This is a genomic window from Paenibacillus chondroitinus NBRC 15376 (assembly GCF_004000765.1).
GTDB lineage: Bacteria > Bacillota > Bacilli > Paenibacillales > NBRC-103111 > Paenibacillus_E > Paenibacillus_E chondroitinus.
Window position 1 is genome coordinate 1 of the sequence record NZ_BILW01000027.1, and the last position, 57,671, is coordinate 57,671.

Annotated in this window: 47 protein-coding genes and 1 pseudogene (1 of these 48 running past the window's edge); 38 read left to right on the forward strand and 10 right to left on the reverse strand. The window is 48.8% G+C overall.

Annotation, left to right across the window (positions count from 1 at the left end; all coding sequences use genetic code 11):
* A partial coding sequence (locus PCH02S_RS36260; RefSeq protein ID WP_218033182.1) for a hypothetical protein occupies positions 1 to 341 on the reverse strand: 341 nt, incomplete at its 3' end.
* 34 nt (positions 342 to 375) lie between these two features.
* Here PCH02S_RS36260 and PCH02S_RS36265 point away from each other — a divergent pair.
* From PCH02S_RS36265 to PCH02S_RS24395, 10 genes are all read left to right on the forward strand, one after another.
* A complete protein-coding gene (locus PCH02S_RS36265) occupies positions 376 to 690 on the forward strand; it encodes a hypothetical protein (RefSeq protein ID WP_218033183.1) in 315 nt (104 codons plus the stop codon).
* Positions 691 to 703: 13 nt separating this feature from the next.
* Entirely contained in the window at positions 704 to 1,060 is a 357-nt protein-coding gene (locus PCH02S_RS24355) for a hypothetical protein (protein WP_127456704.1), read from the forward strand.
* Positions 1,061 to 1,161: 101 nt separating this feature from the next.
* Positions 1,162 to 2,289, forward strand: a complete 1,128-nt coding sequence (locus PCH02S_RS24360) for a stalk domain-containing protein (RefSeq protein ID WP_127456705.1) — start codon at positions 1,162 to 1,164, stop codon at positions 2,287 to 2,289.
* A gap of 158 nt (positions 2,290 to 2,447) precedes the next feature.
* Complete coding sequence (locus tag PCH02S_RS24365) at positions 2,448 to 2,774, forward strand: SPW repeat domain-containing protein (protein ID WP_127456706.1); 327 nt, start codon at positions 2,448 to 2,450, stop codon at positions 2,772 to 2,774.
* A 52-nt stretch (positions 2,775 to 2,826) separates the two neighbouring features.
* Positions 2,827 to 4,899: a class I SAM-dependent methyltransferase gene (locus tag PCH02S_RS24370; RefSeq protein ID WP_127456707.1), complete on the forward strand. Its 2,073-nt coding sequence runs from the start codon at positions 2,827 to 2,829 to the stop codon at positions 4,897 to 4,899.
* Positions 4,900 to 5,012: 113 nt separating this feature from the next.
* Positions 5,013 to 5,780 carry an NUDIX domain-containing protein gene (locus tag PCH02S_RS24375; protein ID WP_174806820.1) on the forward strand — a complete coding sequence of 256 codons (768 nt, stop codon included), beginning with the start codon at positions 5,013 to 5,015 and terminating at the stop codon, positions 5,778 to 5,780.
* Positions 5,781 to 5,850: 70 nt separating this feature from the next.
* Positions 5,851 to 6,393, forward strand: a complete 543-nt coding sequence (locus PCH02S_RS24380; protein WP_127456708.1) for a cysteine hydrolase family protein — start codon at positions 5,851 to 5,853, stop codon at positions 6,391 to 6,393.
* A gap of 63 nt (positions 6,394 to 6,456) precedes the next feature.
* Positions 6,457 to 7,290, forward strand: coding sequence for an ammonia-dependent NAD(+) synthetase (gene nadE / locus PCH02S_RS24385; protein WP_246069236.1), 834 nt, complete (start codon positions 6,457 to 6,459; stop codon positions 7,288 to 7,290).
* 18 nt (positions 7,291 to 7,308) lie between these two features.
* Entirely contained in the window at positions 7,309 to 8,754 is a 1,446-nt protein-coding gene (locus PCH02S_RS24390; protein WP_127456769.1) for a nicotinate phosphoribosyltransferase, read from the forward strand.
* A gap of 85 nt (positions 8,755 to 8,839) precedes the next feature.
* Entirely contained in the window at positions 8,840 to 9,670 is an 831-nt protein-coding gene (locus PCH02S_RS24395; protein ID WP_127456709.1) for an aldo/keto reductase, read from the forward strand.
* A 310-nt stretch (positions 9,671 to 9,980) separates the two neighbouring features.
* On the opposite strand, the gene PCH02S_RS24400 is transcribed toward PCH02S_RS24395, so the two are convergent.
* Positions 9,981 to 10,772, reverse strand: coding sequence for a hypothetical protein (locus PCH02S_RS24400; protein WP_246069237.1), 792 nt, complete (start codon positions 10,770 to 10,772; stop codon positions 9,981 to 9,983).
* Between the two features lie 586 nt (positions 10,773 to 11,358).
* Between PCH02S_RS24400 and PCH02S_RS36880 the strand changes: the two genes are divergently transcribed.
* Positions 11,359 to 11,622, forward strand: a complete 264-nt coding sequence (locus tag PCH02S_RS36880) for a Uma2 family endonuclease (RefSeq protein ID WP_307719949.1) — start codon at positions 11,359 to 11,361, stop codon at positions 11,620 to 11,622.
* 23 nt (positions 11,623 to 11,645) lie between these two features.
* Positions 11,646 to 11,924: a Uma2 family endonuclease gene (locus PCH02S_RS36885; RefSeq protein WP_307719950.1), complete on the forward strand. Its 279-nt coding sequence runs from the start codon at positions 11,646 to 11,648 to the stop codon at positions 11,922 to 11,924.
* A gap of 60 nt (positions 11,925 to 11,984) precedes the next feature.
* Here PCH02S_RS36885 and PCH02S_RS24410 read toward each other — a convergent pair whose 3' ends face one another.
* The gene (locus PCH02S_RS24410) at positions 11,985 to 13,418 is read right to left on the reverse strand and encodes a SpoVR family protein (protein ID WP_127456710.1); all 1,434 of its coding nucleotides are present in this window, start codon (positions 13,416 to 13,418) and stop codon (positions 11,985 to 11,987) included.
* Positions 13,415 to 14,572: a sporulation protein YhbH gene (gene yhbH / locus PCH02S_RS24415; protein WP_127456711.1), complete on the reverse strand. Its 1,158-nt coding sequence runs from the start codon at positions 14,570 to 14,572 to the stop codon at positions 13,415 to 13,417. Before yhbH ends, PCH02S_RS24410 begins: the two co-directional genes overlap by 4 nt.
* Positions 14,573 to 14,859: 287 nt before the next feature.
* On the opposite strand from yhbH, the gene PCH02S_RS24420 reads away from it, so the two are divergent.
* The 4 genes from PCH02S_RS24420 to PCH02S_RS24435 are packed head-to-tail and all read left to right on the forward strand — an operon-like array spanning position 14,860 to position 18,671.
* On the forward strand, positions 14,860 to 15,903 hold the full coding sequence (locus PCH02S_RS24420) for a FecCD family ABC transporter permease (protein ID WP_246069238.1): 1,044 nt from the start codon (positions 14,860 to 14,862) through the stop codon (positions 15,901 to 15,903).
* Complete coding sequence (locus tag PCH02S_RS24425; RefSeq protein ID WP_127456713.1) at positions 15,903 to 16,934, forward strand: FecCD family ABC transporter permease; 1,032 nt, start codon at positions 15,903 to 15,905, stop codon at positions 16,932 to 16,934. The genes PCH02S_RS24420 and PCH02S_RS24425 overlap by 1 nt, the downstream gene beginning before the upstream one ends.
* Before the next feature lie 30 nt (positions 16,935 to 16,964).
* Positions 16,965 to 17,816: an ABC transporter ATP-binding protein gene (locus tag PCH02S_RS24430; RefSeq protein ID WP_127456714.1), complete on the forward strand. Its 852-nt coding sequence runs from the start codon at positions 16,965 to 16,967 to the stop codon at positions 17,814 to 17,816.
* Between the two features lie 21 nt (positions 17,817 to 17,837).
* Complete coding sequence (locus tag PCH02S_RS24435) at positions 17,838 to 18,671, forward strand: (2Fe-2S)-binding protein (RefSeq protein ID WP_127456715.1); 834 nt, start codon at positions 17,838 to 17,840, stop codon at positions 18,669 to 18,671.
* A 573-nt stretch (positions 18,672 to 19,244) separates the two neighbouring features.
* On the opposite strand, the gene PCH02S_RS24440 is transcribed toward PCH02S_RS24435, so the two are convergent.
* From PCH02S_RS24440 to PCH02S_RS24450, 3 genes are read right to left on the reverse strand one after another with little or no spacing between them, the layout of a single operon-like run.
* Positions 19,245 to 20,321, reverse strand: a complete 1,077-nt coding sequence (locus PCH02S_RS24440; RefSeq protein ID WP_127456716.1) for an aliphatic sulfonate ABC transporter substrate-binding protein — start codon at positions 20,319 to 20,321, stop codon at positions 19,245 to 19,247.
* A gap of 34 nt (positions 20,322 to 20,355) precedes the next feature.
* Positions 20,356 to 21,720, reverse strand: coding sequence for an LLM class flavin-dependent oxidoreductase (locus PCH02S_RS24445; RefSeq protein WP_127456717.1), 1,365 nt, complete (start codon positions 21,718 to 21,720; stop codon positions 20,356 to 20,358).
* Positions 21,721 to 21,772: 52 nt separating this feature from the next.
* On the reverse strand, positions 21,773 to 23,134 hold the full coding sequence (locus PCH02S_RS24450) for an LLM class flavin-dependent oxidoreductase (protein ID WP_127456718.1): 1,362 nt from the start codon (positions 23,132 to 23,134) through the stop codon (positions 21,773 to 21,775).
* Positions 23,135 to 23,492: 358 nt separating this feature from the next.
* Here PCH02S_RS24450 and PCH02S_RS24455 point away from each other — a divergent pair, with 358 nt between their 5' ends.
* From PCH02S_RS24455 to PCH02S_RS24500, 10 genes and pseudogenes are all read left to right on the forward strand, one after another.
* The gene (locus PCH02S_RS24455; RefSeq protein WP_127456719.1) at positions 23,493 to 24,272 is read left to right on the forward strand and encodes an ABC transporter ATP-binding protein; all 780 of its coding nucleotides are present in this window, start codon (positions 23,493 to 23,495) and stop codon (positions 24,270 to 24,272) included.
* Positions 24,273 to 24,341: 69 nt separating this feature from the next.
* The gene (locus PCH02S_RS24460; protein WP_407670125.1) at positions 24,342 to 25,178 is read left to right on the forward strand and encodes an ABC transporter permease; all 837 of its coding nucleotides are present in this window, start codon (positions 24,342 to 24,344) and stop codon (positions 25,176 to 25,178) included.
* Between the two features lie 237 nt (positions 25,179 to 25,415).
* Positions 25,416 to 27,746, forward strand: a complete 2,331-nt coding sequence (locus PCH02S_RS24465) for a helix-turn-helix domain-containing protein (protein ID WP_246069246.1) — start codon at positions 25,416 to 25,418, stop codon at positions 27,744 to 27,746.
* 113 nt (positions 27,747 to 27,859) lie between these two features.
* A complete protein-coding gene (locus PCH02S_RS24470) occupies positions 27,860 to 30,247 on the forward strand; it encodes a glycoside hydrolase family 95 protein (protein ID WP_127456722.1) in 2,388 nt (795 codons plus the stop codon).
* Positions 30,248 to 30,556: 309 nt separating this feature from the next.
* On the forward strand, positions 30,557 to 31,411 hold the full coding sequence (locus PCH02S_RS24475; protein ID WP_127456771.1) for an ABC transporter permease: 855 nt from the start codon (positions 30,557 to 30,559) through the stop codon (positions 31,409 to 31,411).
* A 23-nt stretch (positions 31,412 to 31,434) separates the two neighbouring features.
* Positions 31,435 to 32,334, forward strand: a complete 900-nt coding sequence (locus PCH02S_RS24480) for a carbohydrate ABC transporter permease (RefSeq protein WP_127456723.1) — start codon at positions 31,435 to 31,437, stop codon at positions 32,332 to 32,334.
* Positions 32,335 to 32,448: 114 nt separating this feature from the next.
* Complete coding sequence (locus PCH02S_RS24485; protein WP_127456724.1) at positions 32,449 to 34,110, forward strand: type 2 periplasmic-binding domain-containing protein; 1,662 nt, start codon at positions 32,449 to 32,451, stop codon at positions 34,108 to 34,110.
* 78 nt (positions 34,111 to 34,188) lie between these two features.
* Positions 34,189 to 36,570, forward strand: coding sequence for a glycosyl hydrolase family 95 catalytic domain-containing protein (locus PCH02S_RS24490; RefSeq protein ID WP_127456725.1), 2,382 nt, complete (start codon positions 34,189 to 34,191; stop codon positions 36,568 to 36,570).
* 237 nt (positions 36,571 to 36,807) lie between these two features.
* Positions 36,808 to 37,748: pseudogene (locus PCH02S_RS24495) on the forward strand (aldo/keto reductase family protein).
* A 42-nt stretch (positions 37,749 to 37,790) separates the two neighbouring features.
* Positions 37,791 to 38,687: an aldo/keto reductase gene (locus PCH02S_RS24500; RefSeq protein WP_127456772.1), complete on the forward strand. Its 897-nt coding sequence runs from the start codon at positions 37,791 to 37,793 to the stop codon at positions 38,685 to 38,687.
* A gap of 75 nt (positions 38,688 to 38,762) precedes the next feature.
* Here the strand turns inward: PCH02S_RS24500 and PCH02S_RS24505 are convergent, their stop codons facing one another.
* Positions 38,763 to 39,605 (reverse strand): WYL domain-containing protein, encoded by an 843-nt coding sequence (locus PCH02S_RS24505; protein ID WP_127456726.1) that lies wholly within the window; start codon positions 39,603 to 39,605, stop codon positions 38,763 to 38,765.
* Positions 39,580 to 40,905 carry a WYL domain-containing protein gene (locus PCH02S_RS24510; protein WP_127456727.1) on the reverse strand — a complete coding sequence of 442 codons (1,326 nt, stop codon included), beginning with the start codon at positions 40,903 to 40,905 and terminating at the stop codon, positions 39,580 to 39,582. The genes PCH02S_RS24505 and PCH02S_RS24510 overlap by 26 nt, the downstream gene beginning before the upstream one ends.
* 163 nt (positions 40,906 to 41,068) lie before the next feature.
* On the opposite strand from PCH02S_RS24510, the gene PCH02S_RS24515 reads away from it, so the two are divergent.
* The 11 genes from PCH02S_RS24515 (at position 41,069) to PCH02S_RS24570 (ending at position 56,270) form a co-directional block, all read left to right on the forward strand.
* The gene (locus PCH02S_RS24515; protein WP_407670126.1) at positions 41,069 to 42,481 is read left to right on the forward strand and encodes an RtcB family protein; all 1,413 of its coding nucleotides are present in this window, start codon (positions 41,069 to 41,071) and stop codon (positions 42,479 to 42,481) included.
* Between the two features lie 285 nt (positions 42,482 to 42,766).
* Positions 42,767 to 43,558 (forward strand): nucleotidyltransferase domain-containing protein, encoded by a 792-nt coding sequence (locus tag PCH02S_RS24520; protein WP_246069239.1) that lies wholly within the window; start codon positions 42,767 to 42,769, stop codon positions 43,556 to 43,558.
* 15 nt (positions 43,559 to 43,573) lie between these two features.
* Entirely contained in the window at positions 43,574 to 44,995 is a 1,422-nt protein-coding gene (locus tag PCH02S_RS24525) for an RtcB family protein (RefSeq protein WP_127456730.1), read from the forward strand.
* A 77-nt stretch (positions 44,996 to 45,072) separates the two neighbouring features.
* Positions 45,073 to 46,305, forward strand: a complete 1,233-nt coding sequence (locus PCH02S_RS24530; RefSeq protein ID WP_127456773.1) for an ATP-binding protein — start codon at positions 45,073 to 45,075, stop codon at positions 46,303 to 46,305.
* 33 nt (positions 46,306 to 46,338) lie between these two features.
* A complete protein-coding gene (locus PCH02S_RS24535; RefSeq protein ID WP_127456731.1) occupies positions 46,339 to 46,911 on the forward strand; it encodes an RNA 2'-phosphotransferase in 573 nt (190 codons plus the stop codon).
* 406 nt (positions 46,912 to 47,317) lie between these two features.
* Positions 47,318 to 48,754 carry an SWIM zinc finger family protein gene (locus tag PCH02S_RS24545; RefSeq protein ID WP_127456732.1) on the forward strand — a complete coding sequence of 479 codons (1,437 nt, stop codon included), beginning with the start codon at positions 47,318 to 47,320 and terminating at the stop codon, positions 48,752 to 48,754.
* A gap of 24 nt (positions 48,755 to 48,778) precedes the next feature.
* A complete protein-coding gene (locus PCH02S_RS24550) occupies positions 48,779 to 50,590 on the forward strand; it encodes a HEAT repeat domain-containing protein (protein ID WP_127456733.1) in 1,812 nt (603 codons plus the stop codon).
* Positions 50,566 to 51,657 (forward strand): ATP-binding protein, encoded by a 1,092-nt coding sequence (locus PCH02S_RS24555; protein ID WP_127456734.1) that lies wholly within the window; start codon positions 50,566 to 50,568, stop codon positions 51,655 to 51,657. Before PCH02S_RS24550 ends, PCH02S_RS24555 begins: the two co-directional genes overlap by 25 nt.
* On the forward strand, positions 51,615 to 53,975 hold the full coding sequence (locus PCH02S_RS24560) for a DUF5682 family protein (protein WP_246069241.1): 2,361 nt from the start codon (positions 51,615 to 51,617) through the stop codon (positions 53,973 to 53,975). Before PCH02S_RS24555 ends, PCH02S_RS24560 begins: the two co-directional genes overlap by 43 nt.
* Before the next feature lie 3 nt (positions 53,976 to 53,978).
* Positions 53,979 to 55,190 (forward strand): VWA domain-containing protein, encoded by a 1,212-nt coding sequence (locus PCH02S_RS24565; RefSeq protein ID WP_127456735.1) that lies wholly within the window; start codon positions 53,979 to 53,981, stop codon positions 55,188 to 55,190.
* 123 nt (positions 55,191 to 55,313) lie between these two features.
* A complete protein-coding gene (locus PCH02S_RS24570) occupies positions 55,314 to 56,270 on the forward strand; it encodes a 3'-5' exoribonuclease YhaM family protein (protein WP_127456736.1) in 957 nt (318 codons plus the stop codon).
* 482 nt (positions 56,271 to 56,752) lie between these two features.
* Here PCH02S_RS24570 and PCH02S_RS24575 read toward each other — a convergent pair whose 3' ends face one another.
* Positions 56,753 to 57,211 (reverse strand): Lrp/AsnC family transcriptional regulator, encoded by a 459-nt coding sequence (locus PCH02S_RS24575; protein ID WP_127456737.1) that lies wholly within the window; start codon positions 57,209 to 57,211, stop codon positions 56,753 to 56,755.
* A gap of 276 nt (positions 57,212 to 57,487) precedes the next feature.
* On the opposite strand from PCH02S_RS24575, the gene PCH02S_RS24580 reads away from it, so the two are divergent.
* Positions 57,488 to 57,671, forward strand: the start of a protein-coding gene (locus PCH02S_RS24580) for an amidohydrolase family protein (RefSeq protein WP_127456738.1). Its footprint extends 1,202 nt past the window's final position; only the first 184 of its 1,386 coding nucleotides appear in the window; it begins with the start codon at positions 57,488 to 57,490; the stop codon falls past the right edge of the window.

The following is a 57,671-nucleotide window of genomic DNA, read 5'->3' on the forward strand; positions in this document are numbered from 1 at the left end:
AACAATACATCCGATACGGACGCAACAAGCTCAACAGGGCCAAGTTCTTCAACGACCGGAGATAACTCCTCCACTAGCGGCAGTGACGCTACGAACTCATCGGACACAGATGCCTCCTCCAGCGCTGGCCCAAGCACTTCAACAACGGGGGACAACTCATCGACCACGAGAAGTACCTCCACGAACTCCTCTGACACCGACTCTACGGCAACAACAGGCGATAATGCTACCACGAATACGAGCAACGCAGACAATTCTTCCACTAACAATAATTCGAGCCACGCCGGCAGCGCATTGGATTCAAAAAGCTGTGCTACGAATGAATCCGATAATGAAAGCACCTCAAATAATACGTTTGATTACCATAGTGCATTAATGAGTACAGCCAACGGGTTGGCGAGTTCAGCCAATAATTCTGCCAATACGGTCTCCAACGGAAACAGCTTCACAGTGGGCAATAGTACGCTTATTAACTTTAGCGATAATACGTTGCTGATCAGTGTGTTGCTCCTCCTGTCGAAAAATTGCTGCTGCCATCCGGTCAGCTCAAATATTAAAGACGGGTGCAATTGTGGTGGCGGGAAAGGGTTATCCGGTTTGGAAGGGCTTGTTACGAAGTTTTTGGAAGAGGAACGCGAAAAAAAACAAATGATGTTTGAGCTATTAAAACAAAACAATTCCATCAACTAGGAGGTGCACTTCTGTGAGTCTAGTTAACAGTTCAAAATCACAATTCTCTTTTATCAAGAAAGAAAATCAAGACGACTTGGCCATTACGATTAACAACTCTTCGAAAGAAGCGCGTATTCTTTCTTTGGCTGTAAGAGATGCCGACACAGGAAACAGGCTGCCCGCAACAATAAATGGAGAGTATCTAGCAGATGAGATGCAAATTCCCCCGGAAACTCTGCGAGTTCTGCTCATTGATGTTTCTCACGCAAAACGTCAGGTAGTTGTTGAGTTCACACGAAACTCCTCCGGAAGCGGTATGTCGATTAGACAAAAAAACAGTTCAATGAATGGCAAGGTTGTAGATTTTATTGAATTGCTTTTAAAATAACAATCGTGATCAGACTTTTTCATTCGCTCGTGCGTCTTGTTATCGTGAAGGTTAGAACAAACACAGATAACTAGACCATAACGAATGAGGAGTGACGTGAAATGAGAAAAAATCCTTTTAACATGTTGAAAATGAGTGTGCTCGGATGTGCGGTGCTGGTTGGCGTAAGCGGTGCTGTACTGACCGCAGGGTCAGCTTCAGCAGAAACAGTGACGGCTGTTCCTATCAGCGCGAAGGTGACACCGATTGCCATCCAAGCCGCAGCGGTTCAAATGAAAGAGGTTGCGCTCACCTCCAAGACGGAAAACTTGAAGACGAATGTCAAAGTTCCTCAGCTTACCGGGATGCTGGATGCGAAATATGAGGAGCAGTTGAACGATATTCTTTTGTCCCATGCGAATGAAGATTTGGCGAACTGGGAGAAAGAGGCGGATGAAGCTGCAGCTGATGCCAAAACCAAAGGATTTACGTATCGTCCTTATGAACTTACGATAATTTACAAGTTGAAGTTGGATGGAACGGGTTTCCCGGCCGGGCTCGTCTCCCTGGAAATAACTACGTACGGAGCCACTGGGGGAACTGGCATGCCGCGTGTTGATACCTACAATGTGTTAAACCGTGAAGAAGCCCAGCGGGTTACCTTGCAGGATGTGCTTGGCGACAGTTACAAAGAAACCGTAGATGCTGGAGTTCGAGCGGCTATGGATGAGCATCCGGAGAACTATTTTAAGGACGATTTCAAGGGCATTGGAGAATCACAAGGCTTTTATGTGGAAAATGGCGAAGCGGTCGTCGTATTCCCGAAATATGCGATCGCACCGGGCGTGATGGGTTCACCGGAATTCCGGTTTCCACTGGCTGCGGATTTGAACATTCCGGTTAAAACGGAGCCGGCTCCCAAAGTTGCGATGGATTTGGCTTCTGGTGACCAAATAACGAGTGCAGAAGGCGTAAGCTTGGTGCCTTTCCGTAAGGTAGCAGAAGGTCTTGGTTATGAAGTAACTTGGAACCAAGCTACTTATGCGGCTGAAGTTCACAAGGGAGCGCAATGGACGAGTGTGACCGTGGGCAAAGACAGCTATTTTTATGCGAAAATGGCACCTGTGTCCTTGGGCGCAGCCCCGGTCATTCAGAATGATATCTTGTATGTGCCGCTCAAATTCGTGTCAGACATCCTGAAAGCTGAAGTGAAAACAGGAGATGCCGGCGTTTTACACATTGAACAGTAACTCCCTCATAAGCTTATAACCACGAAGCCTCTAGTCCGCCCAAATAAATGGGTGAGCTGGAGGCTTTTCTATATCACATATTTGAAAGCGTTTGCGTATACTATATTATCTCGTAAAAGATCTCCTTTTACGTTGCCAAAACTTGTAGGAGGTGGAAGATGACCATGTATTTGAAAAATGGATTGTCGGCGTGCATGGGACTCTGGTTTCTGGTCAGCCCCTGGGTGTTTGGATTTGAGGCTCAAACGAATGCGTTTTTTGTCTGTGTGCTGCTTGGAAGCGTGCAATTCGTGGGATCGCTGCTCGCTTTAGGCAAGTCAGGAAAGCGGGTCTGGCAGAACTGGCTGTGCCTGTTGATTGGTGCCATTTTTATTCTCTTTCCGAATGTGTTCTACGTAGAGTTGATGGCCTATTTCTTATTTGTCGTGCTTGGTTTCTTGACCATTCTCATCAATTACGCGAATTTGTATGCCGACGAGCAATGATCAATTATACTGATGTTAAGTACCAACTTTCTATAGGAGGAAACACATAGATATGCTCCGTTCATTAGAACTGATACACAACTATCGAGCAGGGGACACCGCAGCAGCTTCTGAGCATAAATGGCTATCCTACATGGTTTCGGCGGAAGAGCGCATCGTGAACTTCGAGCGGATTCAGTCGATCCAGGAGCTGGCTCAGGCGAACCCTGTTCTTGATTATGTCCAGCGGACCTTGCTAAGGTTGGACGAGCTTGCTTTGTCTTTTTGGAAGAAGGAAGTGTTGGAAGAAGTATTGATCTGGTCTGAGGTCTCTAAAGGAGGTACTCTGAGGGATCGCTTCACGTGGCAGAATCAAGGCATACATCTCTATGTACATAATCAAGGCTCCGCCCAACTGTACAAGCTTCATGCTGGGAATTCAAGTGATAAATCGGCTGTGATACATACGTTAATCTATACGCACGGGCTCATTGGACAGACGATTCGAGGGGAAGTCCCCCTGCGGGAACACGCTCCGTTAACCCAATTAGTGGAAGATCGCTTGCTATCGGCAGATGAGTTAAGGGATTTGCTTCTGGCGCTGAACGAGTGCATCATTGCGGCGGTTTCGGAAGAGCTTTGGCTTTCGGTCAGCAGTCAAGTAAGGTCGTTGATTGAGAAGATTTTATTAGGAGCATTGAAACCAGAGATTTCTTTGAAAGACAGGTTGGCTAAATTACGCGGCAACTCTATCCGAAAAGGTGAAAATTTCGAGCGGGACTATCAACGGATTTTGGATGAAGCGCCTGATCTGCTAAATGGTTTAGGGGCTTTTTTGGAAGCGACAACCTTATGGTATGTAGAAGCGGCTTTTCAGGATTTTACATTAAGGCAGATGGTTCGTGTATTTCTGATAATCCAAGAGGCCTGCCGTGAAGGGGATTCGGTCCGCCATATCAGCTTTGAGCCCTTCATGAATATTTTGTATTACGATTACAAAGGCAGTAAGAAAGTCAACGTCTACAAGAAACGGATGATCGAAAAATATGTGGATGAGATGACGTGGGAAGAAATAGCCGAAGGAAAACTGGCGTGGAGCAACGGCCACTTGAAGCACCTCATTGAGCGGAAATCTCAACTTGCGGATACCGTGTTTTTTACATGCCAATTTTCCCCTGCTGCAGAGAAGTTGATTGAATTCTGCGTAGAGGCCGAGAAGTCCCCGTTATATGAAAAGGCTGTGCTGTTGCTATTCGATCTGTTTGAATTGCGGAGAGATGCCTACGACCGTTTTCACAATGAAGAAGATTATTTGACCACAATGAATCAGACGGCCGATTATAAGAAGTTGATGCTGGACTACGTTGTTGGGAAGCGTGTTGTCGATATCGGTCCGGGCGGTGGTGTCATGCTCGATCTGATTGAACAGTATTTGCCGGACAAGCATCCCATTGGGATTGATATTTCCTCAAACGTGATCGAGGCGCTGGAGCGCAAGAAGCAGCTGGAAGGTCATCAATGGACTGTTCTGAAAGGGGATGCGCTTGATCTGAAGCAGTATGTGGAACAAGGAACCATTGATACGGTCATCTTTTCTTCCATCCTCCACGAGCTCTACTCCTATATCCCTTATGAGGGGCGAAAATTCAACCATGCGACCATTGCTGCGGCACTGCGCAGCGCTTATGATGTTCTCTCGCCTGGCGGGAGAATCGTGATTCGCGATGGGATTATGACGGAGCCTGTCGAGCAAAAGCGAACAATTCACTTTTTGCAGAACGGGGATATGACGCATCTCGAACGGTATGCAAAGGATTTTGCCGGACGAGAGATCAAGTATGAGGTTGTTGAGGCGGATAAAGTGGTTATGCCCGTGAATGATGCGATGGAGTTCCTCTATACCTATACATGGGGCGAGGAAGCGTATGTACATGAAGTGCAGGAACAATTCGGTTACTTTACACCGAGTGAATACACAGCTTTTATCCATCGTACGCTGGGACCTGAGGCCAAAATTATTGAGAACAGGCATTTCCTGCAGGAAGGATACACGGAAGCGCTGAAGGGCAAAGTAAAACTGCTGGATGAAAGTGGAACCGCGGTTGCGCTGCCGGACAGCACTTGTTTAATAGTCATCGAAAAATAGGCTGCTGCGATTTGTCATTCTGGAAAAAAACTATTGCACGCGCCTTTTTAATATGTCATAATGAGAATATCAAAACGATAATATGATTAATCGCATCCAAGCAGGTGATCGCCATGAACGCAGAAAATGAAAGCAATTATCAAGCCAGCAAATATCGCACGCCAGACGGTGCGCCTGCCGACATCGTGATCTTCACCATCACTTCCGAAGGCAAGGAGTCTACGAAGAAGTCGCTCCCGCATAGAGAGCTGCAAGTGCTGCTCATTCAAAGAAAGCAGTGGCCATTCGAAGGACAATGGGCGCTGCCAGGCGGATTCTCGTCCGAAAACGAAACGATTCAGGAGAGCGCGCGGCGCGAGCTGACGGAAGAAACGGGAGTTTCCGATGTCCACCTTGCCTATTTCAACGTGTACAGCACGCCGAAACGCGATCCTCGGGGGTGGATCATCTCCCACGCGTTTTTCGCGTTAGTGCATGAGCGCTTTCTGGAGAAGCGCCAAGCAGCTGATGATGCCGCAGATGTCCGGCTGTTTCCTGTGGAGGAAGCACTCGCGATGGATCTTGCGTTTGACCACGAAATGATCGTACGTGATGCGCTTGCCCAAATTCAGACGAAGATGCTTACGACAACGATTGCCAAAGAGTTTTTGTCCGAGGAATTCACCATCAGCGAATTGTATCAAGTGATTCAGACAGTCGTCCCGACCTTCAACGAACGAAATTTTATCCGTAAAATTACTTCTACACAGAGCCGCAAAGGGATTATTGAAGAGGTTCTGGACCACAACGGACAAGGCAAAATGTCAAATCGCTATTCCCAACGTGCGGCTCAGCTCTACCGTTTCACTGATTATGTGCCTCAGCTGTCCATTTACAGCTAGGCCTCTCTTTTACCCTTTGATATTGTCTTATTAATACTATCAAATATACTAAATCAAGGAGTTGGTTAAGATGAAAGCATTGATTATTATTGACTATACGGTCGATTTTGTTGACGGGAAGCTTCCATGCGGGGATCCTGGTATTGCCATAGAAACACGGATCTCCGAGATCACGGAGGCATTCGTAGAACAGCAGGATTTCGTCGTTATGGCGGTGGATCTGCATGATGAACAGGACCCGTATCATCCGGAGACGAAGCTGTTCCCGCCGCACAATATTCGAGGCACAGCGGGCCGCGATTTATACGGCCGGTTGAATACCGTGTATGAGCAGCATAAAAACGATATTTATTGGATGGATAAAACGAGATACAGCGCCTTCTGCGGTACGGATTTGGAGCTGAAGCTCAGAGCCAGGGGCATTCAGGAGCTTCATCTGATTGGCGTCTGCACAGATATTTGCGTGCTGCACACTGCGGTGGATGCTTACAATAAAGGCTTTGACATCGTGGTCCATGAGGACGCGGTTGCCAGCTTTAACGGCCAAGGCCATGAATGGGCTTTGCAGCATTTTGAGGGCACACTTGGGGCTAAAGTTGTTCGCGGTTGGTAGTATGAAACAGCAGCATTAACTGGAATGCTAGGATTATCCAATATGATGAAGGAGATGTCCCCAATGCCACATACGACACAAGCTGAAATTCAAACCATATTGCATGTAGAAAGCGAAATTAACCCGGAGAACGAAATTCAACGCCGTATCCAGTTTCTTAAAGAATATCTTCGCTACACAGGAGCCAAAGGGTACGTGCTGGGCATGTCCGGAGGCCAAGACTCCACATTAGCAGGCAAACTGGCTCAAATGGCGATCGATGAAATGAATGCGGAAAGCGGCAAGGATGCTTATCAGTTTATGGCGGTTAGATTGCCCTATGGCATTCAAAAAGATGAAGAAGACGCGCAGGCAGCCATTCAGTTCATAGCGGCTAGCCGAGTTGTCACGGTCAATATTCAACCAGCCGTCGATGCATCGGTGAAGCAATTTGCGGAAGCGACAGGTGAAACGCTGAGTGATTTTCATAAAGGGAACGTTAAGGCTCGCGAGCGTATGAAGGTGCAGTATGATTTAGCTGCGCATTATGGGCTTTTGGTGCTAGGGACGGATCATGCCGCTGAGGCTATTACGGGTTTTTATACGAAACATGGGGATGGCGCCTGCGATGTAGCTCCGATCTATGGGCTAGATAAACGGCAAGGCAAGGAACTGCTCAAGCGGTTGGGATGCCCGGAGCATTTGTATTTGAAGAAGCCTACGGCTGATTTGGAGGATTTGAAGCCCGGTCTTCCGGATGAAGATGCCCTTGGTGTTAGCTATGTGCAATTGGATCACTATCTGGAGGGCCGCCCCGTTCCTGCCGATATTGTTCAGAAAATTGAGGAACGTTATGCGATTACGGAACATAAACGCAGAGGACCGGTAACCTGCTACGATACTTGGTGGAGAGGATGATTTGATATGAACTACGAAATGAATTATGAAAATTTGACGCTTCACACAGATAAATATCAAATCAATATGATGTACGCGCATTGGTTGAAAGGCACGTATCAAGAGAAAGCCGTTTTCGAGGTGTATTTCCGCAAGTTGCCGTTTGACGGCGGATACGCTGTTTTTGCCGGCTTGGAGCGGCTGGTTCACTATATCAAGCACCTGCGTTTCGGGGATGACGAAATTGCTTATCTGCGGGAGCAGGAAGAGCATTACCGCGAAGACTTTCTTGAAGCGCTGCGCGCGTTCAAGTTCAGCGGCGATCTGCAATGCGTACCGGAAGGTACGCTCGTTTTCCCGAACGTGCCGCTTGTGCGCGTAGTCGCCAGCATCTTTGAGGCGCAGTTTGTCGAGACGGCGATTCTCAACTTCGTGAACTACCAGACGCTCATCGCGACGAAAGCTTCGCGGATCAAACAGGTCGTTCCGAACGAGGTGCTGCTTGAGTTCGGGACGAGGCGCGCCCAGGAGGCTGACGCCGCGATCTGGGGCGCAAGAGCCGCTTACATCGCGGGCTTCCACGCGACGTCGAACTTGCGGGCCGGGATGCTGTTCGGCATCCCGACCAAGGGCACCCACGCGCACGCATGGGTGCAGGCCTTCGACACGGAAGAGGAAGCTTTCCGTGTGTATGCTGAGGCGCTGCCGGAGCAAGTGACGCTGCTCGTAGACACGTACGACACGCTGCGCAGCGGCGTGCCGAACGCGATTAAGATCGCGCGCATGCTGCAGCAGCAAGGCAAGCGCATGAACGCCATTCGCCTCGACAGCGGCGATTTGGCGTATTTATCCCAGCAGGCGAGGCTTATGCTGGATGAGGCGGGCTTTCCCGAGGTGGCGATCGTCGCCTCGAACGATCTCGATGAGAATATCATCGAGGGGCTGAAGGCCCAAGGGGCCAAAATCGATGTCTGGGGCGTAGGCACCCAGCTCATCACCGCTGCCGATCAGCCCGCGCTCGGCGGGGTTTACAAGCTTGTTGCCCTGGAGAAAAACGGCTCGTTCGAGCCGGTTATCAAAATCTCGGGCAACCCCGAGAAAGTATCCAATCCCGGCTTCAAGGAAGCCTACCGGATTATCAACAAAAAAACCGGTAAAGCGGAAGCCGATTACCTGGCTATGGAGCACGAGGTCGATATTCAGCGCGGCGAGCGAGTGAAGTTGTTCGATCCCACGCATACGTATATCTACAAGTATATCGAGGACTACGAAGCGGTTCCGCTGCTTAAGCCGATTTTTACGGGAGGCGAGCTTGTCTATGAACTGCCTACGTTGGATGAGATTCGGGCGTATCATAAGGAGCAAATCCGCACGTTTTGGCCGCAATATTTACGTAAACTTAACCCGGAAGGCTATCGTGTGAACTTAAGCACGGAGCTATGGGAGCTGAAAATGAATTTGATCCATGCCCATACGATTATGTGATTGGATACTCCGAGTGGTATGATAGGGATTGTGCGTACTCTTTCAAGAGCCGTCATATCCTATGAACTGATGGAGGGATTATCCAATGTCGACGCAAGCATTTACTCAAGGAGTTCAACTCAATAATGGCGTGCATATGCCATGGCTGGGACTAGGTGTTTGGAAAAGCAAAGAAGGCCAGGAAGTCATTAGCGCTGTAAAAACGGCCCTTCAACTGGGCTACCGAAGTATTGATACGGCCGCAATCTATCAGAATGAAGAAGGTGTCGGTCAGGGGCTGCGTGAAAGCGGTGTGCCGCGCGACGAGATTTTCGTCACCACCAAAGTGTGGAACTCGGATCAGGGCTATGAGTCCACCCTGCAGGCCTTTGAAGCAAGCCGCAAACGGCTCGGGCTCGAAACGATCGACCTGTATTTAGTTCATTGGGCTAAACCGGCGACGTATCGGGAAACTTGGAAAGCCCTTGTTCATTTGTACAAAGAAGGCCATGTGCGCGCGATTGGCGTTAGCAATTTTCAAATTCATCATCTGCAGCATGTGATTGAAGATACAGGTGTCGTGCCTGCTGTGAACCAAGTCGAATACCACCCGCAGCTGGCGCAAAAAGAACTGCTCGCCTTCACTCGCGAGAATAACATTCAGCTGGAAGCTTGGAGTCCGCTGATGCAGGGGAATCTCGATCATCCGGTACTCACGCAGCTCGCGGCCAAGCATGGGAAATCAGCGGCACAAATTGTGCTGCGTTGGGACATACAGAACGGTGTCGTCACGATTCCGAAATCGGTGACAGCGCATCGGATTCGCGAGAATGCGAATATCTTTGATTTTGAGCTGAGCGCTGAGGATATGGCTCTTGTAGATTCGTTGAACCAGAACAAACGAATCGGGCCTGATCCGGACAACGTGCCGTTCTAAAAATGGAATTCCCGCGGTTTGTTGGCGGGAGTTCTTTTTTTCGGCCGCCCTCTCGGCTCGAGGGGAACTACAGGGTGTTATTTGCCTGCGAAACAGCTCTTTGGCGGCTGGATGGGAACTGTGGTCCCTTATTTGTCCGATTTTATGACGAGATACGGGTATTGGCCAGAAATAAGTCCCTGTAGTTCCGCTTCAGCAGCATCAATGGGTTCATTTCAGATTTTGCCGAAATAGCGGATCCTAGTTCCCCCTTCCCTATACTTGCTGTTCATTTTTACATCCATGTTCAGGGACTTGTCCCTCCGCTCGCTTACTTCCGCAGCGTAATCATCTGATACACCTCGCGATGATCGCCGGGCAGCACGTAGTCCGCAACCTTGAGCTGCGAAGAACCGTCGCCATCCAGGAAAAGGCCGTCCACGAGCTGACCGTTCCCCACCTGCTCCAGTATGGCTGTGCGGAACTGTTCACCCGTGCATGGTGTAGGAGCTACGACCAGGTACACGTTATTGTTCCGGTCGTACACGATACCTGAGCGCATGCGCTTCTCGTCAATGACCGGCATCTCTTCCGAAACCGCTTGGGCCGCCCAACCGTCTGGGTTCGTCAGTCCCATGCTCACACCGCCCTGCGCCCAGTACTGGCTGCGATCCATGACTTTCAGTTCATTGGCGTTTTCGACCACTTGAATCGTGAAAGTTTGCGCCTTTTCATCCCAGACCAACGTTCCTCGTTTACGGTCGATATTAAACCAGCCGGAGCCATAATCGCCGGGCTGCCCTTTGACCGGGAGGTCGTTAATGACGGCAATGCTTAGCAGATAACCCTGCCAGAAGAAACCGCCGTTGATCCCATTGTCGCTCAGGTCCGTTATATTTGCAGTGATCGCTTTGAGTCCTATATTTTGCGGCGGAGTTCGAATCGTGTGGAGGGTAACGCCATTGCTTGCCTGATCGACGCGATACTCGGAAATAGGGAGGTTCGGCGGTCGGACATGTCCATGAGTCCCCCAGACGATGGTCCATATGAAACTAGTTATCATAATCAGGAGATAGATAAGTAGGGAGGCTGCTTTATTTTTGGCGAGACGGATCGTATACATAAGGCAACTCCTATCATTTCAATCATTTCATTTCTATCAGTCTATGAAACTCAGAACTAAATTATGCTAAGCCGCACGAAAAAAGCCCATCCGTAAAGTGAACGAATCACTCTAGCGAATAGGCTTTTCTTGTATGTAGCAATCCTGATTAAAAAATTGGAATTCTCGCTTTATTTCCATCCTTTGCGTATAAAATGGCTTCGGAGCTAAATAAGTCTACATGCTCTAAAGTATGACCAAGATTCGTCGTTGTGAATTTGTTATAACGAAGAGCGTTGATTAGAGAGGGAATTAGTTTGTGGTCCGTGCCGATAAAGTTCACAGAAATTGGTCTCTTGTTAAATAAAATATTCATTCTCACTTTCAACTCATCTCCTGACATGAAAATTATTATCAATTAACTGAGTTTTAAGCGTAACATCCCTTGAATAGGATGTCCGTCGATTACCGTTGTCGGAATAGCACTATTTTTGTCGGTTGGAAAATAGCTCTTGATCGTTTGTTTTTGCGTATTAGCAATGGTTCGCTTGAACATGATACAATTAATAAATGTCACAGCAAAATCAGAAGGAGGTTGAACATCATCGTGTCAAATCCGGATGAGAAGAAAATTCACACCTATCAAGACTGGCTAACATGGGACGGAACATGGGAGTTAATTGATGGCAAAGCTTACAATATGTCACCAGCTCGAACTTCTTTGCATCAATTCATTGTAGGAGAACTCCATTTCGCTTTGCGGACATTCTTTCAGAATCGGAGTTGCTTTGTGTTCGTCGCTCCATTTGATGTTTTTTTAGCGAAAGTGAAGCGTATGACTCGGCCGACCATGTTACACAGCCCGATCTGACCGTTGTTTGTTCAAAAGAACAAATTTCAAAAAAAGGCTGCAATGGTGCTCCAGCTCTTATCATTGAAGTGCTTTCCCCTTCTACGGCATTAAAAGACTTTAATGAGAAGTTCAATTTATATCAAAAGTACGGGGTACAGGAGTATTGGATTGTTGATCCTGGCAACCGAACAGCTCACGTCTATTATCTGCAGGATGGTAGTTACCAGGTACGGCATCTGTATACGGAGCAGGAAGCAATCCAGTCCATTACATTTAAAGATTTACAGATACCTATGAACAGGCTGTTCAGTATAGAATAGAACTTAAATTCAAAAACCTCCATAGCCACAAGGCTTGGAGGTTTTATTTTCCGCTCAACTCTACAGAAATCTGCGATGATGCTTCTTACCGTCAAAAGAGAACAAAACCGGCTTCTCTTCCACAACCGTATGCATATGGATGGACTTACCCCAGAGCTTGTAAATATAGGGAAGCGTCCGTTCCACGTATTTGAGATCCAGCTCGACGCCTTCGTAACAATGCTTCAAATACAGCTCGCCATTGCGCTGGTAGTCGCCATCTTCCACGACAATATACGGGAACCCTCCGTTGACACGCGATGCGAATAGTTGATCCCGCGTATTCTCCCATGTTTTGTCCGTGATTTTCCACTCAGGGCCCTTTTTCTCAAAAATGTATAAATCCAGTTCCTCCACTAACGGTTTGTTCAAATAGTTTCGGATAAAGGAGGTGTCGGATTCGTACTCGCGCACCTCGAACATTTTGTTCCGGCCTTCGCCTTTTTTACGGCCTTGCGTCCGTATTTCCTCTTCGGTCGGATTATCCCAGTGCTTTTCGATGTCCTCGAAAATTTTTACGCCCAAATAATACGGGTTCAGCGTATGACGGGAGGGAACAACGACAGACGAATTGAGTTTGGAGTATTCAATCGTCTCTTCTTCGGTCAAATCAAGCTCGCGCAAAATGCGTTGATGCCAGTAAGAAGCCCAGCCTTCGTTCATGATTTTGGTCTCCAACTGTGGCCAGAAGTACAGCATTTCATCGCGCAGCATGGTCAATATGTCCCGCTGCCAATTCTCCATATAGGGCGCATTCTCTTCAATAAAGAGCAGGATATCCTTCTCAGGCTTTGGCGGGAAGCGCTTGACTTCCTCTTTATCCGTTGAAGGAGCGGGTTTACTTTTAGCATCCAAACTCCATAAATCCTCATAACCATAAGTCGCTTCCGACTTCGCAGCGGGGGTTGAGGCTTTGTTGGTTTCTTGGCGATCGCGCGCCTGCCTGTAAGAAAGGGTGAGCACAGGATCAATATGTTCTTGAATGGCGAGTACCGCGTCAATGAATTGCTCGACTTCGTCAATACCGTACTCGATTTCATATTGTCGGATACGCTCGGCCGTGGCGGACATGCTTTCGACCATGTTGCGGTTCGTTTTGGAGAAGCGGACGTTATTTTTGAAAAAATCACAGTGCGCCAGCACGTGAGCGACGATGAGCTTATTTTGAATGAGCGAGTTGCCATCCAGTAGAAAAGCATAGCAGGGGTCGGAGTTGATAACCAACTCGTAGATTTTACTTAACCCCAAATCATATTGCGTCTTCATGCGGTGAAAATTTTTCCCAAAGCTCCAATGGCTATAACGGGTTGGCATCCCATAGGCCCCAAACGTATAAATAATTTCGGCGGGACATATTTCGTACCTCATGGGATAGAAGTCGAGCCCAAACCCTTTGGCAATCTCCGTTATCTCATCAATGGCGTATTCAAGCTGCTGAATTTCGGATTTACTCACGGAACAGCCACTCCCTCCTGCTTGGTAAAAAAGGTTTTCAACGCTTTGTAAACTTCGCCTTTTTCGCGGATGACATAATGCAGAAATTTAGGATCATGAATGTGGCGAAAAGCGGACATCAGCGTAGAGCTGCGGTTATATTGGTTGACCTCTCCGTAACCAAACATGTTGCAGCGCTCCATTAATTGGGAGATGAGCTTCACACATCGTTCGTTATCCGACGTTAAATTATCTCCATCAGAGAAATGGAACGGATAAATATTAAACTGAGAAGGCGGGTACCTTTTATCAATAATATCAATGGCGGTTTGGTAGGCGGAGGAGCAGATCGTACCGCCGCTTTCTCCTTTTGTGAAAAATTCCTCTTCCGTAACCTCTTTGGCTTCCGTATGGTGAGCAATGAACACAATTTCCACATTCTCGTATTTGGTACGCAGAAACCGCGTCATCCAGAAGAAGAAGCTGCGTGCAATATATTTCTCAAAGGACCCCATGGAGCCTGACGTATCCATCATGGCGATGATGAGGGCATTCGAGTGCGGCTTCTCGACCTCATCCCACGTTTTGAAACGAAGGTCATCGGGGCTTATATGGTGAATACCCGGCGAATTCGAGCGAGAATTCCGGCGCAAATTTTCAATGATGGTGCGCTTTTTATCGATGTTGGACATAATGCCTTTTTTGCGGATATCATTGAAAATCACTTCTGTGGTCGTCATGTTGCGCTTCTCTTTTTTCTGCAAATTCGGCAGCTCCAGCTCAGAGAACAACATCGCTTGAAGCTCCTCCATGCTCACTTCGGCCTCATAATAATCTTCACCGGCCTGATCGCCCGCGCCTTCGCCTTTCCCAGGTCCTTGAGCTGGCTGAGGGTCGGTTCCAAGCACATCACCCACTTGCGAGTCGCCGTCTCCCTGTCCGACATGTTTCCCTTTGTTAAAGTTATACCGAAAACGGTACTCATCCAGACTCTTAATAGGTACCTTCACAACCTGCTTCCCGTTGGACATTACAATGCTTTCATCTGTAACCAAATCAGGGAGGTTCTGTTTAATGGCATCTTTGACCTTCTCTTGGTGTCGGGTTTGATCTTGGTACCCTTTACGGTGCAATGACCAATCCTCACGCGAAACGGTAAATAGGGGTTCTGTCATGTTGACACCTCCTTGGGGGTGATCTTCCTAGGCAAGTAGCTCCTTACCCTTATCGTATGGCATGCACAAAGCAATGATTTAGATGTGAAAAAAAGCTTGTTACTAAATATATTCAAGAGCGTGGGGGATATGTGATGATTCAAAAGATTACCTGAACACACTTTGTCAGGTTTAAATAGACAAATTAACAATGATAATCATTATCATCTGTGCTATAATGTTTTTCATGAGTAAGATGAAGCTGATTTCATCTTGATTGGGGTACCTATCGGAAGGGGAATATGTTCATGCGTTCAACTGCAGCATCAACCGATGCTCCACGTCCTAAGCTGCGAAGCCGACCGCTTGTAGCTTCATTTATTATTTTCGGAGGGTTGGCTGCTTTACTGCTCGGTCTTGCTGTGTCTGTATCGGTAGGAGCGGCTGATATCAAGCTGTCTACCGTTTGGGAAGCCGTATTTCGGTTCAACCCGGAATTAACCCAGCATCAAATCATTAAGGAGTTGAGACTGCCTAGGGCGTTGGCCGGAGCGCTGGTTGGTATTGGATTTGCTGTTTCTGGCGCAATTATGCAAGGAATGACACGGAATCCCCTTGCTGATCCGGGTTTGCTCGGGATTAATGCTGGAGCAGGCTTTGTGCTTGCGCTTTGTTTTGCTTTTTTCCCGGGGCTGCCCTTTCATTATTTGATTTTGTTCTCCTTTGCCGGAGCTGCTATCGGTGCTGGGCTTGTTTATGGCGTAAGCTCCATGGCAAAAGGAGGTTTATCCCCCGTACGGCTTGCTTTGGCCGGCGCAGCGGTGAGTGCTTTGCTTTTAGCGCTTAGCGAAGGGATTGCGATTTATTTTCACATTTCGCAGGACTTGGCGTTCTGGTATGCGGGCGGCGTAGCCGGAACGAAATGGCTGCAAATCAAAATTGTCTGGCCATGGATTCTCGGCGGCATCATCGGAGCGCTTATAATATCCAGATCGATTACGGTGCTAAGTCTTGGTGATGAAATTGCTGCAGGACTAGGGCAGCGGACGGGCTGGGTGAAAGCGGCCGGCATGCTGCTGCCTCTTGTACTCGCAGGAACATCGGTATCGGCCGTTGGTTCTATTGGCTTCGTGGGGCTGGTTATCCCGCATATGGCAAGGGCATTAGTCGGCGTCGATTATCGCTGGATTATTCCCTGCTCGGGCATACTTGGCGCGCTGCTGATGGTGATCGCCGATATTGGCGCAAGGATGATTAACCCGCCATTTGAGACCCCGATCGGCGCTTTGATCGCGCTGATTGGCGTGCCGTTTTTCCTCTATTTGGCCCGTAAGGAAAGGAGAGAACTGTAATGGCCTCTCTGGTAGAAATTACAACACGCAAGCGATCAGTCAAAGCCTATACCGTGTTAACTATTTTGCTTGTGGCGATCGTGCTTGTTTTTATTATCAGTATGAATACAGGATTCATTCGCTTGTCTCCGATGGACGTGCTTCGCGCGTTGTTCGGCCAAGGAACGGATAAACAGGAACTGATTCTTTTCGAATTTCGCCTGCCTCGCATTATTATTTCGGTGCTGGTCGGTGCAGGACTTGCCTTATCGGGTGCTATTCTGCAGGGGCTCTCGCGCAATCCGCTGGCAGATCCAGGGATTCTCGGCATTAACGCCGGCGCGGGGCTTGCGGTTGTGCTGTTTATTTCGTTTTTCCCTGTTAAACAGGCGGCTCCCGTCTACATGATGCCGCTTCTCGCCATGCTTGGGGCTGGAGCTGCAGCAGCATTGATTTATGTTTTGGCCTATAAAAAAGGTATTGGCATTTCACCCACGAGGCTCGTTCTGGTAGGTATTGCGGTCGCAGCTGGATTCCATGCAGCGATGCTAGTGCTTACAATCAAAATGAATCCTCAAAACTACCAGTTTGTTGCCATTTGGTTGGCAGGCAGCATCTGGGGAACGAATTGGAAGTTTGTGATGGCTCTGCTGCCATGGCTTATTATTTTTATCCCTTATGTCCTATATAAAGCGCAAACCTTGAACGTGCTTCATTTGGGAGATCAGTTGGCAAGTGGGCTAGGGACGTCTGTCGAAAAGGAACGGCTTGGCCTGCTTGCATCGGCCGTTGCTCTTGCAGGAGCTTGCGTTGCTGTTGGCGGCGGCATTGGTTTTGTAGGCTTAATTGGTCCTCATCTTGCCAAACAATTGGTTGGCCCCAAGCATCAATATTTGCTTCCGGCTTCCATGTTAACGGGAGGTCTCCTGCTGATTGTGGCAGATACGCTGGCTCGCTGGATTCTACAGCCAAGTGAAATTCCAACCGGCATTGTCGTAGCTGTCATCGGCGCTCCTTATTTTTTATTTTTGCTTGCGAAATCCAAAGCTTAAAAAAAGCTTATTTTGAGAGGAGACATCCCCATGACTCGTTTGTATACACAGCAAGTAGACATTGCTTACGACGATCGTTTGATTGTCAGCAACTTGAATTTATCGATACCTGATGCCAAAATCACAGCACTTGTTGGCGCCAATGGCTCAGGCAAGTCCACGATTTTAAAATCACTTGCGCGTATTATGAAAATAAAAGGCGGCCAGGTGTACCTCGACGGGAAATCGATCCACCAACGGACGACGAAGGAAGTCGCACGGGAACTGGCGATTTTGCCGCAGAACCCAACTGCGCCTGAGGGCTTGACGGTGAGCGAATTGGTTTCCTACGGAAGATTTCCGCATCAGAAAGGCTTCGGCTCTATGACGAAGGAGGATAAGGAGACAATCAGCTGGGCAATCGAAGTTACCGGTATGCTGCCATTTGCCGATCGGCCGGTGGATCAGCTGTCCGGCGGTCAGCGTCAGCGGGCGTGGATTGCCATGGCATTGGCGCAGCAGACCGACATCCTTTTCCTGGATGAGCCGACGACGTTCCTGGATATGGCGCATCAGCTTGAGGTACTGAAGCTGCTTCAAAAGCTGAATAAGGAAGAAGGAAGGACCATCATCATGGTCGTTCATGACCTGAACCATGCGACTCATTATGCGCATCACATGGTCGCGATTATGCAGGGCAAGGTCGTAAGCGAAGGGACGCCGGAGGAGGTAGTGACGCAGCCGGTGCTTCGCGAAGTTTTCGGCATTGAGGCGGATATCGTGAAGGATCCGCGCACGGGTGTGCCGCTTTGTATACCTTATGATCTGGTAGGTACAGAGAAAAAGGAAAAAACGGAGCCAGAATTAGCTAGAGCCACGGTAGCGGCTGGCGAATCTCGTTAAAAAGCAGAAGGAGGCCAGATCATGGGTTCATCTTTACAACATGTTCTTGCGGAGCAGTTCGGGGTTACTACGGAGTCGCATCCACAGTCGTTATTTACGATAGCAGGCAGCCGCCTCTCTACAGTGGACGGTATGCGGGAGTTAATTAGCGCTTACTCGCCGCTTATGAAGGCGCTAGAGCCTGCGGCGGCTTGTGTGTATTTTATAAGCAGGCTTAGTGTTTTGAATATGGCTGTGCATGGCATGATGTTGAAGGATGAGTTGATCGATTTGGATCCGGAGCTTTGGACGCTGCAAATCTACATGCACAAACAAGGATATGCAGAGTTCCGCTATGTGCTTGATGATATTCGGCAGCTGGAAGGACCGCGAGAGGGAGAGCGCAGCGCATGGCGCAAAGAGCACTTAAGCCACTGGTATGGCACTCACATTCGACCCATTGTAGAAGCGGCTTCCTTGGCTGCCGAAATGGATATCACACATTTGTGGAAGTTGTTTCCGACACGGATGCGTTATATGTTCGACCGTTTAAAAGAGCAGGCCGGTTCCGAGCAGGAGCAGCTGCGCATCGAGGATGAATGGACGTTTGTTTCGCGGGAGCTAAACGGCCAAGTTTTCGGACGTGCGGGAAATCCGCTGAACGTTAAGTTTATCTACCTGGATTACCCGAGCGCTCCCGGTGAACCGGATACTCAGGTGCGGATGAAGTCGGGCTGTTGCATGTTTTACTGCACGGAAGGTGGCTATTATTGCTACACATGTCCTCGGCTGAAACCGAGTGAACGCGAAGAGCGCAAGCTGCAGATCAGGGAGAAGCTGGCTCAGGAAGCTGCGTCTAAGGCGGCTGCGAAATAACATTGCGAATAGGAGGTTATCTGATTTAGTCAGAAGAAATGACTGAATCAGATGGCCTTTTTTGTTTGTTCGCAGTTACCCGCGCGGAAAATAAGGGAACCTGCGGCCGTAATCTTGGCAAAATCAGCCGTTTCCGCATGCTTGCGGAACTACAGGGCTTTATTTGCCCATCAATCTCTGTTTTCTCTGCGAAACTGGAGAAATAGCGGCCGCTAGTTCCCTACAGCTCCGAAATGGCCACTTTTCGGCGAAATAGAGGTCTGTAGAGGCGTTATTTGTAAGTAGTAGGCGGCAGGCTGGGAACCCAAAAGTGGTAGGAACTCCATCTAAATCGCCTGTGATTAGCCGAAATCTGCTGAATTTGCAGAGAGTAGCGGGAGAAAATGCAGTTAATTGGATTAAAGTACATGGTTTTGCGGGAAGTAGCTGGAGTAATCGGCGTTAGTTGCAAGTACTCCACCTACTCCCTACTCCACCTACTCACTGCCGAGGGGACGACCAGATGCGCCACAGTTAATACACAAAACAAAAGGCCACCCGCAAGTAGAGTATCTACTTTAGGCAGCCTTAAGCTTACTTTTTCAACGCCTGATCTATGAATTTGCTCTCAAGGACCTGTGACGTGTCGAGCTTCTTATTAATAGCGCCGACGGATTGCAGGAAGTCAGCCTGCTCCTGATGCGCTTTGGCGAACTCCGGTGTGATCGAAGAGAGGATCGGGAAAGTGTTTTTCAAAACATCGACAACGATGGCTTTGTCCAGCTTCTGGGATTTGGACAGTTCATCTGCGATTTCATCCTGATGGTCGACGTAATACTTGCGTGCTTCTTCGTAAGTTTTGAGGAAAAGCACGGTCAGATCCGGATGCTCCTGTGTAAATTTGGTGCGGGCTATCAGGAAGGAAGGCGCGTTGATATTGAGCTTTTCACCAGTGACCAAAATCGTTGCTCCCGTTTGGTACACGGCTGTAGTCGCATAAGGCTCCCAAATGGACCACGCGTCGATGGCGCCGCTGTCGAGAGCAGGTCTTGCTTCATCCGGTTGAAGCTGAATAACTTTGACGTCATCGCCCTTTAACCCGGCCTTATCGATGGCCATGTACAGGAAGTTATAGGCGCTGCTGCCTTTGGCTACGGCGACTTTTTTGCCTTTCAGATCTTTTAGTTCCTTGATGGGACTATTTTTCGGCACGATAATCATGTTGCCTTTTTTGCCGTCGCTTGTCACAGCGATGCCCTTAAAATCAACCCCGCCAACTTGCCCCGAAATGAGGGGAGTTCCGCCGGTGGCGCCAAAATCGAGCCTGCCTGCCGCAATCGCCTCGAAGTGCGGAGGTCCACTGGCGAATTCGTTCCATTTGACTTCAGCGCCGGCAGCCTGGAATGCTTTTTCGAAGTATCCCTTCTCACGAGCGAAGTTCAGGACGCCTGTTTTACCTTGGATACCAATGTTTACAACGACCTTCTCTTTCGAAGCAGCCGCGGGAGTAGCTGCCGCACTGCTGCTTTGCGCAGCGGAGGTTCCGCTTGGAGCGGCAGTTCCGCCGTTTGTCGGAGCGCCCGCCGTTTTGGCACCGCATGCGGACAAAAGTACTAACGTAACAATGGTCAGGAAGGATAAGCTTTTATTATAAAATGATTTCTGTTTCATACAGACATGACCCCTCTCGTGGTAACTCTATAATTTAGTGAACAGATGTGGCCGAGCGCTGAGCAAAGCGATTCGCAGGCTCAGCCAAACCAAGATGATCACGCAGCGTAGTTCCCGTATACTCGGTGCGGAATAAGCCGCGCCGCTGCAATTGGGGAATAACCAGATCGACGAATTCATCCAGTCCGCCGGGCAAATAAGGCGGCATAATGTTGAAGCCGTCGCAGGCTTTACTCACGAACCATTCTTCCAATTGGTCCGCTATTTGGACCGGCGTCCCAGCGATGGTTCGATGTCCGCGGGCCCCGGTCACCCGGTGGATGAGCTGGCGAATCGTAAGCTGCTCTCTTCGCGCCATATCCAGCAGCAGCTGGTAGCGGCTTTTGCCGCCATTAATCTCGGTCGCATCCGGCAGTTCAGGCAGCGGTCCGTCCAGCGGATAGCCGGAAAGATCGACCCGCAGGATGTTCTGCACCATCCCCAGCCCGACGGCTGGGAGGACAAGATCCTGAAATTCGGCTTCCTTCGCTTTCGCTTCTTCTTCTGTCGCGCCGATGAAGGGGAGGACGCCAGGCAATATTTTCAGCTCATCCGGCGAACGTCCATAAGCGGGAAGCTGCCCTTTAAGGGAAGCATAGAAGCTTTGCGCTTCTTCCAGCGTCTGCCAAGCTGTGAACACGACCTCCGCCGTCTGGGCAGCAAAGGCTTGACCCGTCGCGGAAGAACCGGCCTGCACGACAACGGGACGTCCCTGCACTGAACGGTGAACGTTCAAGGGACCGCGCACGGAAAAATGTTCGCCGACATGATTGATCTCATGAACTTTATCCGGATCGGCGAATTGGCCGGTTGCTTTATCGATAACGAGCGCGCCTTCTTCCCAGCTATCCCAGAGAGCTGTTACTACGTCAACGAATTCCTTGGCTCGCTCGTAACGGAGGGAGTGATCCAAATGATGGTCGCGCCCGAAGTTCTTGGCGGTATTTTCCATGCTGGTTGTGACGGCATTCCAGCCTGCCCGCCCGCCGCTTAAATGATCGAGGGAGGCGAATTTACGCGCCACATGAAAGGGCTCGCTGTAGGTCGTCGATACGGCTCCGACCAGTCCGATCTTCTTGGTGACCGAAGCCAGTGCGGATAGCAGGGTCAAGGGTTCCGCCCGGACCGGCAGCGTATACTGGACAGCTCGGTTCAGCGGCTCCGGCAGCACGGGGATGTCTTCGATAAAAACGAGATCGAATTTCCCTCGCTCCGCTGTTTGGGCAAATCGCTTGTAGAAATCAAGCTTCAATAGCCCGCCTGTATCTGTCAAAGGATAACGCCAAGCCGCGATATGATGCCCAACGCCAAATATAAAAGCCCCCAGATGAAGCTGTCTTTGCCCATGGTTAGTTCCCATTGATACATTCCCCCAATTCTAGAATGCTTACGTATCACTTATCATTTATTACTTAATATCCACTTGCAGATTCAGCCTTCTGAAAACGGCTTTGCGGCTTAGACAACCCTAGATGATCGCGCAAGGTTGTTCCTTCATATTCGGTACGGAATAGCCCTCTTCGCTGAAGCTCAGGAATGACGAGGTCCACGAACTCTTCCAAACCTCCCGGCAAATAAGGCGGCATGATATTAAAGCCGTCGCAAGCGCCACCCTTGAACCATTCTTCCAGCTGATCGGCGATTTGGACCGGTGTGCCATAAATGGTACGGTGACCGCGAGCGCCTGTCACCCGGTACATCAATTGGCGGATCGTCAAGCCTTCCCGGCGCGCTATATCGGAGACGAGCTGGAAGCGGCTTTTGCCGCCATTCACTTGCTGCAGCTCCGGCAGATCAGGGAGCGGGCCATCCAGCGGATAGCCGGTCAAATCGACATTCAGCGATGCAGAGAGCATCGATAACCCGACGGCAGGCAGCACTTGAGATTGGAGCAGCGCTTCTTTCTCACGCGCCTCTTCTTCGGTTGCTCCGATAACCGGGAAAATGCCCGGCATGATGAGGATGTCGTCCGGCGATCTGCCGTAAGTGACAGCCAGCTCCTTGACGCTGCGGTAAAAGAGCTGCGCCTCTTCCAGCGTTTGCCAAGCGGTGAAAACGACCTCCGCCGTCTCGGCAGCAAGGTGTTTCCCTGTCTCCGATGCTCCCGCTTGAATCACAACGGGTCTGCCTTGCGGTGAGCGCGGCAAATTCAATGGGCCGCGTACAGCGAAAAACTCGCCGCGATGATTCAACTCATGCACTTTGTTGGGATCAGCGAAAATGCCATTTTCTTTGTCTGCCACAATAGCGTCATCTTCCCAGCTATCCCAGAGGGAGGTGACGACATCAACGAATTCGCGTGCTCGTTCATATCTTTTATCATGGGCGAGGTGACGGTCTTGGCTGAAATTATGAGCCTCTTCATCGCGGCCAGAGGTCACGACATTCCACGCTGCGCGCCCTCCGCTCAAATGATCCAAGCAGGAGAATTCACGCGCCAAATTGTACGGTTCATGATACGAAGTAGATACAGTAGCCGCTAATCCGATATGTTCCGTAACGCCTGCCAAATAGGAAAGCAGCGTGATAGGTTCAGGCCGAACGGTTACGGTATGCTTGATGTTCGTTTTAAATCGATCCACGACCGCAAGTGTGTCTGCGAGGAAAATCATATCGAATTTGCCGCGCTCCGCTGTTTGGGCAAAATGCTCGTAAAACGCATGCTGCAAAATGCCTTGGGCATCTGTATCCGGATAACGCCAAGACGCCACGTGGTGACCCACTTGAAATAGAAATGCTCCTAAACGCAGTTGTCTCTGCTCAGGTGTACTCATTTTTCATCCCTCCCGAATAATGTCCTTACATATAAGCGCCCCGAGTATGCAAAAAGGCTCTCACAAGCTAGCCGCTGATGTGCGTTGCTTGGAGAGCCTTTGGTGGACCAATGGGCTGTATGGGTTATTGATTAGTTATGCTAGCATATTAATTCCGATAAAACAAGTGGGTTATATAAGAATTATAGGATTGACTTCCATTTTTTGTAGTGATATGATCCCCTTATATCCAAGTTAAACACTGTGAATTAAATCGTGTCGACCAGATATCTGGAGACTTCCCACCTTCCCCGTCATGGGGTTCTTATGGGAGTCTCTTTTTTTATATTCGAATAAATGACTAAAGGGGGAATGCTTGATGAGCGTATTATCATTAGATATTGATTTGCCGAGCAAATGGTTTCAGACGCCCCAAGGGCACCGGGTTGAAGCACTTCATAACATTCAATTACAAATTAAAGAAGGTGAATTTATAACCATTATCGGTCCAAGCGGCTGCGGTAAAAGCACACTGCTCAAGATCATCGCCGGGCTGGATACCGAACATAACGGCAAGGTGCTTCTCGAACAGAAACAGGTTGAAAAGCCGGGTATCGATAAAGGATTTATTTTTCAGGAGCATCGCTTATTTCCTTGGTTGACTGTCGAGAAAAACATCGCCGCCGATCTTAGTTTGAAAGATCCTGACGTTAGGGCGCGCGTAGATCACCTCATCGAGCTTGTGAGGCTGAAAGGCTTCGAGAAATCGTACCCGAGGGAGTTATCTGGAGGGATGTCGCAGCGTGTTGCCATTGCACGAGCTTTGCTCCGGAATCCGAAGGTGCTTTTGTTGGATGAGCCGTTTGGGGCCTTGGACGCCTTCACGCGTTCGCACTTGCAAGAGGTCGCGCTCGACATCTGGGAGAAGAACCGGACAACGATGATCCTTGTCACGCATGATATCGATGAAGCTGTATTTCTGGCTACCCGAGTCGTCGTGATGGATGCGCGTCCGGGCACGATCCGTAATATCATCTCAGTCGATTTGCCCTATCCGCGAAAAAAGACAACCGTCTCGTTCCAAGAGCTGCGCAAGCTGGTACTGAGTGAATTTGAACCTATTGATGAATTAGAGCTGATCGACAGCTCGGGTATTTAACTAAATGAGAATGAAAGTGAGGGAGCAGCGATGAGTCAAGCCGAAGTTATTGTTGCAAAAAATCAGCCCATATCCCGGCCGAAGGCAGCGGAACCACCCGTTTCGTCGGAACAGCCGAACCTTTCAAAGCCGCAAAGGAAAGAAGCCAAATGGGAGCTTGTTGTGCGAGGGAGCATTTTGCCTCTGACCGTTTTAATCCTATGGCAAATTTTCGGATCATTAGGCGTTGTGTCCAAAACTTTGCTGCCTACTCCGTATGCGATTTGGCAGGCTTTTTATGACTTGCTCATTAGCGGGGAGCTTTTCAAGCATGTGAAAATTAGCATTTGGCGTGCGGCTGTCGGCTTTCTGATTGGGGGCAGTTTAGGGCTGGCATTTGGCTTGCTCGTCGGCTTGTTCCGCAAGTTCGAGCAGACGGTTGACCCTTCGGTTCAGATGCTGCGGACGATCCCGCATTTGGCCATCACGCCGCTTTTTATTCTCTGGTTTGGATTTGGTGAGTTCTCCAAGGTGCTGCTTATTGCGAAAGGGGCGTTTTTCCCGTTGTATGTGCAGACTTTCCTGGGGATTCGGAACGTGGATTCCAAGCTGTTTGATGTCGCTCGGGTGCTGGAATTCAGTAAGTTTAAACAAATTACGAAGTTGGTCTTGCCAGCGGCGCTGCCTAATATTTTGCTTGGCTTACGGCTGTCGATCGGCGTTGCTTGGTTAGGTTTGGTCGTAGCTGAACTCATGGGCTCAAGCGAGGGTGTTGGCTATTTGATTCTGGATGCCAGACAGTTCTCGCAGACGGCGATTGTGTTTGTTGGGATTTTGATCTTTGCCTTCGTAGGCAAGGGTTCCGATTCCTTGGTGAGGATTCTGGAAAAGAAACTATTGAAGTGGCGCGACAGCTTTAACGGGTAATCGTATAATAATCGGAAAAAAAGAGCCCCAGAGACACCTATCTCAGTCGAAAAGAACCATTTTCGTCAGATAAAAGCCTCTGGAGGCTCTTTTTGGCGTCTGTACCGGCCTGTCTTGGATTTTAACTGACCGCCTAATTTCGACAGACAAAATCCAGCTTTTATTTTATGATAGAAGATGAAATGAAAACGCTTACGTAGTTGCGCTCCTACAAATAGATGAGGTGAACAAGTTGTGATGAAGCTAACTTCGAATCTGAAGCTGGAGCATTCCCCCATTTTCAGAAGTTTTCTTGTTTCCTATGTGCTCATCCTGTTTATTCCGATGGTGACGGGGTTCATCTCTTATTATGTTTCCTCAGATATCATTAAATCCAGTTCACTTGAAGCAAGCGCAATGATGCTAAACCAAAGTAAAGACGTCTTAGATCGCAGAATGGAAGAGGTTGAAAGTATCACAAGACAACTGTCGTTGGACCAGGAACTGAACTATGTGCTGAATCAGCAAGTGGATGTCGAACACTATGACGTTTATGCACTGTGGAAGTCATGGCGTAATACGGCGGCTTACAGCTTGACGAACACTTTTCTGGAGGATTTCTACATTTATCTGAACAATTATCATGCTATTTTTACGCCATCCGGTGTGTATGTGCGCCCTGACGATTTTTTCGACCTGTACCATTACGAGGATGTAGATCCGGCCAAGTGGAAGCAGAATCTGCTCGGCAATATTCATCGCAGGGAAACGCTGCCATCAAAGCCGTTTATCGGTAATGGAAAGAAAAGCAACGTCATTACCTATTTGCAGTCAATTCCGTTCGATAGCTTTCAGCATTCGCTCGGTACGGCTGTGATTTTGATTGATGAAAATGAAATCGCCAAAATGCTGGAACGCATTCCGCAGCAGTATGGGGGCTGGGCCTATATCAGCGATAAGGACGGTCATCCGATTGCCAGAGTCGGCATTGATGATGCCCAAATTCAAGCGATGAATATCCCGCAGATGATCGGTCAACAGCCAGGGAATATCGTTGAAGGCGAAACGCTGCTTATCTCCTCGAAATCGACCTATAACGGCTGGGTGTATGTTGTCGGCTTGCCCAAAAGCGTCGTTTTGAAACAGTCGGTATTCATTGCCAAGGTAACTTGGACGATCACGATTTCAACGTTATTGTTAGGGATTATTGCGGCCTTATTATTTGCCTACAGGAACAGTGCGCCCATCAATCGGATCGTTTCGGTTTTTCGGGAACAAATTGGCCAAGGCGGGTACAAAGGGAAAAATGCTTTCGATTTTCTGCAAGGGAATATTTCCGACTTACTCGCAAGTCAGCGTTCTTTGGAAGAGGAGCTGAAGCGCCAGCTGCCTTTGTTAGAAGATGCTTTTGTAAAACGGCTATTGAAAGGGGAATTTGATTCTTTGCAGGAAGTCCAGACATTAATGCACTCACTGCCAAGCATGAATTTGAAAAATGAAACCGGCCATGTAGCCATCATTCGGATTAACGGTTATAGCGGCCTGGTCAGTCAGGAAATTATTCACGAGCTGAATGCGGCAAGGCTTTTGATCAAAAAATGTCTCATTGATTTGAGCCGTGTTTTTCAACTCAATGTAACGGATATCGACTCGGATAAAATCGCCATGCTGATGACGCTGAAGGAAGAGGACGCCGAATTGGAAGGGGAGGACATGACGGCTAATTTGACCGGATTGTTTGAACAACTGAGAGAATATGTGAAAGAGGAGTACCGAATTCAAATGACGGTGGCCATTGGCGGCAGCTTCCAGTCCCTTTCCGACAGCAGCCGCTCCTTTGAGGAAGCGAGGGGAGCGCTTGATTATTCGGTTTTTATGGAAGAGGCGGAAACGATCTGGTACCGGGATGTGATCAAGGAATCAACGAGCTACTACTACCCGATTGATATGGAGCTGCGGATGCTGAATGCGGTCAAGATCGGTGAGCTGCAAGAGGTTCATCGCATTTTTGAACAGCTCCTGGCACAGAACTTCACAGAACGGCAGCTATCGGCCGAGATGGTCCAGCAATTATTCGGCGAGTTGAAAGGGACGTTCTTTAAGCTGCTGCAGCATAGTCCATTCACGGATCAGGCTGTTTCGCAAGGGCTTAAAGCGCGGATTGAGCATCTGCAGCTCTCCGTCAGTCTCGATCGTTTCCGCAATGACATTCTTGAACTGCTCGAAGCGTTCTGTAGTAGAGTGCTTAAGAAAAAAGAGGATAGTACGGGGGAAATGATCAACAAAATTGTGGATTTCCTCGATCAACATTACTCAGATGCTGATTTGAATCTGTATAAGATATCGGTTGACGTCGAGCTGCCGGAGAAGTATATTTCCCAGTTATTCAAGGATCACACCGGTGAAAATTTATCGGACTATGTAGAGAAGATTCGGATTAAGAAAGCGACGGATCTTCTGTTTAACAGCCAACATACGATCGATGAAATTTCGCAATATGTCGGCTATAATAGCGCGCATGCGTTCCGGCGAGCTTTCAAGCGCGTATCAGGTGTTTCCCCCAGCTTTTACCGAAAAACGGTCAATTAAGGCGGTTTTTGCATAGGCGTACCCTTGTGATAGAAGTGTACCTATACAGGAGGTCCGTTTTGTGATTAAGTGGGGGAGTTCATGATTTCATTCGTAAAAAGGAGCTGTTAACTTTGAAATTACGTTATCAAAGCTACGCCAAAGCATGGACGGAAGCGCTTCCTATCGGGAACGGCCGACTCGGGGCCATGGTTTTCGGCGAACCGGAAGTCGAGCATTTGCAGCTGAATGAAGATACGCTTTGGTCAGGCCGTGGGCCTGTTGACGGAAACAATCCGAATGCGAAGCACGTTCTGGCGGAAGTTCGCGAACTCCTTGCTGAAGGTCGCTACGAGGAAGCGGACAAGAAGAGCAAGGGAATGATGGGGCCATACAACCAATCCTATATGCCGCTTGGCGATCTTTATTTGAAGTTTCTCCACGGGGGCGTAGTTCGCGCCTATGAGCGCAATCTGGATTTGACGAATGCCATCACCCAGGTGGAGTACCGCATAGGGGATATCGTGTATAAACGCGAGATGTTCGCTTCATTTCCGGATGGAGTCATTGTAATTCGTCTTGAAGCAAGCGCTCCAGGCGCTTTGAATTTCACAGCCCGGCTGGATAGTCCTCATCCGTATCGAACGATCCAAACGGCCGAGCATCTCTTTTTGCAGGGCATCTGCCCGGAGCATGTTGATCCTAACTATTACAACCGCGATGAGCCCGTCCTATATGGAGATCCTGAGACAACGGAGGCCATGCGCTTTGAAGGGCGACTTGGCGTTCGTCTGGAAGATGGCGCTGCTACCCTTGATCATGATGGCTTGCATATTAGAAAAGCCACAGCTGTAACGCTGATCTTCAGCGCGGAAACCAGCTTTCAAGGATTCGATAAACCTCCTGCGAGGGAGATTGGCGATCTTTCCTCCACGAATGAGGAACGCCTGGAGCAGGCGCTGAGCAAATCCTATGAGCAATTGCGGCAAGCTCACATTCAGGATTACACGGCGTTATTCCATCGTGTGGAGCTGAACCTTGGCGCTTCCGAGGCGTCTGAGGGGATGCCAACGGACCGACGAATTAAGCAGTATGGGGCGAAGGATGCCGGACTCGTCGAGCTGCTGTTTCAATATGGCAGGTATTTGCTGATTGCAAGTTCACGCGCCGGATCGCAGCCAGCCAATCTCCAGGGCATATGGAACAAAGAATTGAGACCGCCATGGAGCAGTAATTTGACGTTGAACATTAATGCGGAGATGAATTATTGGCTTGCGGAAACATGCCATTTATCCGAATGCCATGAACCGCTGCTCGGCTACATACAGAACTTGTCCACCAATGGGCGGAAAACGGCTGAAACAAATTATGGCTGCCGTGGCTGGGTGGCCCATCATAACGGAGACATCTGGTGCCAGTCAGCACCAGTCGGGGATTATGGACAAGGTGATCCGGTCTGGGCGCTGTGGCCGATGTCGGGGGCATGGCTTAGTCAGCATCTTTGGGAGCATTACGCGTTCACCAAGAATGAGACCTATTTGCGTGAGCACGCTTATCCGATCATGAGGGAAGCAGCGCTTTTCTGTCTGGATTGGCTTCATACAGACGAAAACGGCCATTTAATTACTTCGCCCTCCACCTCGCCGGAGCACAAGTTTGTGACGGCAGATAGGCAGAAGGCTGGTGTGAGTCAGGCAACGACGATGGATATGTCGTTAATTTGGGATTTGTTTACGAATAGCATCGAGGCTGTCGATGTGCTGAAGCGAGCGGAGGATGCGTCCCTTAGAGACGAGATGGCGGCAGCTTTAGAGAAGTTGAAGCCGATGCAAATCGGCAAGCACGGCCAGCTTCAGGAATGGTCGGTGGATTGGGAGGATGAGGATGTCCATCATCGCCATGTGTCGCATTTGTTCGGCATATACCCTGGACGTCAATTGACGGAGCAGGGAACGCCGGAGCTGTATCAGGCTGCGCGAAATTCATTGGAGCGGCGCGGGGATGGCGGCACAGGGTGGAGCTTGGCATGGAAAATCTGCTTATGGGCACGTTTCCAGGACGGAAACCGAACGCTGCAGCTAATTTCCAATCTGCTTCAGCTGGTGGAGGAAGACGCAACGAACTATCATCGTGGTGGCGTCTATGCTAACTTGTTCGATGCGCACCCGCCTTTCCAAATTGACGGCAACTTCGGATTTACCGCCGGTGTGGCGGAAATGCTCGTCCAATCGCATGCCGGCGAAATTGCCTTGCTGCCTGCCCTGCCGGACGCATGGCCGAATGGCTACGTGAAGGGCCTCCGAGCAAGAGGAGCGATAGGCGTTAGTCTCTCTTGGGAGAGCGGCGCTCTGAAGGAAGCAGAGGTCGAAGCGCAAGTAGGTGGCAGCTGCCGCATTCGCACCAAGGAGATCTTGCTCACGGTTGAATCGGACGGCGAGCCAGTACCTTTTGAACGTGTGACGGAGGGAGTCATCCGTTTCGATACGGAGGCGGGTCGAACGTACAAGCTGCGCAGTGTATAAAGGCTACTAACAGAACGGCGGGTTCCATCAGGACCTGCCGTTTGGCATTTCTTCTGAGAATTGTACCTGTCAAATGCAAGTGTACCCTTTCTATTTTCGGCGGATGTACGCATCATTTTGAGATGTACCTTTACGCTGAAGTGGGAAATATGGTCTTGTATAGATAGAAAGCGCTATCAAACAGGAGGGATTGATCTGGATACCGTATCCGTCAGAGAAACACGCGCTCCGAGTGTGACCAAGAAGAAGTCCAGGCTGTGGATGGAGGCGAGCAAGAGCTTTCGGAAGCACTGGCAGTTCTATTTACTTATTATACCGGCTGTCCTGTACTTCCTTATCTTTAAGTATATTCCGATGGTGAACGCCGTCATCGCCTTCAAGGATTACAGCGTCGTCAAAGGAATTTGGCACAGCCCCTGGGCCGGGCTCAAGCATTTCCATCTCTTCTTCAATAACCCGCAATTTTGGGTGTTGATCAAAAACACGCTGTTCCTCAGTTTATATCAGATCGCAATTGGCTTTCCCGTTCCGATTTTACTCGCTTTGGCGCTAAACGAAATCCGCAACGGCTTCTTCAAAAGAGCCGTGCAGCTCGTCACCTACGCGCCTTACTTCATTTCAACCGTTGTCATGGTTTCCATGATTATGCTGCTTCTCTCCCCGAGATTAGGCGTGATCAATATCATTTTGCAAAGCTTTGGCATAGAATCGATTAACTTTCTTGGCATCCCGAGCATGTTCCGTAGTGTTTACGTATGGTCTGATGTATGGCAAGGCGCAGGGTACTCAGCCGTGATTTATTTGGCCGCATTGGCCGGGGTGGACCCATCGTTGTACGAAGCGGCTAAAGTGGACGGAGCTTCTCGATTTCAGAAAATCATCCATATTGATATACCTGGCATTATGCCTACAGCCGTCATCATTTTGATATTAAGCGTAGGGAACATCATGTCTGTCGGATTTGAAAAAATCTATTTGCTGCAAAATCCGCTGAATCTCGAAACCGCTGAGATTATCGCTACTTATGTCTATAAAATCGGGCTGTTGAATGCGAATTTCAGCTTCGCAACGGCAGTTGGTTTGTTTAATTCGGTAGTTAATTTGATTCTGCTTTTGCTGGTTAATGCGATAGCCAAAAGAATTTCTAGTACAAGTCTCTGGTAAAAAGAAAGGAGAGGACCCGCCAAATGATCAAGATGGGGCGTCGCATTCGTGAATCGACGGGGGACCGGCTGTTCCTGACGGGTGTGTATCTATTTCTGGGGATCGCACTGATCGTCGTTCTTTATCCGCTAGTCTTCATTGTCAGCTCATCCTTAAGCAGCCCGCTCGCCGTTTCATCCGGACGTGTGTGGTTATGGCCCGTGGACCTGACATTCGTGGGATACAAGGTTGTATTAAGCAATCCGCAGGTGCTTCAGGGCTATGGAAACTCGTTATTCTATGCCTTCTTCGGCACATTAATCAGCGTTACGTTAACGATTGTTTTGGCTTACCCGCTATCCCGAAGGACCTTTTTTGGACGCAGCGCGTTAATGATGTTCATAACTTTTACGATGCTTTTCTCCGGCGGTCTGATTCCTACGTATTTGGTCGTCAAACAGCTGGGTCTGCTCGATACGAGGTGGGCGCTGTTAATCCCGCAAGCCATATGGGTATGGCAAATCATTATTGCCAGGACGTTTTTCCAGTCTTCCATACCGGAGGAATTGGCGGAAGCAAGCGAAATGGATGGCTGCAGCGATTTCCGTTTTCTGTGGAGCGTTGTGCTGCCGTTGTCCAAACCAATCATCGCTGTGCTGATTTTGATGTATGCCATCGGGCAGTGGAACGCTTATTTTGATGCTTTGATCTATTTAAAAACACAAAGCTTATACCCGCTGCAGTTGATTCTTCGCGGTATTCTGATTCTCAATTCGGCGGCGTCAGGCAATATTGATGCGGCAGAGCAGCTGAGAAGGCAACAGTTTGCCGATTTGACCAAATACTCGCTTATTGTCATAGCAAGCTTGCCTGTTTTGGTCATTTATCCTTTTGTACAGCGTTATTTCGTCAAAGGAATGTTGATTGGTTCTGTGAAAGGTTAGAAGACACCTAGGAGAGGTGGTGGTGCGGCTAGGGATTACATGAGAAGGAACTTGAAAGCTTGGATAAAACACATGCAGGGGTTACCATTTGACAACGAAAGGGAGAGGGCGCATTTGAAAAAAACGATTTCAACCTTATGGATAATGCTGCTTACGATCAGCTTGGTTCTCACAGCTTGTACATCCCCAACTGCTACTGATACCAGTACACCTGGCGCAACAGGCGCGGCAAAACCAGCGGAGGGCACGGGCGCTCCGGTTCCAATTAAGATCTTTGCGCAACAGGACGCGAATGTCGATCTGGCGACAAACAGTTTTTCCAAATTGGCGGAGCAAAAATTCAACATTAAATTCTCATGGCAGACCGTTCCTTTCGATGGTGCGGCTGAGAAAAGACAAATCTCACTGGCCAGCGGCGATTACCCGGATTTGTACATGCTGATTCCATGGGTGGATAAATTTTCACAGACCGATATTCTTCGTTACTCGCAGCAAGGCGTAATTCTTCCGCTGGACGATCTCATTAAACAATATGCACCAAATGTACAAAAGGCTTTGGATAAATACCCGTACTTCAAGGCGATGAACACTGCTCCCGACGGCAAAATATACGGGCTAACGCAGCTCGTCGAATGCTATCACTGCTCCTATCCGAATAAAATGTGGATCAATTCGTCCTGGCTGAAAAAGCTGAATCTGACGATGCCCAAAACACTGGATGAATATAAGCAAGTTTTGGAGGCTTTTAAAACAAAGGACCCGAACGGCAATGGCAAAGCGGACGAAGTGCCGCTAAGTGGATCTATTGAGGACTACGGGGTTCACATCATTCCTTACTTTATGAACGGTTTTATCTATGACGACGATCGCACCTACCTCTTGCTGAACAATGGCAAAGTGGATGTAGCAGCGAACAAAGATGAATGGAAGCAGGGCTTGCAGTTCGTGAAGTCCATGTATGACGCCGGCTTAATTGACAAAGGAGCATTTACGCAAAATGCAACCGCCTACAAGAAGATTGGCGACAATGCGGATGCGCAAATTCTAGGCGCCGGTGCCGCTATGCACCCGTACATTTTTGTTACGGGCGGATCGGATAATTCCAAAACGTATGATCCAGTTCCACCGCTGACAGGACCGAATGGGGCGTTTGCCACTTATAATTACCCGAGCGATCCGGGCGCAACCTTTGTACTGACGAATAAAGCAAGCAAGGAAGCGCAAATCGCCGCTATTAAATTAGTCGACTACATGTTTACGCAGGAAGGCCAGATCCGCGGTCATTTCGGCGAAGAAGGGAAAGACTGGCGGAAGCCGAAGGATGGGGATTCTCCTGTTGAGAAATCAGCGACTCCGCTTCTGGCTACGATTCCAACGCCGACAGGGGAAACTCCGCACAACTCGTCTTGGGGTGCGATGGCGCAATATTTCCAACCGAAAGAGTTCCGGGACAGCTGGGTAGCCGCTACGGATATCTATGACACAACAGGCTATGAGCGCAGATTGCAAGAAGCTACGCATCTGTATGACGGTAAGCAGCCAAAAGACGTATTCCCGCATTGGGCGATCTGGATCGATCCATCAACAGCTGATGAAGCCGCTATGTTGAAGACGAATATTAAAAACTACATTGATCAGAACTCGCTGCAGTTCGTCACAGGCGCCAAAGATTTGAACAAGGATTGGGATGCCTATGTAGCCGGCTTAAATAAATTAAACCTCAAACGTTACACGGAAATCATGCAGCAATCCTACGACAAGTCATTCAAAAAATAACACAGGGGGTCCTGTACGGCTCGAAGGGCCGTACAGGACTTTTACGCTGCCAAACGATAGGTAAGGGAGAGGATCGTCATGAACAGGAATGAGCAAGCGAAGCGGCACCCCATTAGCTATGACAAGCCGGCGCCGGATTTTTTTGAAGGCGCATTGATGGGGAACGGCGGCCTTGGCGCCGTGGTGACAACCCGTCCGGATGCGATTGTCATCCATTTTGGACATAACAATGTGTGGGACATTCGAATTGCAGAGAATAATCAAGAGAAAATCGGTACGTTTCAAGACGTATTGGAGCAATTGAAGCAGATTCCGCAAGATCTGGATACGTTCCGAGAAAACGAATGGTATCGCGAATACTGTGATATGACGGCGGAAAACTATAGCAAGCCTTACCCTCGCCCTATGCCGTGCGGCTCTCTTCTCCTCGGCTATGACCGGCGCAAGGCGGAAGTTCTGGGCCATAAAATACATATTCACAATGGTCTCTGTGAAGTATATTTCAAGCTGGAAGCGGGGGAGGAGGCTACCCTGCAATTGATTATCGAGCCTGAGGCGGATCGGATGTGGATGAAGCTTGTATCGCCGGAAGGCGCTGTCGGCGGGCTGTTCGATCGGGTCAAGCTCATCCCCGATCCTGATACGCCGAAGGAGCTGCCGCTTGCGCAGCTGGCTGTTGAGGCTGAGCGGAGCCAACTCAGCTTCAGGCAGACGCTCCCTTGGGCGCCAGAAGGGAATGAGCGCGATGCCAAGGACAAAGCGTTCCGCTTGGATGTTCGTGTTGCCGAGGATATCGAGGCTATGGACACCAAAGGCGGCGTACAAGCCAAGCTGCTCCAAACGGAGTCGTTCCTTGCTTATGTCGAACTGACAGAAGGCTTAGATGCTGCCGTTGCGGCAGGGCTTCAGGAGCTGGAGGTGCCTGGGGAGCAAGGGGTTGCCGCCGCTTTCGCTGCTTGCGAGAACAATTGGACATCGTACTGGAATTGTTCGGGTGTGAGTCTCGGCGATGAATTTCTAGAGCAGATCTGGTATTGGAATTTATATTTCTATCACTGCTCGGTCAAACCCGAAGCGACCTGTCCGGGGTTGTTCGCGAATTGGAGCTACCGTTCCATAGGCTCGGAGTGGCATGGCGACTACCACATGAACTACAATACGCAGCAGCCGTTCTGGCTTGCTTTTTCCAGCAACCATATCGACAAACATCTGGCTTACGTCAATATGGTCGATCATATTCTTCCTGTGAGCCGAAAATGGGCAAGTGAATACTACGGCATGCGTGGAGCCTATTATCCGCATTCCGCCTACCCTGTCGAAATGAACATCATGCCTTATCCAGTGCCGCATTGGGGCTGGGAAGTCTGTGAAACCCCATGGACAGTACAGAGTCTATGGTGGCATTACCTTTACACGATGGACCGGGACTTCCTGGCGGATCGTGCTTTTGTACCTATTAAGGAAGCCGTGTTGTTTTTGACGGATTATATGCGCAGGCCGGATACGCACGGGGAGGCGTGGGGGGATGACCGTTATCACATTTTCCCTACTGTCGTTCCTGAACTGTACGAGTTGACGCCTGGTTTTAAGAAAAATTACGACTGCCTTGTTGATTTGACGTTGACCAAATTTGTGTTTCACGCTTTTAAGGAGGCTTGTGGAACACTTGGAATTGAGCAGCAAGAGGAAGAGCTTCTGGGCAGCGTGCAAGAAATTTTAAGCAAATTTCCTGAATATGCAACGGCTGAATCACAGCGTGGTACCGTATTCGTATCGGTGCCAGGGGAGGATGCCGAGGTTGTCTATAACACGCCGAACGGTATTATGACGATTTTTCCGGGAGAGGAGCATGGACTTCACTCAACGGGTGAAGCGTACCAAACCGCGCTCAATTCCTATCTGAATCATCGGAACGAGGGCGGTAACGAGCTTGTTTTCTACCATCTTGCCGGAGCGCGAATGGGCCATCTGGACCTGGAAAAATTCAAACGGCAAATCAGTTACTGCCTGCTGCCTAATGGCACATGCACAGACCGTGTTCTGCTGTCTGGGGGCAGATACAGCGACACGTTAAGCTTTGATTTTATGCGCAGGGTCGGCATTTGGTTCGAGAACTTCGCGCTGCCGATCGTCATTAATGAGTGCCTGCTGCAAAGCTATAATGGCATTCTGCGCTTGTTCCCGAACTGGCCTAGCGAGCAGGATGCTGAATTTGCCACGCTGAGGGCGGTCGGAGCTTTTCTGGTGAGCGCATCGTTTTCGGGCGGCGAAGTGCAGTGGGTGGAGATCGAAAGCGAAGCCGGTGCTGAGCTGAAGTTCTACAATCCATGGGAGCACGGGACTGTGTGCAAGCAAGCTAGTGGAGATGTAACCGTCTATGATGACATCGTACACTTATCGACAAGCCCGGGCGAGAGAATCCGGTTGGTGAAAGCGAATGCTCAAGTAGCGGCGAGTTAAACGGATCATGGCCTGATCTCTAAGCCGAGGGGCTGGGGATCAGGTTTTCTTCTTCATGAAGCCGAGCGCCCCATAATGCTCCCCTCGACCGCTGATTTCATCATAGTAAGTTACCTCCAAGTAACTAACTCACTAATTTGATATTATGTAAGAAACTTTTCACTACTTATAATCCTTAATCAACTATTGATATAATAGTAGAGCCTGTAATTGAAAATATTAGGAGGTTAGCATGAAATGAAATATCGTAAATTAGGGCTTTCAGGATTAAAGGTAAGTGAAATTAGTTTAGGCAGCTGGTTGACATATGGTGGTTACGTTGAGCGTGAGAATGCAGTCAACTCCATTCATAAAGCTTATGAATTGGGGATTAATTTTTTTGATACAGCGAATGTGTATGAGCGTGGGAGGCCGAGAAGGTCGTAGGCGAGGTTTTGAAAAATTACCCGCGTCATTCCTACGTGCTTGCTACCAAAGTATTCGGCAGCATGGGCGATGGGCCGAATGACAGAGGGCTTTCCCGCAAACATATTTTTGAACAGCTGCATGCGAGTTTGCAGCGCCTTGGCACGGATTATGTGGATGTGTATTACTGCCATCGCTATGATAAGGAAACGCCGATTGAGGAGACACTGCGCGCACTGGATGATCTTGTTACACAAGGCAAAGTGCTGTATGTCGGCGTAAGTGAATGGACGGCTGCCCAAATGGCGCAAGCTTTAGCGGTAGCTGATAAATATTTGCTGGATAGAATTATCGTCAATCAGCCTATTTATAACCTTTTTAATCGGTATATCGAGAAAGAAGTGATTCCGCTAGGCGAGCAGCAGGGAATTGGTCAGGTGGTCTTCTCGCCATTGGCGCAGGGCTTGCTGACGGGTAAATACAAGTCTGTTTCTGACATTCCTCAAGATAGCCGAGCAGCGAAGCTGGATAATTTCCGCAAAGGATTGACGGAGGAAAATATCGCGAAAGTTCAGCAGCTTGAAGCGGTTGCGTCAGATCTGAACATGACGATTGGGAACTTGGCTCTTGCTTGGATCTTGCGTCAGCCGAATGTTTCCAGCGCCTTAGTAGGTGCGAGCCGTCCTGCACAGGTTGAGGACAATGCGAAAGCTTCAGATATTACATTATCCTCTGACGTTCTAGAGCGAGTAGAAGCGATAATAACGAAATAAGAATGACGAAATCTTAGTGCTCTTCAAAGGAGACAAGCGATGATGGAGAAGCGTCTTTATGGCAAAACAGGCATGCAGGTTAGCGTTCTAGGTTTTGGTGGCGCTGAAATCGGTTTTTCTTCGGCTTCACCGGAAGATGTAGATAAGCTTCTAGGCAGTGCGCTGGATGCTGGTCTAAATGTGATCGATACGGCTGAATGCTATAACGTCAGCGAAGAGCTAATTGGTAAAACGGTATCGCATCGCCGGGATGACTACTATTTATTCACCAAATGCGGCCATGCATCCGGGTTTGATCTCCCTGATTGGGATCCAAAGCTGCTGGAATTGAGCATCGACCGCAGCTTAAAACGTCTGAACACAGACTATATCGACGTCATCCATTTGCACAGCTGCTCGGAAGAATTGCTTCGGCGTGGGGAAGTTATTGAGGTTTTACAGCGCGCGAAGGAGCAGGGGAAAACGCGGTTCATCGGCTACAGCGGTGATCATAAAGCGGCTCAGTATGCGGTTGAATCGGGCTTGTTCGACTCGCTGGAGACATCAATTAATATTGCCGATCAGGAAGCTATCGAGCTTACGATTCCGGTTGCTATTGAAAGAGGCATGGGTGTGGTTGTGAAACGCCCGATTGCGAACGCAGCGTGGAAAACAGGCCAGAAGCCCGAAAGCGCTTATCATCACGCTTATTGGGACCGCTTGCAGCAGTTGAAATACGATTTCCTGGAAACGGAACTTCAGGAATCTATTGAGGTTGCTTTGCGTTTCACGCTGACAGTACCAGGCGTCCATACCGCTATTGTCGGCACGGCGAATCCAGCGCGTTGGTTGGAAAATGCCAAGCTGCTGGAACGAGGCAATTTACCCGAAGAAGCTTATGTTACGATTCGCAAAAGATGGCAGGAAATCGCCGAAGCCGATTGGATCGGCAAAGGTTAATAGGTATGCCTGCGAAGAGGCTGTCCCCAAGAGTGGGGATGGCCTTTTCAGCACGGTCTTCCTCCTATTCCATCCTCACAAGTTGCCTCCCGCTGCCCCCTCAGCAGACTCCACGCCAACTGGCGCTTCGTACCTCGCCAAAGCCTTTTGCGCTGACTCCAGCATCCTCTTTTGCAAATACTCGCCTCGCACGACGCGCACCCGCTTGCCAAGGAAACGAAGCTTGCTTAACACATATTCAGCTTCATTGTTGAGATAGGTGAGCTGGATGGTGTACGTCCCCTCTTTTTCGTCATAATCGACCTGTTTCTCGAAGCAAGAGAATGCATAAAGAATCCGTGACAACTCTCGATTGTATAATTTGACGACGGCGATGGTTGCCTGAATGTGACGTTTGTGCAGCAGTTTTTCGATTTGAATTTGCACTTGGGCAGCCCGCTCGGCGGAGAAAGGCAGCTCATGAACAGCTTCAATGTTGTCGAGCTTCGTGCTCATGATGGCCCGGTGCCTGAGATGATACCAGAGCAAATACCAGTCTTTTTTGACCTGTGAATATTCGAGTTTGTACGGAAAAGCCATTTCATTAACAAAAATGCGCTCATCCTTCACTCGGTAAGTCAGCCTGATGGCGCCTTGACGTGTAATCACTCGGCGGAGTGTGCGCAGCTGTGGATGAAACACCTGTTTCTCTTTGCTGCGCGCCTTCTCCATGAAGGCATCGGACAAATCCAGGGCAGGTTCTGCTTCCAGTACCCTCTGAAGTTTCTCCATGGCAGCTGGTGTGAAAGCATGCAAGGCAGCAGGGTGTTTCAGCATGGTTTTCAACCATGAGCGCTCAACGGAAGTCACCATGAACGTTCCTGCATTTTCCAATTTCGTAACCATATCATAGTTAAATATTTTCTCGAACAGGTTCATAATAGCCTGACAGCTCCTTCCACTCCGCAATCATCTCCTGCCGGAATTCGTTAGGTTCCAGCACCTCACAGCTCGATCCAAAACTTCGAATCCAAGGCTTTATTTCCGTAGTCCCATTGACGGTGATCTCATAAACGAACGAATCTTCCTGCTCCTCCGTGATTTCTCCCCATTGTCCTTGAAGAAGCACGCGCTCTTTAATAAAATTTGGACCTGTTCTACCCGGATTGTAAAAGCGCACTTTTACCGTCACAGCATTCCCTGTGTCTATAACCCAGCTTAGCTTGATTCGGTCTTCTAAATCCTGTTTCTTCTCGGTGAAAAAAGAGGGATCAACAGGCTCGTCATGCTCAATCTGCGTCATCCCTTCGACCCGGAACTTACGGATGCCATGCCGCGAATCATGGGCCAGCAAATACCACCGTCCGTACTGGTGATCATACACGATTTGCAGGGGCAGAGCCTTCTGCAGCTTCCCTTCCATTTCCCGTTCGAATAAGGGATTCGTATTTTTTGATGCGTAAGATTGGCCGGCTTTGGGTGAAAAATAAAGGAATTGGACCTTGCGTCGCTGGGTAATCGCTGACAGCAATCCGGACAGATGGGCTTCGTCCAAAATCCGGGAGTAATACTGATATTTATACAAAAATGGCTCTACAGCCGTTAGTTCGGCGGAGGTCCGATTCATATGCTTTTTCAACCCGTCACGCAATAAATAGCCTTGTACCGAAGGCACCTGTGTATTGGCCATAACGTCTATAAAATCATAAAGATCAATAAGCTCATCCTGCGAAAGCTCGTCGATGAACGCATTATGTATACGGTACCGATAGGGGCGTGACCCGGAAGTTTTCATGATTACGCCGACTTCTTCCAGATATTTCAGATCGTTACGAATGGTTTTCTCATCCGGAAGAGCCCCCTCGTTGGGGATGCCTTTACTGCAAGCGTCTAGCAGCTCAATCGCGGTTAAAGGCCCTTCATTCAAAGCGGCCAGCAGCGCAGCGATTCGATGGCTTTCCGACTCTTTCAGCGATTTGGCCCGAAATAAGAACAGCAGCATGGGCTCCGTTGAATCGAAATAGCTGTAGCGCAGCATATCGGCAAATTCTTTCTGCTGTGCGTCCGGTGCTTGCTGGTACATCGTGGCGATGATTTCTTTTAACCGGCGCAGTGTTTTATCAAAGGTATGTACCGAAATTCCGAGCCTCTCAGCAAATTGCTGACGGCTGTACGCTCCGCTTGTCAGAACGAACATCCGCAGAAACTGGACTTCTTTATCAAAGCTTTCCCTGGCCATACAATCCCCTCACTCTTCCTCTATCCTGATCTTATTGTAGCAGGGGTGCGTTTTGGAGAAAATGGAAAACTTTTCAGCTGTCGTCATACTTTCGCCATGTTCTCCTCATCCTAAATAAGCGAAGATAGGTGTAGAAGATAAATGGAGGAGAAACGTTATGGAAATGAATATGAAAAACCACGGCAACAATCATTACGAAATGGAGCTGGACCATGGCCGTCTTCACGTGTTTGCTAACGAAGAGGTGTTCCAATCTTTTGAACAACGTGTCTATGAAATGGCGGACAACAATCTGCGGATTCCCCGCAATTTGCATATGAGCTACACGCCGGATGCCCACGTGGGGATCGGAACTTGCATCGGAACAACGGCTGTTTGGAGTCTAAAAGACGGCTTCGTGTCCCCTTCCATTGTGGGCGTGGATATCGGCTGCGGTATGCGCGTTCATTCGACGTCGCTGCACAAAAAGGACATTCAGGATAAAGGCGTGCGCAGGGCATTAATTAAAGCGATTGAAAAGTATGTGCCGACCAATGAGCGCACGAACACGAATTACGAAGACATTGATATTATGGAAGTTGTGAAACATGGGTTGAAAGGACTTCCTGAATCATATATCCCGAGTGAACGGTGGTTGACGCATGTCGAGGAAGCTACATTCCAGTTCGACCATACGTATCTCGAAAAATTGCCTGCAAAAATCGGCAAATATGCGCATGGCCAGCTGGGGACGCTGGGCGGAGGGAATCATTTTATCGAGATTCAATATTTGGAGATAGCCGAAAAGCATCAGCAGTTGGCCGCACAGTGGGGGTTGTTCGATGGTCAGGTGGTCGTTATGATCCACTCCGGCTCACGCGCTTGGGGAGCTAGGTTAGGCCAAGAGTTTACTAAAGTTTTCAGAGAAGCGATGCACAGCTGGGGGATTGAAAACCCTGACCGCAATCTCATGTACGCTCCGGTTTCAAGCGTTGAAGGCCAGACTTACTTGAATCTGATGTATTCAGCTTTAAATTTTGCGGTGAGTAACCGGCATATGATTGCCTTCGGCGTACGTGAAGCGTTCCTGGAAGTTTTTGGCGAAAAGGAAGAGCTGCCTGTGCTCTACGATCTTATGCATAACTATGCGCTAAAGGAATTTCATCGCAATCAGCCGATGCTTGTTCACCGCAAGGGGGCGACAAGGGCGCTGCCCGCTGGACATTTTCTAAATACCGCTGCGTACAAAGCTACCGGCCATCCGGCCTTGATTCCGGGTTCGATGGGAACCTCGTCTTTTATCATGGTGGGGAGAGAGGAAGGGCTCAAGAACTTTTACTCCATCTGTCATGGCGCTGGAAGGGCAAGATCGCGGAAAGCAACGAAAGAGCTGGTCACGGTCGATGAATTTGCGCAATCGCTCAAAGTAGGCACGGAGGAAGAGATTCTGGTGAACCATCGTTCTCTGCAAACAATCCTGGATGAGTGCCCGCAAGCCTATAAGGATGTGGATCAGATTATTGACAGCGTAGTTGGTGCTTCCCTTGCGGATGTGGTGGCGGTTTGTAAGCCTATGGTGGCGATCAAAGGAGTTTAGACAAATCAGTATAACGATTTTTTCCGCCGCAGGGTAATTGACGTGATGCAGGTTTCGCCCGTATGATGTTTGTAAATGAATGGAAAGGAGGCCGACGATATGATTCGCAATCAATTTTCTATCCGTAATTTGACAATTGAATTAAACAGATTACCTTCGGTCTCAGCCGGGTTTGTGACGAATACGTAAGTCCTCTGTGGAGTGGCTTCGTTAAAATTTGACATGAAAAGCCGTAGACCTTGTTGGTCTATGGCTTTTTTGTATGCGCATTTTGAAGAAGAAAGGGTGAGTCCAGTGACGTTGGATGTTAGAAAAATAGAGGTAGAGCTTAAACAAATCGAACAAGAAGAAGGCGTTCGGATCTTATATGCCTGTGAGTCAGGCAGCAGGGCTTGGGGATTTCCGTCCAAGGATAGCGATTACGATGTGAGGTTCATCTATGTAAGACCCGTAAATTGGTATTTGTCTATCGTAGAGAAACGGGATGTGATCGAGCGCCCGATCAGCGATCTTCTCGACATTAACGGTTGGGATTTGAAGAAGGCTTTGAATTTGTTTCGTAAATCGAACCCGCCTTTGCTTGAGTGGCTACAATCGCCGATTCCCTATTTGGAGCAGTTCAGTGTAACAGAGAAAATCCGCCAGCTTTCTCCGCTGACTTTTTCTCCGCGATCCACTATGTATCACTACCTGCACATGGCTAAAGGGAACTTAAGAGCATATTTGCAAGGCGATTTCGTTAAAATCAAAAAATATTTCTATGTGCTGCGGCCCATCCTCGCATGCGGATGGATTGAGAAATACGGCTCGATGCCGCCGATGGAATTCGAAGAGCTGGTGGAGCAGATGCTTCCAGACTCGATATTGAAAAAAGAAATATACACCTTGTTAGCTCGGAAAAAGGCTAGTGTGGAACTCGACTTAGAGCCGAAAATTTCTGTGATCAACGACTTTTTAGAGCGGCAAATCGCTTATTTTGAAGAAACCGCCAAACACATTTCAGTCTCTGGAGAACAGCAGGATCAAGCTTTAGATGATTTGTTCCGGGATGTGCTGAAGGAGGTTTGGGGTTCATAGAGAGGATACAATTGAATGAAAGAAAATTATGTTCAACACGTTCAGCTTCCTTCGGGGGTTGTCCATGTTTATGCAGCGCCTGAGCTGTTTAAAACGTTAGATTATCAAATTTTTCAGATGGCGAACAACAATTTGCAAATTCCGAATCAAAAATTTATGAGCTATACGCCAGACGTACATGTCGGTGTAGGCACTTGTATCGGTACAACGGCTGCGTGGCAAACCCACGATGGTTATGTGTCGCCGTCGATTGTCGGCAGCGATATCGGCTGCGGCATGAGGGTGCATATGACCAATGTGCATAAAGATGAGCTCAAGGATGTGAAGCTGCGCCGCAAGCTCGTGAAGACCATCGAGAAATATTTGCCTGTGGAAGATCACGCGCGCGGTCACTTCTCCGATGTTCGCTTGGAACACGTTGTGACGAAAGGATTGCACGGCTTGCCGAAAAAATATATCCCGGATGGCTATACGCCAAGGAAAGCGACCTCCCTTACACATGTCGAGTGCAGCAAATTTACAATGGATGAAAATGTGTTGAATCGGTTCCCGAATGCCGTCTGGCATCGTTCGCACCGTCAGCTTGGTACGCTGGGGAATGGGAATCATTTTGCCGAAATTCAAGCGATTGAGATCGCTGAAGAAAACCGCGAAGTGGCGGAAGCCTGGGGGCTGTTCGACGGCCAAATCGTCGTGATGATCCATTCCGGATCACGCGCTTGGGGCGGCTCCGTCAGTCAAGTCAGCAGCAGCGACATGATGAAAGCCATGCGCACGCTGGGCTTGGGAACCGCAGATCCTAAGCTGCTGTTTGCTCCACTCGAGCACCAGGCAGCGCAGACTTATGTTCATTTGATGTACTCAGCGCTGAATTATGCCGTTGTGAATCGCCATCTCATTGCTTACGCCATTCGTGAGGCTGGCAAAGATGTATTTGGCTCAAAGTTTGAAATGACGACCCTGTACGATCTCATGCATAACTATGCCTGGGAGGAGAAACAGGAGGGCGAGTCCTATTTTGTCCATCGCAAAGGGGCGACGCGCTCACTTCCTGCGGGGCACCCGGATAATCCGCAGCCCTATATGCACACAGGCCACCCTGCGCTGATTCCGGGCTCCATGGGAACGGCTTCCTATATCATGGTTGGTGCGCCGGGCGGCAAAGCCAACTTTCACTCGATCTGCCATGGCGCAGGCCGCATCCGCTCGCGTAGTGCAACGAAAAAGCTGATTACGCTGAGCGAATTCGCCGCCTCCATGCGTGTCGGGACTGATGAGGAAATCGTTGTTAATCAAAAGTCATTAGAGGCGATTCTTGATGAATCTCCGCAAGCTTATAAAGATGTTGATCAAATCATAGAGAGTGTCGTCGGGGCGGATCTGGCTCAGGTTGTAGCAAAATGCAAGCCTATGGCGGCAGTAAAAGGTGCAAAATGAACAGGGATTCCAACTTAAAAATAAGAGAAGTAGCTGCGGCGGCTGTATCTGCTCCTATCGGTTCCGGAGGCAGCCCGATGACTGCATATGGGGATTATGCTTATGTACTGGGGAGCATTCAAAGCGTGTTGAGCGACTTGTTTGGCGAGTATTTTGAACCCTATGTCAGCGACGATGGGAAAGAAGAATATTGGGAAATGCTGGAGCAGGACGTCAAAGCGGGTAGTCCTCAAGTTCGGCACGTGACGAAAATTTTTGATCTTATGGAATCTCGCGCATTTGGCATCCAAGGGGATGAGGAATCTTCGGCGTACGGGATATTTCCGACCTTGCGCAATAACGTCTTTGCCTATCCGGAATGGGGTATCGCACTAGCGAGGGTACCGATTTTTCGGATGCATGGGATTGGCGCTGAGGATTTTGTTTTTGCCGTAAATGATGCCAGCCTTAAACGGTTTCTGGAGCACGCGCGGCAGCGGCGAAGAGATTTGGATCGGCGGCAAGTGACGATTTTTACGGATGGACCGCATGGGATGGAAAAAGAGCTGGCACCGATTACTCGCATGGTCGACCGTTCTGAAGTCATTATGAAGGAGGAAGTGAAGCGGGACATTTACAGAGCCATCGATCAGTTTTTTGATGAGGATCGTACTTTTTTCAAGGAATATGAGCTTCCTTATAAAAGAGGCATTCTGCTCTATGGCAAACCGGGGAATGGGAAAACAACGCTCGTGAAGTCTATCGCCGGCAGTGTGAAAGCCCCTGTTGCGTATTGGCAAATCACAGAAAATACGTGCAGCGATTCCATTCAGGAGGTATTTCATGCGGCGGCAAACCTGGCGCCTATGATCCTTGTGATCGAGGATATTGATGCAATGCCTCAGCGGGCCCGGTCTTATTTTTTAAATATTTTGGATGGCGCCACATCGAAAGAGGGGATTTTCCTCATTGGCACGACGAATTATCCAGAGCAAATTGATCCGGCGTTAATGAACCGCGCAGGGCGTTTTGATCGCGCTTATGACATTAAGCTTCCTGATATGGCGCTTAGGCAGATTTATTTGGAGCAAAAAGGGATGGGCAAGCTGCTGACCGATGATTTACTGAGGGTAACTGCGAAGCAAACGGAAGGATTTACTTTTGCCCAGTTAAATGAATTGTACGCAACGGCGGCGCTTCAGTGGCATTACGAGATGAGTGTGGATATAGAAAAGCTGGTGAAGTCCATGAAATCGGATTTGCAAAAAGGGCAGTCGATGTCGTGGCTGAAGGAAGAAACGGAGGTTCGAGTTGGATTTTTGGTGGGTTAGTTAGTGGAGATAAATTTAAGGATGTGATTAGGGATGTTAACTAAACAAGTACAAACAAGATTAAGTAAGTTGATGAGTAAAATACTGCGGCATTCTCCGGAACAATTCGGGCTGATGCTCGACTCGGCTGATGGTTCTTGTGCGGTTGCTGATTTATTGCAAGTACTTCGTGGCCAGTCAGGGTGGTCGGAACTTAGCTTGCCTGATCTGGAGGAAGTGGTTGAGCGCTGTGAAAAGCAGCGTTTTGAGATTATTGGCGATCGCATCAGAGCAAGGTACGGGCATAGCCATGATAAAGTCAGTTATCCGACCGGAGTGCCGCCGATGGTGCTGTATCATGGTACGAATGCGCAAGCTGCGCCGATGATTTTGAAACAAGGATTGCGCCCCATGCAGCGTCAATATGTTCATTTGTCTGAAGGGCTGCATTTTGCGACACTGGCTGGTAAGCGTAGAGGGGAACTTGTCATTCTCAACATTGATACGGTAAAAGCTAGCCGTGTGGGGATCGAATTCTATTATGCAGGCAATGAAGTTTGGCTTGCTGATGCTGTTCCTGCTGAGTTTTGCAGCATTTATGAGCACAAAGAGGAGTGGTCGGAGTGAATAAGCAGCTTATAGACATAGGTGTTAACTTGATGCATCGATCTTTTGAGGGGGATCGTGATGAGGTCGAGGGGAACTACAGGTCGCTATTTCTTCGAAATGCGGCCTTATGTGGTGCGGGAGGGAACTGTGGTCCGCTAATTTTCGTTTTCGTAAGGAAAACGGGCCTACGCAGGCCAAATAAAGCCCTGTAGTTCCGCTCGGACGCGGAAACGAGCTGAATCTGCAGGAATAGCGCACACAGAGGGCGCTATTTCCAAGAGTAAGAGCCTATAGGGCTCTTTTTTCATTATGAGCGCTTCAGTTATTTTCGTTCTAATCAATGGGGAAAAGCCATACCCTTGAAACAGGAAATTTAGGTGTTATGTGGAAACAGTTAATATAACCATGTTATGAGGAGTACGCGATGAATCATTTAACTGAAGCTTATGTCGATAGTTTGGCGCAAAACAGCAGTGCAATCAAGAATGGCAAAGACTTGGTGAAGAAAAACAGCTTCCCCCTGCTCTGTCAGTCTGATGATGGGACAATCATTTTCGGGGAGTGCAAAGGAAGTGGGAAGGAGCCTTATCGCTGTTCGATTGATTGGCAGCAAGAAGGAAACCCTGTATTTCGCTGCACCTGTCCGAGCCGCCAGTTCCCGTGCAAGCACAATCTCGGTTTGATGTATGCATTTACCTCAGGAAAAACATTCATCCATGCCCCCATTCCTCCAGATATCTTGGACAAAAGGGAAAAGGCGGAGAAACGGGAAGAGAAGAAGAAAGTTGTCGATCCTGAGGCACCAACCGCAAAGCGTAAGACGAATAAGTCGGCATTGTTGAAAAAAATAGCGGCACAGCTGGAAGGGATCAGCATCGCGGAGAAGCTCATTCTTCAGCTTGTTTCTTCGGGGCTTGGCAGTTTGGATAAAAAGGCATTGCAAACCGCAGACGAACAAGCGAAGCAGTTAGGTAACTATTACATCCCGGGAATCCAATCCGCATTGAAAGATTTGACGCTTCAATTTCGCGTTGAGGAAAATCGGGAAGCCGCCTATGACGTCGTGATTGAGCTGCTAACTACCCTGCAGTCGCTGATCAAGAAAAGCAGGGAATATCTGAATGGCAGACTGGAAAACCCTGATCTTCCAATAGATGCGGAATCGACATTGGAGGAATGGATCGGGCATGCTTGGCAAATGGCAGAGCTGAGAGAACAAGGCCGGGTCCGCGTGGAGGCTGAACTGCTGCAGCTTGCTTTTCGATCCTATACGGATCAAGCAAGAGGAGAGTTCATCGATGAGGGATACTGGTCCGATCTCGAAAACGGGCAAATTCACCTTACAAAGACGTATCGCCCCTTTCGTGCAGCCAAACATATACGTGAAGAAGATTCCATCTTTCAAGTTGTGCAAACAAAGGAGCTCGCGCAATACCCGGGTGAGTTAAACAGGAGAGTGCGGTGGGAGGAGGCAACGTTTCGCACGGCTGATTCGCAGGATTTTAACAAAATCTGTGCCAGTGCTCAAAGCTCATTCCCGGAAGTGATCAAGCAGGTGAAAAATGTAATCAAAAATCCGTTATCTGATAAACATCCTGTCATGCTGCTTCGTTTTACTGAGATTAGAAAGACGGATGCTGATTCTTATGTGCTGTTGGATGAACAGGGCAAGCAGCTCCCTCTTGCGGACATCCAGTATCTCAATGAAACTACGACCAATCTGCTGCCAATGCTGAATAAGGCGTTACTGACGAATCAAGTTATATTGGTTATGTTTGAGCAAAATTGGAAATTTAACAGGCTCGAAGCGCAGCCTTTAAGCATTGTAACCGCCAATGAAGTAGTTCGCTTACTGTATTGATGAAAAGAATTAGGAGACGATTCTATGAGTATAGATGTTTTGTTTGAGCTGCAGCATGAGATACGCCGCTTGTTTATTGCGGGGAGCGGGATGGCCGCAGGCGATTTGCGATTGCAGAAAATGCTGCCTCAACTGCAAAAGCTGGGCGAATCGGTGCCGATTTTTAATCGAATGGCACAGGCAGTCAGCCAAGTGTTAGAGGCGGAAGTGAGCAGTTCGGCCGGTAAACTGTTGGAACTGGGTACGCTGCTGAACTCGGTGCTGTACACACAAGGGAAAACAGAAACGAAGGAAGAACTTTTCCCCGTTGAGGGGGCAGAAGCCACCCTTGTATCCCCCATTCCTTACCGCAAGCTGCAACCTCTAATTGAGGCGTTAACTCAAAAGGGACAGGGCAGAATGGAACAACTTCGGCTTGGGCACGAAGAGAATTTGTTTCAAGATTTCCGTGTCATTTCGGCAGCTGTAACAGCCTTGGATGACAGCTATGCGGAAATTCCTGATTTTCTGCACCGGAAGGTGCTGCCTTCCCTGGGTCAAGCGGCGCTACCGGCGTTGAAGCAGCAGTTTAGGCAGGATGGCGGGAAGGGGGATGCCCGTCGACTAGAACTAATTCATCCGTTACTTCCCGAACCGGAAGCTTTAGATTGGCTGCTCCAAGCGGCGACGAAAGGTTCGACAGATGTTCGCTCGACAGCTATTGAACGCTTAGGCGACTATCCCGAACAAGAAGAATTTATTTTGGATCAGGCAGATGATAAGAAAAAAGAGATTCGCAAAGCGGCACTATTCGCCTTGTCGCGTCTTGGAACCGAGCAAGCGATTGCTCGATTATACAAAGCTCTTAATTCGAAAGATCAGGATATCGCTATTGAACCTGTTCAATTGTGTAGAGCTAATGATTTGACACTTCGCGTCATCCATCATGCCAATGCCATGCTGGAGCAAATCGAACAACGCATAAATGTTGAAGAATCCACTCAGATGTTAATGGCGGACATTCGCAGCTTACAAGGTAAGCGAGTGCCTGAGGTCGTAAATTTGCTGGAAACCTTGCTGTCAACAGCCGGTTTTATCGTGCCGGAAACAGAAACTGTTCAAGAGGCTGCTGCGGATCTTCTGCTTCAATTGGATTTACCCGAAGCAGACTGTTTTGCGGTTAAACTGCATGAGGCATACAATCGCAAATTTATTGGGTACAGCTTGAGAGCGGCTATCAAAATCCTGCCGCCAGAGGATGTTTATGAACGTTTTTATCATGATCTCAAGGATAAAAAGCATCCTGCAGCCAAGGAATTGCTGCGTGTTATGTATGACGTAACTCCCTCGCTGCATGCGCAGGTGTTTGATCAGATGAATGCGCCGATTCGCACACAATGGGATACGAGATGGGTGCATCTTTTTATTAAACTGGATGAGGAAGAATTGGTATGCCGGTTCGCCGGTGAGCCAGATCCTAAAGTAACGGATTATCTCGTTAAAAAGTGTGAGGGACGGCCTAATTTTAATGCAAATAAGACAACGTTGATATTAGCCGTTTTGTTTAAGCAAAATTACGCAAAAGCGCCTGCTCTCCTGATGGATATTTTGGAGAAACCCGGTAACAAGCAGTTTTATTACTTGGACCGCCTCCAACTTACGTTGTTGTCATTGCTTCCGAAATCTTATGCCGAAAGACTGAGCAAATTCGCGGAGGGGCTCTCTTATCAGGGGATGAAAAGTCAATTGCTGGACATCGCGGAAACAGTAGCCGCTAAGCCAGAACAAGCCAATTACTTAGAAACAGATGAGAAAGGACAGGGATTATGGGGATGGATCAGAAGCAAGATGTCGTAAGATTGCCTTCCGAAAGACTTTATTTGGAGGAGTTGGAAGCATTAAAGAAATGGGATGAAGATGCCAAGCCGGCTGGATGGCAGCTTTCTCCAAAGGCTGTACTGATGTTTCTGACGGGCGGAAAGGTGAAAGGAGTCTCTATTACGCCTAAGTACATTGGGAACAAAAGGCTTGTGGAAATGGCGATTGCAACGCTGTTAACTGACCGTGCACTGATGTTGATCGGGGAACCGGGGACAGCGAAGTCATGGCTTTCGGAAAATTTAACGGCTGCGATTACCGGTGACTCCGGCAAAGTGATCCAAGGCACGGCCGGGACGAGCGAAGAGCATATCCGCTATTCCTGGAATTATGCGATGCTGCTTGCACAAGGACCTTCGGATACGGCCATTATTAAAAGTCCGATATTCCGAGCGATGGAAACCGGCGGTATTGCGCGTTTCGAGGAGATATCTCGCTGCGCATCGGAAGTGCAGGACGCATTGATTTCGATTTTATCGGAAAAGACGATTTCCATCCCGGAGCTGGGTAGAGAAGTATTCGCGTCCAGAGGATTCTCAATCATCGCAACGGCCAACACACGCGATCGTGGAGTGAACGAGATGTCTGCGGCTTTGAAACGGCGCTTTAACATCATCGTGCTTCCTTCGCCGTCGGATATTGAAACGGAAGTCGAAATTGTCCGTAAGCGGGTCGGCGAAATATCGGCCAGCTATGAACTGAAAGCTTCGCTGCCAGATGAGGAATCGGTGCGGAAGGTTGTGACGATTTTCCGTGAGCTGCGCAGCGGAATGACGCTTGATGGCAAAGAGAAGGTGAAAGGGCCGAGCGGAGTTATTTCCACGGCAGAGGCGATATCGCTGCTGACGGGAAGCATGGCGCTTGCGGGCAGCTTTGGAAGCGGCAAGATCAGTGAAGAGGATATTGCGGCCGGGCTGCAAGGGGCAATTGTAAAGGATGAAGAGAAGGATCGTGTTGTATGGAAGGAATATCTTGATAATGTGATGAAAAAGCGAGGATCGACATGGAGAAATCTGTACTTCGCATGCTCGGAGATGAACAACTAGCTCAAGATTCGGGATTTCACGTTTTCGGTATTCGGCATCTATCTCCTGCAGGTGCTCATCATCTGCTCGCTTTCTTGGATGAGATAAGGCCCACAGCTGTGCTCGTAGAAGGACCGAGCGATGCAAGTCCATATATCGAAGAGTTATCATCGTCCGGCGTTGTTCCGCCAATTGCCATTTTGGCCTATACCAATGAACTGCCTGTAAGAACCTTGCTGTATCCATATGCTTCTTACTCACCGGAATATCAGGCTTTTCAATGGGCGAGTCGAAATTCGGCACTGGCAGCTTTCATTGATTTGCCTTCTGAGCACGCTTTGGCGTTGTATGAGCAAAGACAGCGAACGTCATTTATTTCTGAAGCCGCAAAGGCAGAAGAATACCAGACGTATGTTCATCAGCAGAGAACGCTGTATCAGCAGCTTGCTGAACTCTCGGAGGAGCCGGATTATGAGGCTTATTGGGAGCGGCATTTTGAGCATAATCTTCAAAAAAACGCCTACCGGATGAGCATACATCAATATTCATTGCAAATGAGGGAGCTGACCGCTCCACAAGAAATGAAGTTCGCGCCTCAGGAAACGGCTTATAACGAGATTCGTGAAGCATACATGCGGCGTAAAATTCAAGAAACAATCGCATCCGGTCATGCACCTGAGAAAATCGTTGTCGTCACCGGTGCGCACCATGCCTCGGCTTTGGATTTCCGGTTCCCTTCTATGACGGATCAAGAGTTGAATGGGCTGCCAAAGACAGCAACGAAGTTAACACTAATGCCCTATTCCTACTATAAGCTTTCTTCGCATTCCGGCTACGGAGCCGGGAATCAGGCACCTGCTTATTTCGAACTCCTCTGGCAGTGTTTGCAAAAAGGGGATCTTAAGCGACTACCCGCTTTGTATTTCTCACAGGTAGCCGTTCATCTCAGGGAGCAGGGGACACACCGATCTACAGCTTCGCTTATTGAGGCGGTAAGGCTCTCCGAAGCTCTTGCTGCGATGCATGAAGGCAGCCAGCCGACGTGGAGGGATATGCGGGATGCGGCGATGGTATGTCTTGGTTATGGGGAACTTTCGACCATTTCCGAAGCCCTGGCAAGAACCGATATAGGCACAGCAATTGGGAGATTGCCTGAAGGCGTCAGTCAAACGCCTATTCAAGACGATCTGAACAGAGAGCTTAGCAGGCTTAAGCTTAGCAAGTTTAAGTCTGCGGTTGCGACAACGTTAGAACTGGATTTACGTGAAAATCGCAGGGTGAAGTCGGAGGAAGCCGCTTTTCTGGATTTAAAACGTTCAATTTTCTTACAGCGGTTGGAGCTTCTGGGCATTAGCTTCGCCAAGAAACAAAGAGTTAATCAAGCATCAGCTTCGTGGGCAGAGGTATGGGTGCTGCAATGGACGCCGGAAGCTGAAATCCAGGCGGTGGAATCAACCCTCAAGGGGGAGACTATCGAATTGGCGGCGGCATATGCGCTAAAAGAAAGACTCGATAGCTGTGCAGACATTGCCGAAGCTTCACGCATCATTCGAATCGCTTGTGATTGTGATTTGACAGTGCTGATGGAGCAAGCCACATCCGCGCTGCAAGGGCTTGCTGTGGACGCAGGCAGCTTTGAACAAGTCGCTGCAGCGGCTTACGAACTATCAGTCTTGATCCGATATGGATCAATCCGCCGAATTGAAACCAACAGCCTGCTTCCGCTGCTCCGGCAATTGTTCCTACGAGGAACGCTGCTGCTCATGGACGCTTCGAGCTGTAACGATGATGCCGCTCACGGCATGGTCCGCGCGATGCAATCTTTGAACACGATAGCTCAAGATGAGTTTGAAGTGGTGGACGATCTTTTATGGTTCAGCAAACTGCAGGAGCTGGCTTCGCGGGATGATCGCAATGCGAAGCTTTCGGGCTTCGCCTTCGCCATCTTGCTTGAACGGAATGATATAACGGATGAACGTGTTGCACAAGAGGTTTCGCGACGGCTCTCACCGGGGATTCCCGTGGATCTTGGGGCAGGCTGGTTCGAAGGGATGTCCATGCGCAATCGGTATGCGTTATTGTCGCGAGTAACACTATGGCAGCAGCTTGATACGTATATCGGATCACTTGAAAAAGAGGCCTTCCATCGTTCGCTTGTTTTTCTGCGTCGGGCTTTTGGCTCGTTTGAGCCACGGGAAAAGGCGGTAGTTGCTGAAATGATGGGCGACATCTGGGGTGTTGACACAGATCGAACAGGAGCTGCTTTGCAGCAGCCTCTTAGTGAGGAAGAGAAGGGGAAGCTGGATGAGCTCAATGATTTTGACTTTGGAGATTTGTAGCCTATGACAATGATTGATCAAGAACAATTGAACCGTTGGCGGTTGGTTCTAGGCGCAGCTTCCGAAGAAAAGCTGCAGTCTTTCGGTACAGGCGGAGTTCATCTTGACGAGGAGTCGAGGCTGATGGATGAGGCTCTGGCTGCGATCTATGACGACACTTCAGCCGGCAGTGCAGAGTCCGGTGTAGATACTGGCGGCTCTCGCAAAGCAGGACTGGGGGCATCCGCTCCTAAGCTCGCCAAATGGCTAGGCGATATTCGCACTTTTTTTCCACCGGATGTCGTATCCGTCATTCAAGCGGACGCCATCGAGCGCAAAGGATTGCATCAACTGCTTTATGAGCCGGAACTTCTGTCACAAGTCAAGCCGGATATTCAGATGGTTGCCACGTTAATGGCGCTAAAAGGTAAAATTCCGGAGAGGACCAAAGAAACGGCAAGGCAGCTGGTCAAAGCCGTTGTTGATGAAATCGTAAAACGGCTTTCCCAGGATTTGCGCCGTGCAGTTACAGGCGCGCTAAACCGCAGGCAGCATTCGCCCCTGCCATCTGCTACAGGGTTGGACTGGAACACAACCATTCGCAAAAATCTCAAACATTACGACAAGGAACGCGGACTTCTGCTGCCGGAAAAGGTTTATTTCTTTGATCGTGCTCGCCGAAGCAAGGAGTGGACGGTCATCCTGGACATTGACCAAAGCGGTTCGATGGCAGGATCTGTCATCTATGCCTCAATTATTGGTTCGATTTTCGCCAGTATGCCAGCACTGGATACACGTGTGGTTGCTTTCGACACCGAGGTCGTTGATTTGAGCGAGCAGTGTGCAGAGGATCCCGTCGATATGCTATTTGGGATTCAGCTAGGCGGAGGGACTGACATTAACAAGTCGATCTCCTACTGTTCCTCTTTTATCACGGAACCCAAAAAAACATTGTTTATCTTGGTCTCGGATCTCTATGAAGGTGGCAATCGTACGGAAATGCTGCAAAGGCTTATCGACATGCATCAAACCGGCGTGAAAACCATATGCTTGCTCGCTTTATCCGATGAGGGAGTACCTTCCTATGACGAAGCTGTTGCCAAAAAGCTGTCCCAATACGGCATTCCTTGCTTTGGTTGTTCACCGGATAAGCTGCCCGAGTTGATTGAAGGGGCTCTGAAAGGGCACGATCTTTCAATGCTTGCGGAGAAAGTGAAGCAAGGACAGGGGAAATAGGGAGCTGGACGAAGTGCGGCGGCTAGTCGCTCCCGACCGCCGCCGCCGAATCTATGAATGAATTCAGCCATTTTTGTCATTTTCATAGTATAATAGTTCCTAATGACATGTGGAGGAACTAAAATGACATTAATTAAACAGCTTCAGGCACCAGAAGAATTTGTTGGATTTTATCTCATTAAAGAATTGGAAATTAAGCAAACGAATACGACGCCTGCGAAGGATTTCATGGATATTGTGCTGTGTGATGCCAGCGGGCAGATTTCGGCGAAAATGTGGGACGTCAGCGCTGCAGATAAGGAAACCTTTTTCCCAATGACATTGGTGAAGGTTCAAGGGCTGGTTCAAACCTATCGCGATAGATTGCAAGTGAAAATTGGTAGAATACGCAAGGTATTGCCGGAAGATGGCGTACAAATGACTGATTTCATTCGGTCGGCTCCTATCAGTCCAGTCGATCTTATTCATACCATAAATGGTGTTCTGGAAAGCATTGAGAATCCCAACATCAAATCGATCGTTTCTTTCTGTGTGGCGAAGGTTGGGGAGAAGCTTAATCACTATCCTGCTGCCAAAACACATCATCATGCCTATTTCGCCGGGCTAGCCTATCACATTGTGCGGATGCTGGAAATTGGCGAATTCATCTGCAAGCAGCGCCCGTTTCTTAATCCGGATTTGATCAAAGCGGGCATCATTTTGCATGATATTGCGAAACCGGAGGAGATGATTGCGCAGCTGGGCATCGTGACGGAGTACAGCGTGCAAGGTAAGCTGCTCGGTCATATTTCGATGGCGTCGAATTGGATTACGGAGGCGGCTTTGCATCATGCGCTAGATTTGCAATCCGATGTCGTGATCGGTCTGCAGCATATCGTGTTGTCGCATCATAATTTGCCGGAATGGGGAAGCCCGGTGCTGCCGCAAATTCCTGAGGCTGTTGCTTTGCACTATATCGATTCGATGGATGCGAAGCTGCAGATGGTCGAGGATACGCTGCAAGTGACTCCGGAGACGGACGCATGGACGCCTATGATTCGCGGACTAGAGAATAAGGCGATGTATCGTTTGAATTTATAAAAAAACCGTTAGGGCATTCATCATGCTCTGACGGTTTTTTTTTGAAAGTTAAGAATGAATCTACTCAAATAACTATTTTTCGTTGTAAAGACGGCTGTGCGGCAGAGTTGATGGGCTACGCTGCATTACATACAACGTAATGGTGTAGTCAGACCGCGAATGCGGTCTTTCGTTGCACATCGTACAACCATTTGTTGTAAAAGGTGAATTGTAACCGGTTTAAATGCAACAATTGTTGTATGATGTACAATATAGAGGCGAAGTGAGGCCCCTTTACGGCCAAATGCTTGCGCAAAATACAACATAGCCGCACTGTCGCTGCGATCGCTCCAGCTGTTCCTCCTGGAGGGGAACTACAGGGCTCTATTTCATCGAAATAGGCTCCTCTTCACGTGGAGGAGAACTGACGTCCTCTATTTGTCTGTTTTCTTGAAGAAATCGGGGTTAGGCGGACGACGAAGTCGTTTATCCTTGCTTGCTAATCAAAGCTCCAGCCCAGTCCCCTGCTTAAAACGTTTGATCACCACTTGCGTATTCACGCGAACGACCCCAACCCGTTTATAGATGTTCTGATACAAAAATGCCTCTAACGCGGCGTCATCTTTCAGCAGAGCATGCATATGCAGCGAACTGCTTCCTGTCATTTGATAAATCGAGATGACATTGGGATCCGCCGATAGTTGATTGCCCACCTCTTCAGCAAAACGCGGTTCAACCTCCACTTCGAAAAAAGCACTGACGACCTTGCCTAGCTTTGTTGCATTCAATCGAATGGTGAAGTTCTCGATGACCTCATTGTCGATTAGGTTTTCGACACGTTTTTGAATAGCTACACGCGACAGATTAAGGATTTCGCCAATTTTGGCGTAGGAAAGGCGGCCATTCTCATGCAGCAGCCTGATAATTTCTTGATCCACATGATCGAGATGTGGGAGATCCATTATGACACAACTCCTTACACAGAAAAATATATACAGATGATTATAAAAAACATATTTTCACGAAAAAACAGCACCGATACCTTCGAAAATCAAAAAATGTTAATCAGTTTGACAATAATCTAATAAAAAACGTTACAAACTGTTTGGTTTTCATTTACAAGTGACGTTGACGGAAAAGATTGCCGCTCCTATAATCATGTTAATAAACATAACACATAAACATAAAGTTTTAAATGGTGTTATAAAAGTTAACGTTTGAAGGGTGGCGGCAATCGAATGTCCAAAAAGCTGATCTACAACGGTACGATTATGACCATGAATGCCACCAATCAGATATTCAAACCAGGTTACGTCTATCTGGAGCACGATGTCATCGTGGAAGTGGGAGCATGGAGCGAAGATGGAAGAATGGATGACCTTAAGGCAGAAGCGGCATATGTCTACGATGCAAAAGGGAAAG

What these genes read in the sequence shown, in the direction of transcription:
- PCH02S_RS24530 (WP_127456773.1), top strand. Translation starts at nt 45,073, where the DNA reads ATGACTGCATATGGGGATTATGCTTATGTACTGGGGAGCATTCAAAGC.
- PCH02S_RS24525 (WP_127456730.1), top strand. Translation starts at nt 43,574, where the DNA reads ATGAAAGAAAATTATGTTCAACACGTTCAGCTTCCTTCGGGGGTTGTC.
- PCH02S_RS24370 (WP_127456707.1), top strand. Translation starts at nt 2,827, where the DNA reads ATGCTCCGTTCATTAGAACTGATACACAACTATCGAGCAGGGGACACC.
- PCH02S_RS24550 (WP_127456733.1), top strand. Translation starts at nt 48,779, where the DNA reads ATGAGTATAGATGTTTTGTTTGAGCTGCAGCATGAGATACGCCGCTTG.
- PCH02S_RS24535 (WP_127456731.1), top strand. Translation starts at nt 46,339, where the DNA reads ATGTTAACTAAACAAGTACAAACAAGATTAAGTAAGTTGATGAGTAAA.
- PCH02S_RS24450 (WP_127456718.1), bottom strand. Translation starts at nt 23,134, where the DNA reads ATGAGTACACCTGAGCAGAGACAACTGCGTTTAGGAGCATTTCTATTT.
- PCH02S_RS24490 (WP_127456725.1), top strand. Translation starts at nt 34,189, where the DNA reads ATGAACAGGAATGAGCAAGCGAAGCGGCACCCCATTAGCTATGACAAG.
- PCH02S_RS36265 (WP_218033183.1), top strand. Translation starts at nt 376, where the DNA reads ATGAGTACAGCCAACGGGTTGGCGAGTTCAGCCAATAATTCTGCCAAT.
- PCH02S_RS24465 (WP_246069246.1), top strand. Translation starts at nt 25,416, where the DNA reads ATGAAGCTAACTTCGAATCTGAAGCTGGAGCATTCCCCCATTTTCAGA.
- yhbH (WP_127456711.1), bottom strand. Translation starts at nt 14,572, where the DNA reads ATGACAGAACCCCTATTTACCGTTTCGCGTGAGGATTGGTCATTGCAC.
- PCH02S_RS24510 (WP_127456727.1), bottom strand. Translation starts at nt 40,905, where the DNA reads ATGGCCAGGGAAAGCTTTGATAAAGAAGTCCAGTTTCTGCGGATGTTC.
- PCH02S_RS24360 (WP_127456705.1), top strand. Translation starts at nt 1,162, where the DNA reads ATGAGAAAAAATCCTTTTAACATGTTGAAAATGAGTGTGCTCGGATGT.
- nadE (WP_246069236.1), top strand. Translation starts at nt 6,457, where the DNA reads ATGCCACATACGACACAAGCTGAAATTCAAACCATATTGCATGTAGAA.
- PCH02S_RS24425 (WP_127456713.1), top strand. Translation starts at nt 15,903, where the DNA reads ATGGCCTCTCTGGTAGAAATTACAACACGCAAGCGATCAGTCAAAGCC.
- PCH02S_RS24455 (WP_127456719.1), top strand. Translation starts at nt 23,493, where the DNA reads ATGAGCGTATTATCATTAGATATTGATTTGCCGAGCAAATGGTTTCAG.
- PCH02S_RS24480 (WP_127456723.1), top strand. Translation starts at nt 31,435, where the DNA reads ATGATCAAGATGGGGCGTCGCATTCGTGAATCGACGGGGGACCGGCTG.
- PCH02S_RS24515 (WP_407670126.1), top strand. Translation starts at nt 41,069, where the DNA reads ATGAATATGAAAAACCACGGCAACAATCATTACGAAATGGAGCTGGAC.
- PCH02S_RS24420 (WP_246069238.1), top strand. Translation starts at nt 14,860, where the DNA reads ATGCGTTCAACTGCAGCATCAACCGATGCTCCACGTCCTAAGCTGCGA.
- PCH02S_RS24445 (WP_127456717.1), bottom strand. Translation starts at nt 21,720, where the DNA reads ATGGGAACTAACCATGGGCAAAGACAGCTTCATCTGGGGGCTTTTATA.
- PCH02S_RS24430 (WP_127456714.1), top strand. Translation starts at nt 16,965, where the DNA reads ATGACTCGTTTGTATACACAGCAAGTAGACATTGCTTACGACGATCGT.
- PCH02S_RS24575 (WP_127456737.1), bottom strand. Translation starts at nt 57,211, where the DNA reads ATGGATCTCCCACATCTCGATCATGTGGATCAAGAAATTATCAGGCTG.
- PCH02S_RS24500 (WP_127456772.1), top strand. Translation starts at nt 37,791, where the DNA reads ATGGAGAAGCGTCTTTATGGCAAAACAGGCATGCAGGTTAGCGTTCTA.
- PCH02S_RS24390 (WP_127456769.1), top strand. Translation starts at nt 7,309, where the DNA reads ATGAATTATGAAAATTTGACGCTTCACACAGATAAATATCAAATCAAT.
- PCH02S_RS24545 (WP_127456732.1), top strand. Translation starts at nt 47,318, where the DNA reads ATGAATCATTTAACTGAAGCTTATGTCGATAGTTTGGCGCAAAACAGC.
- PCH02S_RS24555 (WP_127456734.1), top strand. Translation starts at nt 50,566, where the DNA reads ATGGATCAGAAGCAAGATGTCGTAAGATTGCCTTCCGAAAGACTTTAT.
- PCH02S_RS24395 (WP_127456709.1), top strand. Translation starts at nt 8,840, where the DNA reads ATGTCGACGCAAGCATTTACTCAAGGAGTTCAACTCAATAATGGCGTG.
- PCH02S_RS24365 (WP_127456706.1), top strand. Translation starts at nt 2,448, where the DNA reads ATGACCATGTATTTGAAAAATGGATTGTCGGCGTGCATGGGACTCTGG.
- PCH02S_RS24440 (WP_127456716.1), bottom strand. Translation starts at nt 20,321, where the DNA reads ATGAAACAGAAATCATTTTATAATAAAAGCTTATCCTTCCTGACCATT.
- PCH02S_RS24505 (WP_127456726.1), bottom strand. Translation starts at nt 39,605, where the DNA reads ATGAACCTGTTCGAGAAAATATTTAACTATGATATGGTTACGAAATTG.
- PCH02S_RS24435 (WP_127456715.1), top strand. Translation starts at nt 17,838, where the DNA reads ATGGGTTCATCTTTACAACATGTTCTTGCGGAGCAGTTCGGGGTTACT.
- PCH02S_RS24380 (WP_127456708.1), top strand. Translation starts at nt 5,851, where the DNA reads ATGAAAGCATTGATTATTATTGACTATACGGTCGATTTTGTTGACGGG.
- PCH02S_RS24400 (WP_246069237.1), bottom strand. Translation starts at nt 10,772, where the DNA reads ATGTATACGATCCGTCTCGCCAAAAATAAAGCAGCCTCCCTACTTATC.
- PCH02S_RS24570 (WP_127456736.1), top strand. Translation starts at nt 55,314, where the DNA reads ATGACATTAATTAAACAGCTTCAGGCACCAGAAGAATTTGTTGGATTT.
- PCH02S_RS24375 (WP_174806820.1), top strand. Translation starts at nt 5,013, where the DNA reads ATGAACGCAGAAAATGAAAGCAATTATCAAGCCAGCAAATATCGCACG.
- PCH02S_RS24565 (WP_127456735.1), top strand. Translation starts at nt 53,979, where the DNA reads ATGACAATGATTGATCAAGAACAATTGAACCGTTGGCGGTTGGTTCTA.
- PCH02S_RS24560 (WP_246069241.1), top strand. Translation starts at nt 51,615, where the DNA reads ATGGAGAAATCTGTACTTCGCATGCTCGGAGATGAACAACTAGCTCAA.